This is a genomic window from Robertkochia flava, assembly GCF_020166515.1.
Classification (GTDB): Bacteria; Bacteroidota; Bacteroidia; order Flavobacteriales; family Flavobacteriaceae; genus Robertkochia; species Robertkochia flava.
Genome location: NZ_JAINZT010000002.1, coordinates 576,714 through 634,384, shown reverse-complemented (window position 1 = coordinate 634,384; position 57,671 = coordinate 576,714). Strand labels below are relative to the sequence as shown.

52 protein-coding genes (2 of these 52 cut by a window edge) are annotated in these 57,671 nt (G+C 45.0%); 6 read left to right on the top strand and 46 right to left on the bottom strand.

Translation table 11 applies throughout. The annotated features are described in order from the left end of the window. Nucleotides 1-756: the 3' portion of a mechanosensitive ion channel family protein gene (locus tag K7R11_RS03210; RefSeq protein ID WP_224488602.1), read on the top strand. The gene continues 63 nt to the left of window position 1, outside the view; 756 of the gene's 819 nt are visible here — the last part of the coding sequence; its start codon lies off the left edge, out of view; the stop codon is at nucleotides 754-756. Here K7R11_RS03210 and tsaB read toward each other — a convergent pair. The 31 genes from tsaB to K7R11_RS03055 all read right to left on the bottom strand — a co-directional run bounded on the left by tsaB (nucleotide 753) and on the right by K7R11_RS03055 (nucleotide 35,670). After that, nucleotides 753-1,427 carry a tRNA (adenosine(37)-N6)-threonylcarbamoyltransferase complex dimerization subunit type 1 TsaB gene (tsaB, locus tag K7R11_RS03205; RefSeq protein WP_224488601.1) on the bottom strand — a complete coding sequence of 225 codons (675 nt, stop codon included), beginning with the start codon at nucleotides 1,425-1,427 and terminating at the stop codon, nucleotides 753-755. The genes K7R11_RS03210 and tsaB overlap by 4 nt on opposite strands. Nucleotides 1,428-1,448: 21 nt before the next feature. Further along, nucleotides 1,449-2,801 (bottom strand): TolC family protein, encoded by a 1,353-nt coding sequence (locus K7R11_RS03200; RefSeq protein ID WP_224488600.1) that lies wholly within the window; start codon nucleotides 2,799-2,801, stop codon nucleotides 1,449-1,451. Nucleotides 2,802-2,819: 18 nt separating this feature from the next. Beyond that, on the bottom strand, nucleotides 2,820-3,941 hold the full coding sequence (locus K7R11_RS03195) for an efflux RND transporter periplasmic adaptor subunit (protein ID WP_224488599.1): 1,122 nt from the start codon (nucleotides 3,939-3,941) through the stop codon (nucleotides 2,820-2,822). A 35-nt stretch (nucleotides 3,942-3,976) separates the two neighbouring features. Continuing rightward, nucleotides 3,977-5,242, bottom strand: a complete 1,266-nt coding sequence (locus K7R11_RS03190; protein WP_224488598.1) for an ABC transporter permease — start codon at nucleotides 5,240-5,242, stop codon at nucleotides 3,977-3,979. Nucleotide 5,243: 1 nt separating this feature from the next. Next, nucleotides 5,244-6,476 carry an ABC transporter permease gene (locus K7R11_RS03185; protein ID WP_224488597.1) on the bottom strand — a complete coding sequence of 411 codons (1,233 nt, stop codon included), beginning with the start codon at nucleotides 6,474-6,476 and terminating at the stop codon, nucleotides 5,244-5,246. Next, a complete protein-coding gene (locus K7R11_RS03180) occupies nucleotides 6,469-7,170 on the bottom strand; it encodes an ABC transporter ATP-binding protein (protein WP_224488596.1) in 702 nt (233 codons plus the stop codon). Before K7R11_RS03180 ends, K7R11_RS03185 begins: the two co-directional genes overlap by 8 nt. Nucleotides 7,171-7,316: 146 nt before the next feature. Next, a complete protein-coding gene (locus K7R11_RS03175; RefSeq protein ID WP_224488594.1) occupies nucleotides 7,317-7,526 on the bottom strand; it encodes a hypothetical protein in 210 nt (69 codons plus the stop codon). Between the two features lie 16 nt (nucleotides 7,527-7,542). Then, nucleotides 7,543-8,076 carry a DUF420 domain-containing protein gene (locus tag K7R11_RS03170; RefSeq protein WP_224488592.1) on the bottom strand — a complete coding sequence of 178 codons (534 nt, stop codon included), beginning with the start codon at nucleotides 8,074-8,076 and terminating at the stop codon, nucleotides 7,543-7,545. A 1-nt stretch (nucleotide 8,077) separates the two neighbouring features. Continuing rightward, nucleotides 8,078-8,755: an SCO family protein gene (locus K7R11_RS03165; RefSeq protein ID WP_224488590.1), complete on the bottom strand. Its 678-nt coding sequence runs from the start codon at nucleotides 8,753-8,755 to the stop codon at nucleotides 8,078-8,080. After that, a complete protein-coding gene (locus tag K7R11_RS03160) occupies nucleotides 8,748-9,413 on the bottom strand; it encodes a hypothetical protein (protein ID WP_224488588.1) in 666 nt (221 codons plus the stop codon). Before K7R11_RS03160 ends, K7R11_RS03165 begins: the two co-directional genes overlap by 8 nt. Before the next feature lie 74 nt (nucleotides 9,414-9,487). Next, nucleotides 9,488-9,835 (bottom strand): cytochrome C oxidase subunit IV family protein, encoded by a 348-nt coding sequence (locus K7R11_RS03155; RefSeq protein WP_224488586.1) that lies wholly within the window; start codon nucleotides 9,833-9,835, stop codon nucleotides 9,488-9,490. 21 nt (nucleotides 9,836-9,856) lie between these two features. After that, a complete protein-coding gene (locus K7R11_RS03150) occupies nucleotides 9,857-10,834 on the bottom strand; it encodes a cytochrome c oxidase subunit 3 (protein WP_224488584.1) in 978 nt (325 codons plus the stop codon). 53 nt (nucleotides 10,835-10,887) lie between these two features. Next, nucleotides 10,888-11,469, bottom strand: a complete 582-nt coding sequence (locus K7R11_RS03145; RefSeq protein ID WP_224488583.1) for a cytochrome c oxidase subunit 3 — start codon at nucleotides 11,467-11,469, stop codon at nucleotides 10,888-10,890. Nucleotides 11,470-11,472: 3 nt separating this feature from the next. After that, nucleotides 11,473-12,375 (bottom strand): heme o synthase, encoded by a 903-nt coding sequence (gene cyoE / locus K7R11_RS03140; RefSeq protein ID WP_224488582.1) that lies wholly within the window; start codon nucleotides 12,373-12,375, stop codon nucleotides 11,473-11,475. Between the two features lie 313 nt (nucleotides 12,376-12,688). Beyond that, the gene (locus tag K7R11_RS03135; RefSeq protein WP_224488581.1) at nucleotides 12,689-13,399 is read right to left on the bottom strand and encodes an energy transducer TonB; all 711 of its coding nucleotides are present in this window, start codon (nucleotides 13,397-13,399) and stop codon (nucleotides 12,689-12,691) included. A 68-nt stretch (nucleotides 13,400-13,467) separates the two neighbouring features. After that, a complete protein-coding gene (locus K7R11_RS03130; protein ID WP_224488580.1) occupies nucleotides 13,468-13,839 on the bottom strand; it encodes a VanZ family protein in 372 nt (123 codons plus the stop codon). After that, a complete protein-coding gene (gene gcvH, locus K7R11_RS03125; RefSeq protein ID WP_224488579.1) occupies nucleotides 13,832-14,212 on the bottom strand; it encodes a glycine cleavage system protein GcvH in 381 nt (126 codons plus the stop codon). The genes K7R11_RS03130 and gcvH overlap by 8 nt, the downstream gene beginning before the upstream one ends. Nucleotides 14,213-14,284: 72 nt before the next feature. Further along, nucleotides 14,285-21,373 carry a T9SS outer membrane translocon Sov/SprA gene (sov, locus tag K7R11_RS03120; RefSeq protein ID WP_224488578.1) on the bottom strand — a complete coding sequence of 2,363 codons (7,089 nt, stop codon included), beginning with the start codon at nucleotides 21,371-21,373 and terminating at the stop codon, nucleotides 14,285-14,287. Nucleotides 21,374-21,406: 33 nt separating this feature from the next. Beyond that, a complete protein-coding gene (ruvA, locus tag K7R11_RS03115) occupies nucleotides 21,407-21,988 on the bottom strand; it encodes a Holliday junction branch migration protein RuvA (protein ID WP_224488576.1) in 582 nt (193 codons plus the stop codon). An 89-nt stretch (nucleotides 21,989-22,077) separates the two neighbouring features. Continuing rightward, complete coding sequence (locus tag K7R11_RS03110; RefSeq protein ID WP_224488574.1) at nucleotides 22,078-24,357, bottom strand: NADP-dependent malic enzyme; 2,280 nt, start codon at nucleotides 24,355-24,357, stop codon at nucleotides 22,078-22,080. A 77-nt stretch (nucleotides 24,358-24,434) separates the two neighbouring features. Further along, nucleotides 24,435-26,399, bottom strand: a complete 1,965-nt coding sequence (locus K7R11_RS03105) for a trehalase family glycosidase (protein ID WP_224488572.1) — start codon at nucleotides 26,397-26,399, stop codon at nucleotides 24,435-24,437. A gap of 14 nt (nucleotides 26,400-26,413) precedes the next feature. Then, complete coding sequence (locus K7R11_RS03100; RefSeq protein ID WP_224488569.1) at nucleotides 26,414-28,132, bottom strand: sodium:solute symporter; 1,719 nt, start codon at nucleotides 28,130-28,132, stop codon at nucleotides 26,414-26,416. Between the two features lie 146 nt (nucleotides 28,133-28,278). Then, on the bottom strand, nucleotides 28,279-29,217 hold the full coding sequence (gene queG, locus K7R11_RS03095; protein WP_224488567.1) for a tRNA epoxyqueuosine(34) reductase QueG: 939 nt from the start codon (nucleotides 29,215-29,217) through the stop codon (nucleotides 28,279-28,281). A 106-nt stretch (nucleotides 29,218-29,323) separates the two neighbouring features. Beyond that, nucleotides 29,324-29,719 (bottom strand): DUF4242 domain-containing protein, encoded by a 396-nt coding sequence (locus K7R11_RS03090; RefSeq protein ID WP_224488565.1) that lies wholly within the window; start codon nucleotides 29,717-29,719, stop codon nucleotides 29,324-29,326. A gap of 70 nt (nucleotides 29,720-29,789) precedes the next feature. Continuing rightward, entirely contained in the window at nucleotides 29,790-30,908 is a 1,119-nt protein-coding gene (locus K7R11_RS03085; RefSeq protein WP_224488564.1) for a nickel-binding protein, read from the bottom strand. A gap of 284 nt (nucleotides 30,909-31,192) precedes the next feature. Continuing rightward, nucleotides 31,193-32,215 (bottom strand): Holliday junction branch migration DNA helicase RuvB, encoded by a 1,023-nt coding sequence (gene ruvB / locus K7R11_RS03080; protein WP_224488563.1) that lies wholly within the window; start codon nucleotides 32,213-32,215, stop codon nucleotides 31,193-31,195. A 151-nt stretch (nucleotides 32,216-32,366) separates the two neighbouring features. Further along, a complete protein-coding gene (locus K7R11_RS03075; RefSeq protein ID WP_224488562.1) occupies nucleotides 32,367-32,951 on the bottom strand; it encodes a DUF3332 domain-containing protein in 585 nt (194 codons plus the stop codon). 244 nt (nucleotides 32,952-33,195) lie between these two features. After that, the gene (rpmA, locus tag K7R11_RS03070; RefSeq protein WP_224488561.1) at nucleotides 33,196-33,456 is read right to left on the bottom strand and encodes a 50S ribosomal protein L27; all 261 of its coding nucleotides are present in this window, start codon (nucleotides 33,454-33,456) and stop codon (nucleotides 33,196-33,198) included. Nucleotides 33,457-33,491: 35 nt separating this feature from the next. Next, on the bottom strand, nucleotides 33,492-33,986 hold the full coding sequence (gene rplU, locus K7R11_RS03065; protein WP_224488560.1) for a 50S ribosomal protein L21: 495 nt from the start codon (nucleotides 33,984-33,986) through the stop codon (nucleotides 33,492-33,494). 98 nt (nucleotides 33,987-34,084) lie between these two features. Continuing rightward, the gene (locus tag K7R11_RS03060; RefSeq protein ID WP_224488559.1) at nucleotides 34,085-34,546 is read right to left on the bottom strand and encodes a DUF4199 domain-containing protein; all 462 of its coding nucleotides are present in this window, start codon (nucleotides 34,544-34,546) and stop codon (nucleotides 34,085-34,087) included. A 245-nt stretch (nucleotides 34,547-34,791) separates the two neighbouring features. Continuing rightward, nucleotides 34,792-35,670: a DMT family transporter gene (locus K7R11_RS03055; RefSeq protein WP_224488557.1), complete on the bottom strand. Its 879-nt coding sequence runs from the start codon at nucleotides 35,668-35,670 to the stop codon at nucleotides 34,792-34,794. 245 nt (nucleotides 35,671-35,915) lie between these two features. Here K7R11_RS03055 and K7R11_RS03050 point away from each other — a divergent pair, with 245 nt between their 5' ends. Beyond that, on the top strand, nucleotides 35,916-36,329 hold the full coding sequence (locus K7R11_RS03050; RefSeq protein ID WP_224488555.1) for a hypothetical protein: 414 nt from the start codon (nucleotides 35,916-35,918) through the stop codon (nucleotides 36,327-36,329). A 29-nt stretch (nucleotides 36,330-36,358) separates the two neighbouring features. Here K7R11_RS03050 and gldD read toward each other — a convergent pair whose 3' ends face one another. From gldD to mutY, 4 genes are read right to left on the bottom strand one after another with little or no spacing between them, the layout of a single operon-like run. Further along, entirely contained in the window at nucleotides 36,359-36,934 is a 576-nt protein-coding gene (gene gldD / locus K7R11_RS03045; RefSeq protein WP_224488553.1) for a gliding motility lipoprotein GldD, read from the bottom strand. After that, nucleotides 36,935-38,254, bottom strand: coding sequence for a gliding motility-associated protein GldE (locus K7R11_RS03040; protein ID WP_224488551.1), 1,320 nt, complete (start codon nucleotides 38,252-38,254; stop codon nucleotides 36,935-36,937). A 25-nt stretch (nucleotides 38,255-38,279) separates the two neighbouring features. After that, nucleotides 38,280-38,765, bottom strand: coding sequence for a single-stranded DNA-binding protein (locus tag K7R11_RS03035; RefSeq protein ID WP_224488549.1), 486 nt, complete (start codon nucleotides 38,763-38,765; stop codon nucleotides 38,280-38,282). Between the two features lie 50 nt (nucleotides 38,766-38,815). Continuing rightward, complete coding sequence (mutY, locus tag K7R11_RS03030) at nucleotides 38,816-39,859, bottom strand: A/G-specific adenine glycosylase (RefSeq protein WP_224488547.1); 1,044 nt, start codon at nucleotides 39,857-39,859, stop codon at nucleotides 38,816-38,818. A gap of 130 nt (nucleotides 39,860-39,989) precedes the next feature. Between mutY and K7R11_RS03025 the strand changes: the two genes are divergently transcribed. Together K7R11_RS03025 and K7R11_RS03020 are read left to right on the top strand one after the other, a co-directional pair. Next, on the top strand, nucleotides 39,990-40,280 hold the full coding sequence (locus tag K7R11_RS03025) for an HU family DNA-binding protein (protein WP_224488545.1): 291 nt from the start codon (nucleotides 39,990-39,992) through the stop codon (nucleotides 40,278-40,280). 330 nt (nucleotides 40,281-40,610) lie between these two features. Then, on the top strand, nucleotides 40,611-42,155 hold the full coding sequence (locus K7R11_RS03020; RefSeq protein WP_224488543.1) for an Rne/Rng family ribonuclease: 1,545 nt from the start codon (nucleotides 40,611-40,613) through the stop codon (nucleotides 42,153-42,155). 50 nt (nucleotides 42,156-42,205) lie between these two features. Here the strand turns inward: K7R11_RS03020 and K7R11_RS03015 are convergent, their stop codons facing one another. Next, on the bottom strand, nucleotides 42,206-42,397 hold the full coding sequence (locus K7R11_RS03015; RefSeq protein WP_224488541.1) for a RagB/SusD family nutrient uptake outer membrane protein: 192 nt from the start codon (nucleotides 42,395-42,397) through the stop codon (nucleotides 42,206-42,208). 103 nt (nucleotides 42,398-42,500) lie between these two features. On the opposite strand from K7R11_RS03015, the gene K7R11_RS03010 reads away from it, so the two are divergent. Continuing rightward, complete coding sequence (locus K7R11_RS03010; RefSeq protein ID WP_224489139.1) at nucleotides 42,501-42,929, top strand: regulatory protein RecX; 429 nt, start codon at nucleotides 42,501-42,503, stop codon at nucleotides 42,927-42,929. Here K7R11_RS03010 and K7R11_RS03005 read toward each other — a convergent pair. The 6 genes from K7R11_RS03005 to K7R11_RS02980 all read right to left on the bottom strand — a co-directional run bounded on the left by K7R11_RS03005 (nucleotide 42,919) and on the right by K7R11_RS02980 (nucleotide 49,497). Then, on the bottom strand, nucleotides 42,919-43,785 hold the full coding sequence (locus tag K7R11_RS03005) for a cupin-like domain-containing protein (protein WP_224488539.1): 867 nt from the start codon (nucleotides 43,783-43,785) through the stop codon (nucleotides 42,919-42,921). The genes K7R11_RS03010 and K7R11_RS03005 overlap by 11 nt on opposite strands. A gap of 44 nt (nucleotides 43,786-43,829) precedes the next feature. Further along, nucleotides 43,830-44,933 (bottom strand): biotin synthase BioB, encoded by a 1,104-nt coding sequence (bioB, locus tag K7R11_RS03000; protein ID WP_224488537.1) that lies wholly within the window; start codon nucleotides 44,931-44,933, stop codon nucleotides 43,830-43,832. 136 nt (nucleotides 44,934-45,069) lie between these two features. After that, complete coding sequence (locus K7R11_RS02995; protein WP_224488535.1) at nucleotides 45,070-46,239, bottom strand: beta-ketoacyl synthase N-terminal-like domain-containing protein; 1,170 nt, start codon at nucleotides 46,237-46,239, stop codon at nucleotides 45,070-45,072. 74 nt (nucleotides 46,240-46,313) lie between these two features. Further along, a complete protein-coding gene (bioA, locus tag K7R11_RS02990; protein WP_224488533.1) occupies nucleotides 46,314-47,591 on the bottom strand; it encodes an adenosylmethionine--8-amino-7-oxononanoate transaminase in 1,278 nt (425 codons plus the stop codon). A 109-nt stretch (nucleotides 47,592-47,700) separates the two neighbouring features. Further along, the gene (bioD, locus tag K7R11_RS02985; RefSeq protein ID WP_224488531.1) at nucleotides 47,701-48,321 is read right to left on the bottom strand and encodes a dethiobiotin synthase; all 621 of its coding nucleotides are present in this window, start codon (nucleotides 48,319-48,321) and stop codon (nucleotides 47,701-47,703) included. A 21-nt stretch (nucleotides 48,322-48,342) separates the two neighbouring features. Beyond that, nucleotides 48,343-49,497 carry an aminotransferase class I/II-fold pyridoxal phosphate-dependent enzyme gene (locus tag K7R11_RS02980; protein WP_224488530.1) on the bottom strand — a complete coding sequence of 385 codons (1,155 nt, stop codon included), beginning with the start codon at nucleotides 49,495-49,497 and terminating at the stop codon, nucleotides 48,343-48,345. A 114-nt stretch (nucleotides 49,498-49,611) separates the two neighbouring features. Here K7R11_RS02980 and K7R11_RS02975 point away from each other — a divergent pair, with 114 nt between their 5' ends. Further along, nucleotides 49,612-51,402 carry a M61 family metallopeptidase gene (locus K7R11_RS02975; RefSeq protein WP_224488529.1) on the top strand — a complete coding sequence of 597 codons (1,791 nt, stop codon included), beginning with the start codon at nucleotides 49,612-49,614 and terminating at the stop codon, nucleotides 51,400-51,402. 55 nt (nucleotides 51,403-51,457) lie between these two features. Here the strand turns inward: K7R11_RS02975 and K7R11_RS02970 are convergent, their stop codons facing one another. The 4 genes from K7R11_RS02970 to K7R11_RS02955 all read right to left on the bottom strand — a co-directional run. Continuing rightward, entirely contained in the window at nucleotides 51,458-51,736 is a 279-nt protein-coding gene (locus K7R11_RS02970) for a F0F1 ATP synthase subunit epsilon (RefSeq protein ID WP_224488528.1), read from the bottom strand. A 58-nt stretch (nucleotides 51,737-51,794) separates the two neighbouring features. Beyond that, the gene (gene atpD, locus K7R11_RS02965; RefSeq protein ID WP_224488527.1) at nucleotides 51,795-53,303 is read right to left on the bottom strand and encodes a F0F1 ATP synthase subunit beta; all 1,509 of its coding nucleotides are present in this window, start codon (nucleotides 53,301-53,303) and stop codon (nucleotides 51,795-51,797) included. 223 nt (nucleotides 53,304-53,526) lie between these two features. Next, nucleotides 53,527-55,005, bottom strand: coding sequence for an SGNH/GDSL hydrolase family protein (locus K7R11_RS02960; RefSeq protein ID WP_224488526.1), 1,479 nt, complete (start codon nucleotides 55,003-55,005; stop codon nucleotides 53,527-53,529). A 20-nt stretch (nucleotides 55,006-55,025) separates the two neighbouring features. Next, a protein-coding gene (locus tag K7R11_RS02955; protein ID WP_224489138.1) for a TonB-dependent receptor crosses the window boundary here: on the bottom strand, nucleotides 55,026-57,671 show its 3' portion. Its footprint extends 141 nt past the window's final position; only the last 2,646 of its 2,787 coding nucleotides appear in the window; the start codon falls outside the window, past its right edge — the gene reads right to left on this strand; the stop codon is at nucleotides 55,026-55,028.

Genomic DNA, 57,671 nt, shown 5'->3' with positions numbered 1-57,671 from the left:
ATCGGGGCCATTCTCATATGGATCATAGGATCCTGGCTCATCGCGCGACTGGTAAGAGTGGCCAAACGCATCATGGAGAAACGCGATTACGAGATCAGCCTCTCCAAATTTTTGCTGAATTTCCTGAAATACGGACTCAGGATCTTTCTTGTAATTGTTGTACTTGGAACCCTGGGAGTAAGCACAGCGTCCTTTGCTGCGGTTATCGCCGCTGCAGGTTTGGCCATCGGACTCGCCCTGCAGGGGTCGCTTTCTAATTTTGCAGGCGGTATCCTGTTGATGATCTTTAAACCGGTAAGGGTTGGTGATCTTATTGAAGCTCAGGGGGAGCTGGGGGTTGTCGAGGAGATCCAGATCTTTAACACCATTCTGAATTCGCCTGAGAACAAAACCATTGTTATCCCCAATGGGGCATTATCCAATGGAAATATTGTGAATTACACTAAAAAAGGAAAGCTCAGGGTAGACCTTGTTATCGGGGTAGATTACGGTTCCGATCTGCAAAGAACCAGAGAGGTACTCCTGGAGGCCATCAATTCACATCCAAAAACCCTCAAAGAGCCTGCCCCCACCGTTGCGGTATCGGAACTGGCCGATTCCTCGGTGAATTTTGTAGTGAGGCCATGGGCAGATTCCGGAGATTACTGGGATGTACGGTTTGGATGCCTGGAACGCTGCAAGGATGCTCTTGACGCTGCGGGTATCGAGATCCCCTTCCCTCACCGGGTGCAGATACAAAAGCAGGTCCAGGCTTAATTCCTTTTCTTTGGCGCCATAAAATCCTTAAGGTAGAAGGGTTCGAAATAGGCTACATCCACAAATTCCCGGCGGTTATAGAACTTTTCGGCAAGCATCGCCATTTCCTTAGCAGAAGGTAAATTCACTTCCTGAATAAAGTGTGCGTTTTCATGCCGGATCACCTCTTTGCACTTATCACCTGCATTCCCCACAAAATAGAGCTTGTGGGCAGACAGGCTGTCTGCGAAACTTTCAGCATCGATAATTTCGGCTCTTGTTTCCCGGAGTTCTTCCCCTTCCGGACCATACATGGCTGCATAGACCTCCATTCGCCTCGCGTCCAGCATAGGAACGGTGATGCCATCGGTTTGAGAAAACTGGCAGGCGAGAATCTCCAGAGTTGGTATGGCAATGAGCGGTTTATCAAGGGAAAAGCACAACCCCTTGGCTGCAGAAACCCCGATCCTTAAACCGGTATACGATCCGGGACCTTTGCTTACGGAAACAGCATCAAGCGCGCTGAAGTCCATGGCAAGTTCCTCCATACCTTCCCGGATAAACCTGTGAAGGTTTTCGGCATGAGAGTATCCCTGCTCGGCTATTTCGCGTAAAAAAGCCACCTCCCCATTCCTGCTGATGCTTACGGAACAGTTGGTGGTGGCTGTTTCTAAATTTAATATGGTTGCCATACTCAGAAATTAATTGCAAAATTACAATTCATCCAAAGGCACCCCAAAATAAAATTCCAATACTTTAAGATTAAAGATGTAATTGTACTTAGCGCGGATCAATTCCGCCTCCGCGTTATCCAACCGGGCCTGGGCCTGGCTGAAATCGAAGCTGTTCATAAGCCCTACATTATACCGCTCCTTGGCATATTCATATGCCAGCCTTCTTGCTTCGACCGTCTTGGTGGCGGCCTCATACGACTTGAAGGAACCTTTAACATCTACATAGGCCTGGTTAACATTGGCTTCCAGGTCCAGCTTATCGGCTTCGTATTGCAGCTTTTGCCTGTCCAGCGCTATACGTCTTCGTTCTATATTATTCTTCACGCTAAATCCGTTCAGCACAGGGATGTTTAATCCGAACCCATACGAGATTCCATCATTCAGCCAAAGCTGGTCTACAAACGGAATGGTATTGAAGTTATCATCCACATTGAGCTCACTGTAACGCGTATTGTAGTTCATGCTCGCACCAAGGGTGGGATATCTTGCTCCCTTAGCGATCTGAAGATCCTTCTCGGCCAGTTCCATAGACACTTCAGAAGCTTTGATATTATTGAGTACCTGCAGGGATTTCTCATAGATCTCACCGGCACTATACTCAAGAATGTTTGAATCGGGGATCATATAGCCTTCATCCACCACGTCAAAATTCTCATAATCGGTGATCTGAAGCAACTGGGCCAGGTTAATCCGCGCGATGTATACATTATTCTCGGCGTTAATGATCTGTTGCTCCTGGGTTGCAGCGGTCGATTCGATCTCCAGCAGGTCTCCTTCTGGCAGCACTCCATTGGCCACCAGTTCCCGGGTACGGGCCAGGTCCTGCTCTGTTGCCCTGTACTGTGCCCTGAACGTATTCAGGGTTTCGCGGTTGGCCAGAATATTTAGGTAGGCATTGGCTACAGACAGGCTAATGTCATCCTTCATTCCTTCCAGACGATATTTGGCAGAAAGGGAATTGAGTTTGGCCCTGTTCACCTGGTTAAAATTCCGCATCCCGTCAAATAGTGTAAGCTGGGAGGAAATACTTCCGCTTGCTGTGGTGATATTTTCGGTAACGAAATTGTTAGTCGTCGGGTCAATAGTTAAACCTTTACTGAACCCCAGATTGGAGTTGGCGTTTAAGGAAGGAACAAAATTCCCGATGGCATCGCTTCTGTCGATATCCGCATTTTCCAGGTCCAGTTCAAATTGCTGAATGGTAATATTGTTTTCGATCGCATATTCCACACATTCCCTGAGGGTCCACTCCTTTTCCTGGGCCAGGGTAATATTGATACCCGCCAGGGCAATACATGCAAAAAGCAGCCTCTGGTAATTCTTTAGTTTCATAGTTCTCCTGTTTAGGTATTAGGCGTCGTCGTCAGTTTTTCTCTTTAAAGGCTCAGTTTTATTCCACACCTTGATCTTATCATTTTCATCAATTCCGGAAAGAATCTCTACGTTTATTCCGTCAGATATTCCCAACTCAACATCTCTGCGTTCGAATTCCTGTTCTCCGGTCTGCACTTCCACGTAAGGATCGTCGGTCTCCTTGTCGTATTGCAGCAGAGCCTCCTTTATTGCCAGAACATTGTCCTTCTTTTCCAGGATCATAGAGGCATTGGCGCTGTAGCCGGCACGGATAAAAACATCAATACTGTCCAGGTTAATATCTCCTTCGATCTTAAACTGAACGGCTCCCTGCTCTTCCACGCCTTTCGGCGCAACGAATTTCAGATCGGCAAAAAGCTTTTCTTCCTGAAGAGCCCCCAGGCTGATCTCCAGTGGCATTCCCAGCTCCAGCTTTCCAACCTCGGCCTCATCTACCTGTCCTTCAAAGATCATTCTGCTCATATCAGCAATGGTTGCTATCGTAGTTCCATCGTTGAAGTTATTAGCCTGGATCACTTGAAATCCTTCTTCAACAGGGATCTCAAGAATAGTCCCGGAAATGGTAGCCCTGATGTTGGTATTAGCCGTGGCTTCTCCACCGGCAGATCCGCTTCTGATGATCTGGTAGTCTACCTTGGCATTTTGCAATTCCTGAACCGCCTGGTTGTAGCGCAGCTCAATGGTAAGAAAGTCCTGACTTGATACTACCCCACGATCAAATAGGGTCTTGTTTCGTTCGTATTCAATTTTGGCATTTCTTAAAGCAATTTCTGCATTGCTTACCCGACCTCTGGCACTCATTAAAGCCTGTTCATTAGGAACTACCTTGATACGGGCGATAAGGTCTCCGGCGTTGATCTGATCGCCTTCCTCAACCAGAATCTTATCGATGATTCCCGAGATCTGAGGTTTAATGAGTACCTCCTCTTTAGGGATCACTTTTCCTGTAGCTACCGATTTCTCTTCTATATCGGTTTTGAAGGCCGTTTCCGTTTCATAGGTTATTGGCGATTTGGCATTCGATTTTATAAAGAATGCTGCCGCTCCCAGGGCACCGATCACCAATATGGCTATTCCTAAATATTTGACAATTTTCATTTTATTTGAATTAGGTATTTAGTTTTCGTTACAAATTATTCTTCTCTTAATGCATCAATAGGTTTAATGCTTACTGCTCTTTGCGCCGGTATTAGTCCGATGAGTGTTCCAAGAACCACCATGATTACCAGGGCACCCAGCACAAAAGGTATAGGTACGGTTGGATTGGTATAAGGAAAGTCTCCGTCTTCCGGTAACAATGCCTGGATAAGGGCCAATACTCCGGCACCGAGAATGATTCCTATGATACCGGCTACAACAGTAAGAAATACTGATTCCAGCAGGATCTGCGCCTTCACCTCTCTGGGGGTAGCTCCAAGTGCGCGCCGAACACCCAGCTCTCTTGTTCTTTCTTTCACAGAGATCAACAGAATATTCCCAATGGCGATCACCCCTGCAATAATGGTTGCCAAACCAACCACCAAAGAAAGCAGGTTCATACCTTTTGCAAAACCCTTAATTTTACCGAATTCCTCTCCAAGATTGAATCCGCCGACGGCACGTTCATCATCAGGATGGATATCGTGCATTTTTTTGATCGTTCCTTTCACCTTTTCCTCAAGAGCAACAATATCCACATCATCATATGCCGCTACTACCATCCAACCCACAAGATCGCCCATATTGTATACTCTCTTGTAAGTGGTAAAAGGCATCAAAATGGAGTCGTCACCTTCAAATCCGAAGTTGTTGATCTTATACACTCCGATGACTTGAAAATAAATGCTCCCTATCTTGATAAAACCTCCAACAGCCTCCTCATCTTTATAAAAAAGCTCGTCGCGAACTTTTTCGCCGATCACCACTACCTTGCGGTCGTATTTAATATCATCATCATTGAGAAAACGCCCTCCTTCATAAATTTTCTTTTTGGCTACCCGGTCAACTACAGGGTAATCTCCAAATACCCGATAGGTCCCTGTGCGAAATCCTCTAACTACCTGAGGTGGCTCTCCCCCGAAAACTCCCTGAACATTTCTTGGGGCTATAAACTGGATCTCCGGGTGTTTATTCTTTAAAGCCTCCACATCACCGGTACGAAGGTTGTAACTTCTCCCGATCTTAAAACCTTTATAGGGCATACTGGTGCTTTGTGCCCAAATGAACATACTGTTACTGGCAATATCCTGAAACTCCTTTTCAAAACCATTGTCCAGGCCTTTGGCAGCTCCTGACAAGGCAATGTAGACGAAGATTCCCCAAAGCACTCCAATCACCGTAATTACCGTACGTACCTTATTCTTGCTTATGGAGCCCCATATTTCCTGCCAGGTGTCTTTATCAAATATAAATCTGAACATCTTATTCGTCTCTTAATGCTACAATTGGTTTAATACGGGCTGCTCTTCTGGCAGGAATGTAACCTGCAAGAGCCCCGAAAAATATCAGAATGACGGTTGCACCAACAAGGGTGCCAACGCCTACCGAAGGATTCACTATAAAATAGTCTTTAAGGCTATCGCCAATAGAGCGAAGTATAAGTACTCCAACAAACAATCCTATATAACCAGCTATAGCAGTAATGAAAACAGATTCCTGTAACACCAGGCCGATCACTGACCAGGGGGTAGCTCCAAGAGCCTTTCTCACTCCTAGTTCTTTGGTTCGTTCTTTTACTACAAATACCATGATGTTACTAATTCCTATCACCCCGGCGATCAGAGTGCCTATACCCACAAGTAATACTACTAACTGAATGACGTTGGCGAACATCATATTTTGCTGTACAATATCGGCCAGGTTCCTTATAAATATTCCGCTTCGGTCATCTGGTGCCACATTATGCTTATCCTTAAGATACTTCGAAAGTGACCTCTCAAAGGCCATAGCCCCTTGATAGCCGATGGCCAAATCATATCCGATGATGATATTGTCTATTTCATCATTCCCCTTTTCTACCAATTGCATGGTGGTATATGGCATATAAATGTATCGCTCTTCATTATCACCTCCGTCATCCTGGAACACACCAACTACCTTATAGGCAATACCTCCAATATCTATATACGCCCCAATGGCATCTCCATCCTTTCCAAAAAGATCACGTTCCACCAATCGGCCTATTACAGCTGTTTTAGCACTTTTCTCTAGGTCACTCTCATTTATATAGCGACCCTTCATCATAATCGTTTTTTCATTCAACCTGTGCGCAGGCCCCACCCCTCTTAGACTATAGGTGTTGCTTTCGCCCTGGTATTTAACAAGATTTCGGCGATTGATTCTTGGGGTAATATAATCCAGATAAAAAGCAAAATCCTTTTTAATATCCTCAACGTCGTCATTGTGTAGCTGAATACGCCTGCCTTGTTTAAAACCCCGGTAAGGCTCGGTAGTTCGCCCGCCAAAAATGAAGAAAGTATTTGTAGCATCATCCATGAAAAATTCCATAAAGGCATTCTTCAAACCATTACCCATTCCAAAAAGGACGGTAAAAATGAGAATTCCAAGAGTCACTGTGAACCCTGAAAGAAAGGTTCTCAGTTTGTTCTTTTTGATCGTATCAAAGATCTCCTGCCAGCGGTCCCGGTTAAACATTGGCCTCTAATCTATGCTGTTCAACAACAGAGTCACTTACAATCACCCCATCCTTTAAATGAACGATACGCTTACACATATGAGCAATATCTTCTTCATGGGTTACCACCAGGATGGTTCTTCCTTCGTCGTTGATGCGCTGGATCAGCGCCATGACTTCATGAGACGTCACACTATCGAGGGCTCCGGTAGGCTCATCTGCGAGGAGCACCTTAGGCTCTGCAGCCATTGCCCTTGCTATAGCCACCCTTTGCTTCTGACCTCCGGATAATTCACTGGGCAAATGTTCAGCCCAGGGTTCAAGACCTACGGTTTTTAAATGATGAATCGCGCGTTCTTTGCGTTCCTTGCGTCCTACCCGTTGATAATACAACGGCAGGGCCACATTTTCCCAGGCCGATTTGTAGTTGATCAGGTTAAAAGACTGGAAAATAAATCCGAGAAATTTATTGCGGTAATTGGCAGCTTTGGTCTCATTCAGATCCTTGATCAGGACACCGTCCAGGTGATAGGTTCCCGAATCGTACCCATCGAGCATCCCAAGAATATTCAGCAGGGTAGATTTACCAGAGCCCGAAGACCCCATGATAGCAACCAGCTCCCCCTCTTTTACGGAAAAGTTAATTCCCTTTAGAACATGCAGGCTGTTACTGCCCATTTTGTAAGACTTGTGCAGGTCTTTAATCTCGATCATGATGGTTAGTGTATTTTAACAGCTCAATTTGAACTGTAAATATTATTAACATACCCATAAGGGTCCACCATGTAAGACTTTCGAGACCGGCATTTGTTACAATGATATTATTAATATATTGTTAAAACTGCCAACATAAAGGTGAATCACTTCAGTTTCCGGTAGATGATATAACCCAGGGCCCCTATTAAAACATAAGGAACTGCCATCAGGTATATGATACCATTATTCAAACCTTTGGCCACCTCCTGCTCTTCTCCGCTTTCGAGAACGGCCCGACACATGGCACATTGAGCCAGGACATCCGCCGGAAGAAAAAGGAACACCAGCACCAGAACGAGAAGTATATATTTCATTTTCACTAACAGTATTCTATTGGTAATACGGAGCAATCATAAGGTAAACCACAACCCCGGTTACAGCAACATACAACCAGATCGGAAAAGTGATCCTGGCAATTTTTCTATGTTTGTCAAATCGCGCAGAGAGCGCCTTTACAAAGGTGATCAGCACCAAAGGAATCACCCCTACTGAGAGGATGATATGACTCACCAGAAGGATGTAATACATATACCTCACCGTACCTTCTCCTCCGAAAGGAGTGGGGTCTGAGGTCATATGATACGCGACATACATCACCAGAAAAGCAAGCGACAGACCGATACACACCTTCATAAGGCGCTCGTGGGTGGTTCTCCTGCCTTTTTTAATGGCTACTACCGCAGCTACCAGCAACAACGCTGTAATACCGTTAATGGTAGCGTAAATAGGAGGCAGAAAACTCAGCGGCTCCACATTCGGGATGCGAACCCTGAAGAGCACTGCCACAGCTAGCGGAATAACAATGGATAGTATCCAGATCCATTTATTGTATTTCTTTTCCAGGCTGTTTTGCGTTGTATCCATACTATTGCTTTAATAAGGTTCTGATATCCTGCTTTATTAACTCAACCCCTTCTTCGGTAGTTCCGTCATAATAAACGATCGGGTTCCCAAACTGATCCTTACGGGATCTGATCATGCCATTCTTATCGATGAGGGCAAACATCCCGGAATGTTCAAATCCACCATCGACATTTGGGTTGGTACCGGCATACATATTAAAACCGGTATTGGATAATTCCATGATCTTATCCATCTCCCCTGTAAGAAGGTGCCAGTTAGGATGGGTTATCCCATAATTCTCGGCATAGTCCTGCAGGACCTCTGGAGTATCATTCATCGGGTTTATGGTAAAGGAGGCTACCCCAAAATCCTTGCGATCCTTAAAAGCCTCCTGGAGCGTGAGCATATTGGTTGTCATCACCGGGCATATGGTAGGGCAGGTTGTAAAAAAGAATTCAACCACATAGACCTTCCCGGAGTAATCCTTGCTGGAAATAGTATCTCCAACCTGATCGACAAATTCAAATTCGGGCACCTTCCCGATCTGCACCAGGTCGCTTTCCTCAATTGTTTTAACCCCGATCTTATGACGGTCGGCATCAACTACCTGTCCGGACTTCAGCCGGTCCAGGATATCCGGTACAAAAATGAATCCGAATACAACAATTACCACGATTAACCAGAGATACTTCTTATTCATTAGTGTTCACTTTTTTAAGAATGGAGTTTCTGCCCCTGGGAGCACCCTCATTATTTTCTTTTAAAGAAAGCCTGTATTCTGCAAGGATCACCTTAACATCATCAACCATCTTATTATTAATGATCGCAACAGAGGTGGCATCATAGCCGTAAAGCGGCTCATCGTTATCGTCCTTATCCCTGCCTCGCAACCGGTTCTTCTTGTCTATAATAAAAACCTGGTCACAACCCATATGCTTATCCAGGCTGAGCGGAGTTCCAAGACTGTTAAACACAGCCTGAATCTCTGCCTCGGGTAATGCTATGAAATTCCAATTGGAAACATCAGAGATACGGCCAAGCTCCTCCTTCAACGCTTCCACCTGGTTTGCGGTACCTTCCGGAAGCAACATGATGAACTGCAGGTCTTCAAAACCATTAAAACGCTTGTAGATCTTTTGGTTAAGATTAAACACATTGGTTTTCTTCAACTCCAGGTTTTCCCCGGGAAAGCCAAGAATGGTAATGCTGTTCTCAAAACTAACTCCTTTTCCGGAGGGAGCCACGACGCCCTCATGTAAAACCGGAAGCTTCCCGAAATTATTTACCCCGGAAGCAAAGAACATATAAACTACGATAGGCAGCACAAATAATATTCCAAGGACAATATACTTTTTCATCGAGGCTTTTTTTCTGAGCACAAAAATAAAAAAAGACGGTTGAAAAACCGCCTTTTACATTGAGATTGTATGTTTTAGAAGTCCCATGAAACAAAGCCTTCTGCATAAACATCGTGGATGTAATTCCCTTCCACCAGCAGTATAAATACCAGGTAAGGAATTAATATCAGAAGTGGCAATACAATAGACCATCGGAAACTACCCTTTTCACCTTCCAGGTGCATGAACGCCCAGGCAATGTAATAGGCCTTAACAATGGTAAGGATGATAAAGATCCAGTTCAGGATTTTCATTCCCAGGATGGGAGCCATAGACCATGACGGCTTCACAATACCTAATGCAACTTCTACTATAGTAACAACAGACAGAATAATGAATACTGTCCAGATTCTTGATGTGTTCGATTCGTGTGCGTGTGCCATTTTTATGCGATCAATAAGTTTTTAAACCAGATAGAAGAATGTAAATACAAATACCCAAACAAGGTCTACAAAGTGCCAGTACAATCCAACTTTTTCCACCATTTCGTAATGCCCTCTTTTTTCGTAGGTACCCATAATTACATTAAAGAAAATAATGATATTAAGTACTACACCAGAGAATACGTGGAAACCGTGAAATCCGGTAATAAAGAAGAAAAAGTCTGCAAACAATCTGTTCCCATATTCATTCCTCACCAGGTTCGCACCTTCCACTACCATAACAGCCTGCTCCAGCCTTTCTTCAGATTCTGCTCTTGAAAGCACCGTTTTCTTACCTTCTGCAGTTAGACGCTCTGTTCTTACTACCAGGTTTTTATTGGCGGCAAATCCGGCCTTTACTTCCTCCAGGGAATAGGTAGGCAGACCTCCGTCTGAAACAAACCAGATCCCGTCTTTTTCCTCGTGTTCCACACGGTCTGAAGCCACAGGAACAGCGAACTCAGAAAGCGCTACCCTTTCTCCGGTAGTACCGTCAAGGAATTGAAGGATTCTTCCTGATTTAAGTTCAACAGCACCGTACTCTCCCTTAATGAAGTTTTTCCACTCCCAGGCCTGAGAACCAACGAAGATAAGACCTCCAATAATGGTAAGAAGCATATACCAGGTTACCTTGGTCTTCTTCATCTGGTGTCCGGCATCAACAGCCAAAACCATGGTTACAGAGGAGAAAATAAGGATAAAGGTCATCAATGCCACATAATACATAGGAGCATCAACCCCGTGCAGGAATGGGAAGTGAGTAAACACCTCATCTGCAATAGGCCAGGTTTCAATAAATTTAAATCTTGAGAATCCATAAGCTGCAAGAAACCCTGAGAAGGTCAGGGCATCCGAAACGATGAAAAACCACATCATCATTTTCCCATAGCTCGCGCCCAGAGGTTCATTCCCTCCACTCCAAACTTTTTCTTCAGTAGCTGTTGTAACAGTAGCTTCCATATACGTTGTTAAGTAATCTGTTTTAAAAAATTTGTCAAATTTACGGTTTTTATTTATCTAAAGAAATAGAAAAAGAAAATGAGGTAGACCCAAAGAAAATCAAGGAAGTGCCAGAAGGAAGCTCCCAGCTCGAAACCAAGCATTTGAGTCGGACCGTATTTCTTTTTATAATGATTATAAATTACCACCAGAAGGACGATAAGTCCCGCAAACACGTGAACCACGTGTGAAAAAACTATTGCATAGAGAAAGGAAGTGGTTACTGTACTTTCCATTCCCGTAAAATAATACCCTGCCTCGATCACCTCCGAGAATCCAGCAAACTGGAGATACACGAATGCCAGACCAAGCCCCAGGGTACCCCACAAGAGTGCACCTGCCTTGTTGTGCTGTTCATTCCTGATCGCGCTTCCGGCCAGATAAAAGGTAAGGCTGCTCATCAGGATGGCAACGGTACTGTAATAAAATGCTACAGGGATCTGAAAATCCTGAAGCCAGTCCGGGCGGGATTTACTCACCACATAGGCCGAGGTGAGGCCTGCGAACATCATCGCAATACTTATCATTCCAAACCAAAGCATCATTTTCTTTGCCCTGGCATTCTTTTGTTCAAAATTTCCGTCAGTAAGATCCATTAATTATAAGAATTTATCGGCTACGTAAACGATCTGCATAAGTGTGATATAGGACACACTGGCCAGCATAAGTTGTCTTGCAGAACGGTTATCTCTTTTACTATACAATTTAAAGGCAAACAGCAGCATCCCTACTCCAAGGATAAAGATGATCACCGCGGCAGGCACACTCAGGTAAAGCGTACCGGTAAGCCCGGTTACAGGAAATATGGATGCAAGGATCATCCAAAACGTGTACATAATGATCTGTACAATGGTAGCTGTATCCTTTTTATCTGTAGGCAACATTTTAAAGCCCGCTCTTTTGTAATCATCATCGAGCATCCAGCCTATTGCCCAAAAATGCGGGAATTGCCAGAAAAACTGGATCATGAAAAGAGTTCCGGGTTCTATACCAAAATCGTTCGTTGCAGCAACCCAACCCAGCATAAAGGGAATAGCCCCGGGGAAAGCCCCCACAAACACCGCCAGGGGTGTTTTTGTCTTTAAAGGGGTATACAAACAAACATACAGGAAGATGGACAGCGCTCCAAACATGGCAGTCTTGGGATTCACCACATACAGTGTTATCACTCCAAGCACTGTAAAAATCACAGCCACCGTAAGAGCCAGTGAGACAGACATACGTCCGGAAGGTACCGGCCTTTTGCGGGTTCGCTTCATCAACGCATCCAAATCCTTTTCGATAACCTGATTAAAAGCATTGGAAGCCCCAACCATGAAATACCCCCCTACTGCAAGCAGCATAATTACGGTAAGATCCAGCCTGTCGGCCCCAAGCATATAGCCCGCTAAAGAAGAAAACACCACACTAAACGCAAGCCCTGCCTTGGTTAGCTGTTTAAAATCTGCAAATGCCAAAGGCAAGCTCCTGGTCTTTGCTGCGGTATTAATTGCGGTCTTCATGTAATCTTCGTAAAATGGGGTGCAAAGATAACGTACAAAAGCTTTCTATGCAATGGTTTAAGCTTTTAATCAGCATCCCTGAAAAGTCACATCACTAAAGGGTTACGACCACTTCACCATCCTGCGGATCCATCTTTAAACTCATCTTAAACAACAAAGGCTCCACAATCCTGCCTGTAAGGCTTCATAAAAGAAAGGCCTAACAAAGAATACATCCCTTTAAATAAAAGACAGCGAGGCCCCACGCCGGATTATATTAAAAGAAAAAGCCCGGAACAATGTCCGGGCTTTAAATATATTATAGAAACTTCTCTTAGTTCAATTTAAACACGATTGGATAAGCAAAGGTTACAGGAGTTGGTCTTCCTCGCTGTTTCCCTGGAATAAGCTGCGGCAACTTATTGATTATCCTTCTAGCTTCCTCGTCCAGAGACTTATCGGGAGCACGGGTATTAAGAATGGTGATCGTACCATCTTTATTGATACGGAAGTTCACATAAACCCTACCCTGAATTCCCATTTCCTGGGCAATCTCCGGATACCTGAAAGTTTTTCTTACGTGCTTATCAAGGTTTTCCTTGAAACACTGGAATTGCTGATTCTTTGGCACATCCTTACAAGCAGGGAACATGGGTTTATCTTCAATAACCGTAAATGGAACGTCTACAGCTACCTCTTCTTCCACCTCAACGATCTCCTCAACCTCCACGATCTCTTCTTCCTGATCGGTTTCTGTTGACTCGATAATGGTCTCTTCCACTTCTTCCTCGTCCTCTACAACCTCGATAACTTCGGGAGCAGCTGGTGGTGGTGGCGGTGGTGGAGTGTTTATCTGTTCTGTAATCGGCACTTCCTCATCCAGAAGTTCTTCTACATCCATAGTGTATTCGAAGTTCTCCTGCTTTTCGTAGGTCTTCCATTCAATTGCCTGCCAAGTTACAAACAGCACTACAGCAAGTCCAATCGCGAAGTAGAGTCCGCTATTTCTCGTCAGATCCGCTTTTGGATTCTTTTTCGGTTCCATAGGTTCTTTGTGTTTATGTTCGCTAATTTAATTATTTATTCACATTAATTGCAACTAAAATTTACCTTTCACCTTCGCTCAGGCGCTAAAGCAAACTTTATCAGCACTATAGCCAAAACGATTCCTGTGGCATTGGCCAGCATATCTGCCCATTCAAATGCCCTTCGGTATGGGAGCGCGTATTGAAGCACTTCAATAACCATTCCATACACGAAACAAAAGGCACCAATTTTATATAAAATACGATTATTCTCCGAATTCCGGAAGTGCAAATAAAGCAAAAATGTTGCAATCATATAAAAGGCAGCATGTACCAGCTTATCCATGTAGGTAAATCCCAAATCTACTTTTGGGATAAAGCTTACAGATATCAGACTGGCCACCGCTACCGAGAGCAGCCAAATGGCTCCTGCTATAAGATACCTGTGTTTTTTAAGCACCCACCAGCTCTTTGTAGTCGTCGCTGCTCAGAAGGTCATCCACCTCTGCGGTATCTGTAATTTTCACTTTAATCATCCACCCGTCTCCATAAGGATCTGTGTTTACCTTTTCTGGCTCCTCTTCGAGGGACTCATTGAATTCGATGATCTCGCCAGAAAGGGGAAGGAACAGATCAGATACGGTTTTAACCGCCTCAACGGTACCGAACACCTCTTCTCTTTCCAACTCCTCATCTACGGTTTCAACCTCAACATAGACGATATCACCAAGCTCACTTTGCGCAAAATCGGTTATACCAATGGTAGCCACATCACCTTCGATCTTTACCCACTCGTGATCCTTGGTATATTTTAAATCAGATGGAATATTCATAACTAAAGCGTATTAAATTTTTTGATGCACAAATGTAATCGATTCTCAGATTGTATTCAAAGCTCACCCTGTTTAATTTCCAAAATTATAACGCAGGGTAAAGCCAGAACGAATCGTGGTTTGAGGGAAAGCTGTGGAAACTTTAAACTGGGAGAACGTATGATCGTAGAAGAACAGCACGTTCATATTCTTGGTCAGGGCATAATCGGCAGTGAACTTAAGCGCCCAGATATTCTGACCTGCGGTTACCTGGTTGGTATTAATATCCAGGTTCCGGATCACTGTAACGTTATCCCTAAGCGACAAATCGGCCTTCAGGTTAATATCTCCTTTAAGAATTGTCTGTTTGCCTCCGATCCTGGTAGGAAGACGAACGTCTGCAAAACGATAGCCCAGTCCTACGATATACTCATCGCCCCATTGTTCTGTCAACAGATTATTATCGAAACTTAGCGCCAGCGCCCGGTCTTTTCGCAATTCGGCCTGGATGCTCACGGAATTCTTCATTTCAAAATCAATGCGGAGCAACGGATTAAACATCTCGATCAGGGTTGCATTGGTATAGAGGGTTTCGTTCTTAAAGTTCCCTGCCTGGTCGAATTCACCACCATCCCCATAATCCAGGTTGGTCCGGAAGCCATTAATACTGTAGCTGGACCTGTAGGCATGGGTAAGTGAAAAACGCCGGAACTTTTCACGGAACCAGTTCACCCGCATAAGCCCGGTATATTTCATGGTCCAGTTCGGCAATGGCACATCCCGGAACGCCTTAAGTGAAACATCGTTAGCATCCTGACCTGTGTATGCAGCCACAAATGCCGGCAGCAAAACAGATTGGTTGGTAGGCCCGTATCCCACAGGATAATCGGTTGCACCCGGATTTACAGGTTGGCCGGCCAGGCGTTGGGCAATAACCAGACGGTTATCACTAAAGGTGTTGAACAGCTCAGAATCTTCCTGGGATTGCGAAGAGAAGGAAGTTCGAAGCATAATTCCTGAGATAGTAAAATCTCCAAAACGGTTTTCGATCAGGGGATTGTAATCCAGCAATCCATCGCCATCCAGATCGGTAACATTATAATTTTCTGAGAGGTTTTCGGAATAGGCGCGGTCTGCAACCAGGTCGATCGTTAATTCCGGGATCGGTTCAAGATTAGCCGTTACATTGAGTTGTTCGGCCTCTCTCTGGGTAAATTGCTGGTTAAATTCAGGGAAGGTAGTAAGCCAGCCCTTTCTCGCGGCTTCATAGCGCACATCTGCCTGGCTACCAAAAACGAATCCCGGAGACGGCCTGAGCGTTCCGATAAATCCGATAGACTGGGTATAACCGGGCAACATTTTACCGCTGTTATTGGTATAGGTGAGATTCACCCTTTTTACCATGGTCACCAGGTCAACAAGGGTATTCCTGAACCCGTATTTTTTAGAAGGCCGTGAAGGCGCGCGATCTGCTGCCTCTCCATCCTGATCAGGAATCGCACTTCTGCCAGCTCTACGGGCTGCGGCCCCACCGTCATCTTTACGAACAAGTCCAAGATAGCTGTAGAGTCGGTCCATTCCAAGGGCAGCATTAAGGTCATGCGTTCCCGCATTTTGAATGGTATTCAGATCTTCTCCTGCAATTTCATTGAGAACGTCACTACCCCTTTGCCAGTTAAAATCTCCGGTAAATGCATAGGTTGCATCAATAAAACTTAAAATCGGGATCTTATTAAAGGGAAGGGTGTAATTTAACTGCAGCCGCTGCGCATGCCGGTTAGGCTCTCCGATATTCCAGAAATCATCCCACAACCCCAGGGAAGGGTCTATTATGCGATCGCCCCCTTCATCCTCCGTGAAATAATTTCGTACAATATGATTGCTTGATGCGGTAAAATTGAGCTGCAGCGACCTGGTAAGATTATAATTTAACGCAAACTGCCAATCATACAGGTAGTTCTTCTGCTGAAGTTCGGGTAATCCCAGGAGATCTGCTTCTCCACCCAGCCCGAGAACCTGGCGGAAACTCTGGCTGTTAAAAGTACGTGTATACCCGGTGTTTGCCGAAATACTATTGGGTAACAAATTGAAATTAAAATCTTTAAGCCATTGCCAGTAGGCACCTTTAAGCAGGGAATCTGCCTTCCCTAAAGGCACTATCTCCAGGGGCTCAAAATTATAACTGTACACCACCCCGGTTTTCACATTCTGATCTCTGAAAGTTTCCACTTCAAAATCCCGGTGATCGGTCTGGTTGTAAGCATAATTAAAAGTGAAGTTCTCCACATCAAAGAAATCAGCTCTTTGGGTTTCATTCCTGTTCTTACGAACCCCTATAAAATTTATGCTCTTCCTTTTTGTATAATCCTGGGCCTGCTCCTCAATAGCCCGCGCCTCTTCTGCAGTTGGAGCAGCCGCGATCCTGTCGTCCAGCTTAAGGTCCTGGTAAAGGGGGTCGAATTCCGGGGTGATCAACTGTTCGGAAACGCTATAATTCATCGGCACCTGAATCCCCCAGTTCTTTGGCAGTAGCTGCCCCAGGTTCACATTGGAATTCAGGTTATATTGCTGTACATCTTCCCGGGCCCTTTCGCTAGGCAATTCATCCAGCCCCCCAAAGCCTGATGTACTCATACTTCCGGTAGCCGATACATTGGCAAAATCAGCCACATTGGCATCAACGGTTGTTATGGTAGCCCATCCGCCCTGGTTATCAAGTTCCGCCAGCCGAAGCTCATTAAACCACACCTCTCCACAGGCATCGTCCCCAAGGGTGGAGCTCGGATTCTTTACCCCCACCATCACGGCCCTGATATTCCCAAGGCTGGGATTACCCTTGATCCCGATACGCTGCTCCCCGATCTCACGTGGCGAAAATTCGGCCACCTGATTTCCCTCTTCGTCGTAAAAGGTAAGATTCTGAAGGCTACCGTTTGCGATGGCCTGTGACTTGATATCCGAAAGCAGGGAAAGCGGAAGATCAATATTATTCTCAGAAGGCCAGATGCCTTCTGCATCCGACGTTCCGGGAGGGGTTATTCTAAGCGGGATCTCCACCTGGTAGAAGTTATCGCTAAAATCGGTACCAAACCTAAGGAAACCGACCAGCTCGCCATCGCTTACCGGAACATTATTATAGGCCTCGGCATGGAGAAACATCTTCAGCCGTTTATACTGCCTGACATCAATGTTGACATTCTTAAAAACTCCCCTGGAATCTTCAGGCTCCAGACCACAAACAGCAAAAGAAAGCGACTGTTCATTTTGGCGGACAATGGTATTGTTATTATTTAACTGCTCCCGAACCACCCCAGGAGGTAAACGGTACGGTATGGGAGTTCGCTGTTCATTTTCCAGGATGTTTACCGTATTCACATCCACGTAGGTACCATCGTCCTCCGGATTGGGGTCGGTTTCTCTCTGGAAGCTTCGCGTAAAATTCCTCCAGTCGCCCCTAACCAGGTCCAGGGTTCCAAACCTAAGTACTACAGGTTCCTGGAAACCTGTAAGGAACATCCGCATATAGCTTATAGACCGGATATCGGTTATCCCACCTATGGCCTGGTCAAAATCCTGAATAGGCACTTTGAACTGGATCCAGCGTACCCGGTACTGTCTGTTATCGGGAGTTTCCACATCCACCTCCCTGATATCGGTCACATAATTATCATTACGCTGAATATTAGGCCCTATTGGAACACGATACTGGAAATAACTATCTACCGTATTCATGGTCAGGTCGCGATTCACGTCTTCCACATCCGGAAGGGTGGTTGACCCCCTGTTCGTATTGTTCACCACCACCGGGGAATTTCCCTGAGGGTTGTTGTAATTATAATACCTGTCAAGGATACCACCGCTTCGATTCAGGTAGAACTCATAATTATCGAGAGCCGGGTCAGGCCCGGGGTTACCGTATATGGCAGCTTCTTCATCATCGAGAAGTCCGTCAAAACCTGCATCCTGAATATTCCTGTTCTGGGTATCGGCATCAAAAGCATATACCAGCGACTGGGAAGCGGGTACCTTACCAAAACTTGTCGTGTTTACCAGGGCCGGATTCGGAGAAGCCGGAAGCCCGTTTTCGTATTGCTTACGACCGTCTTTCAGAATATCTTCGTTAATATTTCCAAGATTAAAGATGAGCTCTCCGCCTTGCCCGGGCTGCACCCCGTCCTGGTAGTATGGATCCAGCAACCAAAACTGGATATACTCCACATTGGCCTGTTCAAAGTTGGTACTGCTTACCGAACGCATGATCCCTCCCCAGCGTTCATTTGCTGCCAGGGCATCAAAAGAAGAATTGGCATTATAGGGCCCTTTCGTATCGGGGTAATAGGCTATATCCAGGGTAGGCTGCACCAGGGTTTGCCCCTGAGGAACATCCTGCTGAGGAAAGATCTCATCTATAAAAATTCTCCTTGTAGAATTGTCTGACAGGTCGGCATCTGTAATTCCATCAGGTCGCTGCGAACTGTAGAATACAGGATCGATGGTATACCAGGACATCTTAGCCCGTCGCCCACCGGAGGCCAGGTTATCATTTTCTAACTCTCCCCCGTACCCTATAGGTGCACTGGACAGCGACCATGCAATAGCAGAACGGATATCGATAAAGGCCTGAGCTCCTTCAAAATCGTCGAGGTAAGAAGTAGTTTCTCCATTAAAATCAGCGTTATTGGGGGATCCCGGAAGCAGGTAGGCAAAATCACTGCGCACGGATAAATTCGAAGGTGCATCCGTATCAATGTTCGGCAGCTTATTGACCCAACGGGTCATAAAAGGCATCTCTGTGGAATAATTCAGATTAAGCCCCAGAATGGTATTGTTTACCGGCTCCACCCCAAAGTTTGCCTTCTGGGTAAGGGGACGCTCATTCAGGTTAAGCATGGTTCCGCTCATGGAGAGCTTCTTCCCAAAACGATGTTCGACATTAAGTCCGGTAAACCGCCGGGTTTGCTGACCAAAAACGGCATTATTTTCCACAGAAACCTCAATTGGAACATTGGATGCACGCAACCCTTCATCGAGAATCTGCACGGTTCCGGCCTGGTAGTTTACCGTGTAATCTATACCTTCCTGCAACAGTCTCCCTCCGGCACGCACCCTGACCGACCCTCTGGGCACATTAAAGGCCCCGATAGGAATACCTCCACTGCTTTCGGCCTTATACCGTCCCTTTAACATGAACTTGTTCTTATCTGCCTCTTCCAGGGCCGCAGCCTTAGTGAGCTTGTAGAGATCCCTGAATACGTAGCGTTCCTGGTTAGGGTTATTCGGACTAAAGTTCGGATCGTTATAATTGGACCCATCCCCCAGAAGGTCATAGAGATATTCTCCAAATGGCTCCACCTTGGTAAAGATGATCCTTCCGTTTTGTGTGTCCACCGTTATCCCGGGAAGGAAATCAAAGAAACCATCTCCCCCGTTCTGCGGATCGTTATAGACATTTAAGCGGTCAAAATTAAAGACATCCAACAGGATCTGCTCTTCCAGACCGGCAGGCCAGGTTCCCTCATCTACCGGACTAATGTAATTTACAGGACTGGGATCCACATAAAGGATATTCATCCTGAAATCTTCCTGCAGCAACTGGAACGCCCCGGTAGCATAGATGTTCTTCATCATCAGGTCCCAAACCGGATCGCTGACATTAGTTATATTACTCTTGAGCATTTTAAGCACAAGCGACTGCGGATTAACCGCTGTCACCAGTCCATTATCAGACTCGAAGGTGGTCGCATTTACCCCGTCATTGGCAAATTCTCCTACCTGGTAAACCTCTCCGTTATAGGTATACTGATAGGCCACCGCCAACACCTCATCATTACTGAGCTTTTGGGTTAAAGAGATATATCCGAGCTGGGTATCCAGTTTGAAGTCGCGACCCTGCTCCAGTTTTCTTGCATTTTCAAGGATGGCAAAATCAAACCCCTGGTTGGTCATATACCCCCCGGTGCTAAAGCCCTGCTGTACCGTTGCAATATCCCTGATGTTCTCATTCAGGGCAGAACCTGCACCTCCGATATTTAAAGGATCGTAGGCGTTCGCGGCATTCCGTGGCAGATCACTTCCCGGGGCAAAAAAACCTGCAGGGGCATTGGCGTTAATTCTTGTGTTTTCAGGCACCGGCTCTCCAAGATCCTGGATAGCAACGATATTACGAACATTCTCTGTTCGCTGAATCCTGTTCGTCACCCAGACCTCAATCCTGGTGATCTGCACCTGGCTTCTTATAAACGGGTAATTTTCGAGGGCCGTGTCGTACTGGTTCCTGAAGAACTGTGAAAGAAAAAAGTGGCGATCCTCATCATAATCAAGAGCGAGGATCTCGAATTCATTTATCGTACCACCCCCCTGGGCCGTAATATTTCTGCTTTGCGATCTTTGTTCTGAAAACACCCCTGTAACTGTGGTATTCCCGAATTGTAACTGAGTCTTTACCCCGAACAGACTCTGGGCACCCTTGATCAGGGAACTATTTAAGGGCATCGACACATTACCGATCTCGACCTTCTGCAGAATTTCATCTTCAGTAGGGGTATAGTCAATTTTTATAAGGTTCTGGAAATCGAAGGTCGCTTCGGTATCATATTGTGCATTGATCGCCAAACGGGTACCGATCTTCCCCAAAAGACTCAGAGAGATACGCTGGTCAAAGTCAAAGGAAACATTACTTCTGTTCCTTGGAGATAAGGCGGGGTTATCATTTTTCTGATAGCGCACCCCCAGATCCATGGCCACACTTCCCTGAGGGATCACCTCAATGGTATTTCCTCCAAAAACACTTTGAAAAAAATCGGAGTTCACATAAAAAGAAGGCAAAAGGTTCTTTTGTGCATCATCCTCTCCTGCCCTGCCTGTTACCGCATCGGTCTTTTCGTGAAAATAATTTCTCATCTGCTCCTTAAGGATGAGCTTCTGATATTGTTCCGGAGTAAGAATTATAGGGTATCGGGTATCAAATTCACCCACCTTTTCGGTATATATGTAACGATCAAGAACAGGATCGTAGGTGTATTTACTGATGATATCTGAAGGTTGCTGAAGTTTAATCCTGCCCAGGGCAACGCCCGTCTGAACAGAGTCCTGTTCCTGCTGATCTTCTTCCTGAGCAAAAGACAATGCAGTGACAAAAACACACAGAAATGTTAGTACAGCTTTTTTAAGTTGGTTAAGCAATTCCTGGTTAATTTAAGGTTTTTTTGCGGTTCCTTATAAATTCTTCAAGGCTCCCTTTATGATCTCTTCAACTCCTGATTCGGGTTCATTTTTAAGGATTTTCGCAACGACTTTCTCAGCCTGTTTGCGCGGGTATCCTAAAACCTCTAAAGCAGATAACGCTTCATCCCTCGCTGTATTGTTCTCTGCAGCTGCCACCTCTTCCATTCCAAACAACTTAACGACCTTATCCCTTAGGTCTATGATGACGCGCTGGGCCGTTTTTGCTCCGATGCCCTTCACAGATTGTATAGCCGCCACATTATCTGATGCAATTGCCTCCATGATCTCCTGGGGATTCATCGAGCTCAGCATAGTTCGCGCGGTACTTGCCCCGATACCGGAAACCGATATTAACAGCCGGAATATCTCCCTTTCCCCTTTATCATAAAAACCATAGAGGGTGTGAGAATCTTCTCTTACTATAAGATGTGTATATAACTTAATATTTTCCCTTGAGGGAATGCGGGAATAAGTATAAAGGGATACGTTGATAAGATAGCCGACACCACCACATTCAATAATCACTTCTGTCGGATTTTTCTCAACGAGTTTTCCGTTTATGTGTGAAATCATTACAGCAAATAGGTTAATGCCTCAAATGTAATAAAATAAATCACAACCGAGACATTAACCTAATTGATTACCAGCTTCAGAAAGTGGTTTTATTTAGCTCTTTTTTCCTTTTCCTGGGCATCGACAACTGCTACTGCTGTCATATTAACGATCTCGTCTACCCCAGCCCCTAATTGCAATACGTGAACCGGCTTAGCCATTCCCAACAGGATGGGCCCTACAGAATCGGCCTTATTAAGTTCCTTCATCAGCTTATAGGTGATATTAGCAGACTCAAGGTTCGGGAATACCAGCGTATTTACTTTTTTACCGGCGATCTTTGAGAAAGGGAATTTACTCTGAAGCATTTCCCTGTTCAATGCAAAATCTGACTGTATCTCTCCATCCACGCAAATATCGGGGTAATGCTCATGTAAGTACTCCACCGCCTCACTCACCTTGGTAGCTTTCGAATTTTTGGAGGATCCGAAATTCGCATACGAGAGCATGGCGATTACGGGCTCTACTCCAAAAAGCCTGGCCGTTTGGGCAGTCATCTTCGCGATTACCGCCAGTTCCTTCGCAGAAGGATCTATATTGATGGAGGTATCTGCAAGGAACATGGGCCCTCTTTCGGTGATCATCAGGTTCATAGCGGCAACGCGCTCAACTCCAGAAGCCTTTCCAATAAGTTCAAACAACGGTTTTACCACGGTAGGGTACGACCTGGAGTAGCCCGAAATAAGTCCGTCAGCATCCCCTTCATTTACCATCATGGCCGCAAAATAATTCCTGTCGCGTATTTTTTTCTGGGCCTCATAAAGATTTATACCATCCCTGTTCCGGCGCTCCCAAAGTTTCTTAGCATAGTACTCTTTTTTCTCGCACATCTCATCTCCCTTGGGGTCAATGATCTCGATATCCGCATCAAATTCGATCTCCTGCATGAGTTCTTCGATCACCTCTCTGCGTCCCAGTAATACCGGAGTAGCTATCCCCTCATCATAAACGATCTGGGCAGCCTTAAGCACATCCAGCTGGTCTCCTTCGGGGAATACGATCTTTTTAGGGTTGGTTTTTGCACGATTGTGAAGCATGCGCACCAATTTATGGTCGTGCCCAAGTCGCTGCAGCAGCTCCTCCTCATAGGCTTGCCAGTCTGTTATGGGAGCCTTGGCCACCCCGCTTTCCATAGCGGCTTTTGCCACAGCGGGCGGAACAGCAGCGATCAATCGCGGATCAAAAGGCTTTGGAATGATGTAATCACGCCCAAAAGTAAGACGGGTTTCCCCGTAGGCAATATTTACCTGTTCAGGAACCGGTTCTTTGGCGAGTTCGGCAAGGGCCTTTACGGCTGCCATTTTCATTTCTTCATTAATACTGGTGGCTCTTACGTCCATAGCTCCTCTGAAAATAAAAGGGAATCCCAGTACATTGTTCACCTGATTCGGATGATCTGATCTCCCCGTAGCCATAATGATATCTTCCCGGGTCTTGATGGCCAGGTCATAGGCGATCTCCGGATCGGGGTTTGCCATGGCAAATACGATAGGATTCGCATTCATGGTTTGCAGCATTTCCGGGGTCACAATGTCTGCTATGGAAAGACCGATAAATACATCGGCGTCCTTAAGAGCCTCCTCCAGGGTATCAATTTTTCGATCGGTGGCGAACTCCAGCTTCTCTTTGCTCAGGGTTTCACGATCACTACGGATCACACCCTTACTATCGAGCATCACGATATTTTCCGGGCTCGCTCCAAATGCCTTATACAGTCTTGTACAGGAAACAGCGGCGGCTCCTGCCCCACTGATTACGATACGCACCTCTCCGATCTTCTTTTCCGCAAGTTCCAGGGCATTAAGCAGGGCCGCAGCAGAAATTATTGCCGTTCCGTGCTGATCGTCATGCATCACCGGAATATCCAGCTCCTCTTTCAGTCTCCTCTCAATTTCAAAAGCCTCCGGAGCCTTAATATCCTCCAGGTTAATACCACCAAATGTCGGGGCTATGGTCTTCACGGTTTCCACGAACTTATCCACATCCTTTGTATCAAGTTCGATATCCATTCCGTCCAGGTCAGCAAAGATCTTGAAAAGCAAGCCCTTTCCTTCCATGACCGGCTTCGAGGCCTCCGGGCCTATATCCCCAAGACCGAGAACTGCAGTTCCGTTGGAAATTATCGCCACCAGGTTTCCTTTGGTGGTATATTTATAAACGTTTTCTTTATCTTTTTGTATCTCAAGGCAGGGCTCTGCAACTCCGGGAGAATAGGCGAGAGCGAGGTCTCTCTGTGTTGAATATTTTTTAGTAGGTACGATCTTGATCTTACCAGGCTGGGGTTTAGCATGATAAACCAAGGCTTCTCTTCGTTTACTGGATTTGCTCATAGTTGTCTGTTTGTAGTTTGCAAAGGTAAAAGAATATTGAAGTCCCAAACCTAATTAATATCAGGAATACAAAAAAATCAAAACACCTCTTCCGGAGGCACCAGATCATTGAGTTTTTTAAGAAGTTCACTATCAAGAACATCCAGTCCCACCTGGTAAGAAGCATTCATCCACCCAAACCCCGAGGTGGTGATATAATCAAACTCTGTACCCACATTTCCGTATTCAGCATACACCTTATGGGTACAACTTACCACGTCGTATTTTTCAGGAATAGTACCGTTGTAATCCACCGCATTTCGGGTGATCATCCACAACCACCGGTAGGCCAGCTCTGAGGCTTCTGCATCATATCCGTAATTTTGAAGCCCCTTCCAGATCAACATTTGATGAGGCGCCCATCCGTTAGGATAATCCCACTGTCGCTGGACATCATTTGTGGCGTATTTTTCCACAGAGGCTTTGGCTGTAGAGGCCACTCCGCAATGCGCTACCAGGGTGGACTGAAGTCGATCGAGCATACGTTTCGCCTGGTCTTCGGTTGCCAGACCGGCCCAGAGGGGAAAATAATTAGTGGCCGACTCAAAATCAGTTCTGAAAGAAGTGATCAGGTTATAATCGTAAAAACTGCCCTTCGTCTCATCCCACATCAATTCGTTCATCAGTTCCTTTCGCATTCTGGCCTGCTTTCTCCAGTATCCTGCACTGTAGGACTTCCCGTTTTCATGGGCTAAAACCCCATTAAAATAATTGCCGATAAGAAAAGCAAGATCGGTCTCATACTTATACAATAAGGCATTTAACCCCACCGTATTTAGATGGGCACAGCTATTATCAAGTCTCCACGAAGTATCATGACCGCTTTCCCTGAGACTCCTGTCGTGCAAAAAGTATTCATCCAGATCGGGTTCCACAATCGCACCTGACTGGTAGTTATGTACGTATTCCTCCAAAGTGAGCGCCTCTTCCTCAAAATCGGCACGAGACTCATTATACCGGTTGACAAAACCGGTCAGGACCTCCCGGAAATGACCGTCTTCGGTCTCCGGGGGAATTCCGATGCTGGCGGCATAATACCGGTTGAGCCCATTAGGCGCTAATCTTTCTCCGGAAACCATCCATACGGTTTCATATTCGGTAATCGCTGTTTCCAGCGTCTTTTTTAACCATTCTTTATCCTCTACCTCCATAGCAGCGTATACACTCCTGATAAAGGAGGTGAGAAAAGGAGGCTGGGTTCGGGTCAGGTAATACGACCTGTTCGCATTAAGGATTTTTCCGTAGTGTTCTATCTGGTAGCAGAAATTATCGACCATAGCCCTTGCCAGGTCATTCCTGTCGTCACGAATCAGTCCCAGTCCTTCAAAATAACTATCCCACCCATACATCTCATTAAATCTTCCCCCGGGTACCACAAAAGGAACTCCCCTGCCGTTTTCGAGCTTCAGGGAAAGTATCCCAGGTTTATCGTTTATGGATTTCACATATTCAGGGGTAATATTTTCCGGAAGCACCTCTACCCTGAAATTGGAAAATTCGTGAGCAAGGGAATTAAAATATTCCCGGGCCACACTATCGGTTGAAGGCACATAGATCCTTCTGGTTACCGTATCAGAACTTTTGGAATCCTCCAGGATCTTCTTTAACCCCTTTCGATCAACGGTACGGGTAAGATCATCCCAGTACACCTCCCTGATGTTTCGAGATATCCTGGACGAGGGAGCCTCCTCAATCCTGCTGAGTTCCAGGAACGCCACCGAATCCCCGGCAGCATTCTTCAGGGCCAGCTCCTGAAGTAAATTGGACAGAAAATAAGTTGAAGAAACAACATATTCCCCTCCATTTGTTAGTTGCAGCTCAAACCTCCTGTCGCCCTGATCATCTTTGGTTATCCTTTTATCTTTATCGGTGTCTTCTTCTTCGAGAAGGGCTCTCATATTGGTAGCGACCTCAACCTCCAGGTACTCTGCAGACCCCTTATTACATGCAGAGAGTACAGCTAAAGAAAATATCAACACGAATGCATTGCGTTTATTCATCATACAAGACTATTTTTTTACCAAAAGTACCCCACTACAATTGCAGTTAATATCAAAAGTAGCACTGCAAGCTTTCTGTAATTCTTATACCAGGGAAGGGGTTGAAGTTCCCTTGTTTCTTCCCTGAACAAACTCCAGCGGTAAACGTATTCATCCACTTTTTCTGTTGCAGGAGGAGCCGTAAGTATACTTACCACCACCAGTATGAACACGCACAGAAGGAACAATAAAGTGGCCTTTCCAAGGAAATGGATATTATTAATTGCAGGCAACCAGTCATTCACCTGTGAGAGGATCATAAAAACCGCCAGGGCACCCCCGGTTAATAAACTTACGATTGCTCCGGTTCCATTCGCTCTTTTCCAGAACAAGCCCAGTACAAATGCAGCCACAGCGGGCGGACTTGTATAGGCGATAACCAGCTGCAGGTATCCCCATAAAGAATCACTCACCTTTTCGATGAAAGGTACCCAGGCAGAAGCCAGTACCACAAGAACAAGCGTAGCGATCTGGCCTGCCCTTACCAGTTGCTTACTTGTTAAACGCGGATTTATATTCCTTACAAAGTCCATGGTGATCAATGTGGAAGCAGAATTAAAGGTAGCAGAAACCGAGGACATCATGGCCGCCAGGAGACCGGCAACTACCAGGCCAAGGATTCCCGTTGGCAGCAACTGAAACAGAAGTACAGGATAGGTCAGGTTCGGACAATCGGAAAGGTCTTTACATATCCCTCCATCGGGGAGCGGATAGTTCAAGCCCGAAATATCCAACCCCTTAAAGAGCATGATGGCCAGCACCCCGGGAATCACCATAATAAATATCACAGGTAATTTAAGAAGGCCTGCAAACAGAGCTCCCCAACGGCCATGATTCAGGTCTTTCGCCCCTAATACCCGTTGCACCATAAACTGGTTATTCGCCCAGAAATAAAAGCCCAGCAAAGGCACACCGGACAATAAGCCCCACCAGGGAAGAAATTCATCATTCCCGGGACGCACGAGACTGAATACCTCATCGGCATCAGCAGGGATGTATTTACCTTCTGCAGCCCTGTCTCCAAAGTCAATTCCCCCGCCAGCAAGGGTAGCATCAAGCTTGCTCATCATGGTATTCCAGCCCCCGCCCAACTCTTCAAATGCAAAATAAGTGAGTAAGCACGAACCGATGATAAGCAATATGGCCTGTATCACCTCGGTTTGGATCACAGAATTTAAACCTCCGGGTATGGTGTATGTTGCGGCCGCTATGGCCAGGATAATAATAATAGTGGTAGAGGAAATCTCGGGAAACAACAACTTCAAAACGATGCTTCCTACGTAAAGACCGGCCGCGGTATCCACCATCACATTCCCCACAATGGTAATAAACGAAAAATAATACCGAGACCGGCGGTCGTACCTTCTCTCCAGGAACTCGGGCATGGTATATACCCCCGATTTGAGATAGAACGGAAGAAAGAATATTGCAAAAAAGATCAGAACAACAACTGCATACCACTCGTAATTGTATACATGAACATTGGTTTGATAGGCATCAGAAGCCAATCCTACGAGGGTAGAACTGGAAATATTAGCAGAAAACAAGGCAATCCCCACGATGGGCCAGGTCATGGTGCGGCCCCCTAGAAAATAATCCTCTGAACTACTCCTTTTGGATTTGGAAATTCCGTAGATAATGATCCCAACCAGGTAAAAAAGGATCACGATAACGTCGAGCGTTTGTAAAGAACCCATAGTAATTCGGTATGATTTAGTTTAGTAATACCCCGGGACGGAGCTCAGAGAACCTCAGATTCCAGGGCTGGAAATGCAAATAAACCTAATGGTTCATGCATTTTGTTCTAATATACGCAATAATAGATGATAACAAAATACCGAATTTACGGACCCTTCTGATTCTTAATAAAATCGAGATTGCGCATAAGCCCGGAAAACTTGGTTCTTTTAACAGCCGATTTACGGAACACTTTCTTAAAGGTGTCCTCGGTGAGTTCATACCAATCTTCCCGGGTCATACCCAGCAGGTCGGGATGTGGCTCAAAGGCAGGTTCATTATGAGGAGTAGAAAAGCGATTCCAGGGACAGACATCCTGGCACACATCACAGCCGAACATCCAGTTATCAAAAGAACCTTTAAATCCGCCGGGAAGTTCATTCTTAAGTTCGATGGTAAAATAGGAAATACACCTGCTCCCATCTACCACATACGGAGCCACTATAGCATCGGTGGGACAGGCATCTATACATGCGGTGCAGGAACCGCAATGATCGGTAACCGGACCATCGGCCGGAAGATCGAGATCGGTAATAAGCTCTGCAATAAAATAAAATGACCCTACCTGTTTGGTTAAAAGATTGGAGTTCTTTCCGATCCATCCCAGCCCACTCCTTGCGGCCCATGCTTTATCCAGAACCGGGGCAGAGTCAACAAAGGCCCTGCCTTCAACCTCCCCGATCTCTTCCCTGATGAATTCCAGTAATGACTTCAGCTTGTCTTTGATCACGAAATGATAGTCGGTGCCATATGCGTACTTGGAAATTTTAGGGGCATCGGCATCCTCCTGCCCCCTTTCAGGGTAGTAATTTAGGAGTACAGAAATTACCGAGCGTGCACCATCTACCAGAAGTCTCGGGTCCAACCTCTTGTCAAAATGATTCGCCATATAACCCATCTCGCCATGCATGCCATTCCGCAGCCAGGTTTCCAATCGCGGAGCCTCTTCCTCCAGAAAGCCGGCTTTGGAGATTCCACACGATAAGAACCCAAGCCTGGCGGCCTCATTCTTTATCAGTTGAGCATGTTTTTCTCCGGATCCCATTACCCCAAAGGTATGAAATGCCCGGAGAACCCATTTCCAAAAAAAAGACCCTGTCGTAAAAAATGAAAGGGTCCGGTTCCAGGGTAGCTCAGGTTAACAATTTTTATCACTGCTCAGAGGTCACAAACGATTTGATCTCATTGATCTCATCCGCAGGAACACCAAGGGTTTTGGCATGCTGAGCTATCAGCTCCTTATTCCTGGCCTTATATATACAGTAGATCTTATCTCCTGTAAAATAACTCTGCACCCATTGGATATCGGTATTACCCATATCATGAAGCACGCCGCAGGAATTTTTGGTCACTCCCTGAAGGTCTGCTACAGAAGAGGTTCCTATGCCCTCCACATTTCTTTCAATCACATACATTTTCAATTCAGAATCTTCGGGAAGTTTGGTAATGTGCATATCGCCTTCAGTAGCAGTTTCCTGGGCGAATACAAAAGGGCTGGCTGCAATAAACAATGTCAGGAAAATTACTTTTTTCAGATACGTTTTCATAATTACTTATTTTATTGGTTTCCAGAAAATTATGAAAACAAGCATGGTCAACACCCAATAAATCAGTCTTTTACTGCAACATTTCATGCAAAGTGACCAATTCATTCTTATATTCCGCAGGATTAACCCCGAAATAATCACAAAAACATCTTGTAAAATAGGAAGGAGTATTAAACCCGCAATGAAACCCGATTTCAGAGATAGAATCCTGGTTCCTTCTCATTAACCTTAAGGCTTGCTCTAAACGGTATTCCCGTATAAATCGGTTTGGTGAGATCCCGGTCACCTTCTTACATTCTCTGTAGAGCTTAGAATGACTAAAGGCCAGGTGCGAGGCGAGCATTCCCACATCCAGGTTCGGATTCATATAAAATTTTCCAACCATTTTATCCAGCTGGATCAGAAATGTTTCTGCATAACTATCTAAAACCAGCAACTTGGAAGGATATTTTCCCTGCAAATGTGCTTTTGAAGTGCCTCCTTCATTAAATACCTCAGAACCAATGACCTTTTTTTTCTTCCGGCTGAAATAATTAAGCGCCTGTAACAAATCCGTCGCTTCTTCAAAAAATCCGGGCTTATCGGTTAATGGCTCCCCTGATATTACGGCAAAACCGGGTTCGAGCAACGGATCCTTTCTGCGTAACATCAATTCCAATTCCATGATAAATGCCAGGGCATCACCGGACGAATTAAAGGCATAGTTGAAATCGTCTTTAATGTAAGTAATTCGTCTGGCGTTAAATTTACGGGCCAGTTCAGAAAGTATGTAGTGCGCGTACTCCTGGAGTTCTCTAAGGTCTTTAGATGGGTGAAGGGCTCTCAATAAGTTAAAATCCGGCAATACCAGGCGAACCAGAAACCGCAGAGCAGAATCTTCAAATACATTTAGCGTACCTTCTACCCGGGATTCTGTAAAATCGGGATCGGTAAGTCTGCCCAGAAAAGATTCCACCATTGCCGGGTCTACCGGCGTCACCCGATTGGGTACCAGCCCGTGGGCCTTCCTGTGAAGTTCTGTGACTGCCTCGAGATCAGGAGCCTCAATAAGACAAAACGCCTTACCCCTGGATTGGTCGAACCAATAGGTGATAGCACGACATCCAAACTCATCCTGGCAGTACAAGTCTTTAACATGTGCTTTAGCAACATCCTCAGCACTGGCCCCGGGGATGATGTGCAAATCCATGAACAAAGGCATTTTAAACGTATTGGTTGGTTTTCTGGCACATGAATTTACGGAAAATTTTTAATATTACCCTGATCCTTAGTGCGTTATACACTACCTTTGACGCCCCAATTCCTGAAAACAATCGCAAGCTTAACCGGTTGAATTGCCCCCTGACAGAACCGTCGCATAAGGCATTATTGAAGAATAACAGAAATCACAACACATTTTCCCTTAAAATATACCTGCTCTGTTCCGCGGCAAACTAAGGCAAAATATCGGATACACCGGACCGATAACCAGACTTAAAAGAGTCCCCCTTGTGTTCCTTGTCGTGTTCTTCCCAGGTGTTTATAGGCAAGTTCCGTCACCTCTCTTCCCCTTGGGGTTCTCACGATAAACCCCTGTTGAATCAGAAATGGCTCATACACCTCCTCAATAGTCTCAGCACTCTCAGAAACAGCGGTAGCCAGGGTTGTAATACCTACAGGGCCGCCCTTGAATTTGTCAATAATGGTAGCCAGGATCTTATTATCCATTTCATCAAGGCCGAAGGCATCCACATTCAGGGCTTTCAGGCCAAAGCGGGAGATTTCTATATCGATCTTACCATTGCCTTTAATCTGAGCGAAATCCCTGATTCTTCTCAGCAATGCATTGGCTATACGGGGCGTACCCCGGCTCCTTCCGGCAATTTCAATTGCCGCTTCCATGGAGATCGGCACTTGCAGTATTTGTGCACTTCGCTGCACAATATCTGCCAACAGTTCGGTGGTGTAATACTGCAACCTGCTGCTAATACCAAACCGTGCCCGCATGGGAGCGGTAAGCAAACCGGAGCGGGTGGTTGCACCAACCAGGGTGAAGGGGTTGAGGTTGATCTGTACCGTTCTGGCATTGGGACCGCTTTCGATCATAATATCGATCTTATAATCTTCCATGGCCGAATACAGGTATTCTTCCACCACAGGGCTCAGGCGATGTATCTCATCGATAAACAGCACATCCCTTTCATCGAGATTGGTGAGCAATCCTGCAAGATCTCCGGGCTTATCCAGTACAGGGCCGGAGGTTACACGAATATTTACTCCCAACTCATTGGCAAGGATATGGGCCAGGGTAGTCTTACCCAGTCCCGGAGGGCCGTGAAAAAGCGTATGATCAAGAGCTTCCGAACGCTGATTTGCAGCCTCCGTAAAGACTCTTAAATTATCCAGTACCTGGTCCTGTCCTGCAAAATCATCAAAGGAAAGGGGCCTGAGCGCTCTTTCAATATCGTTCTCTTCCGGAGTAAGATGGTCTCCTGTAGGATCTAAGTATTCATTCATAGGGCAGTCTTCTCAACAGGCCGGAGGGCCCGGTAGCAAATATAACAAAAGTATACCTTGCAAAACAGAATGCTTAAAGGCAAGCACAAATCCCCCTTATAAAAAAAGCCCTGCATACCTGCAGGGCTTTTTGGAAAATGTCATTTTGAGACTATTCCGCTTCTGCCAGCATGGAATTTTGAAGATGCTCCTCCTTATATTGATTAAGGATAGCTAAACCTTCTTCCCGGGTAGCATTGGCATCGATCTTAACCTCTTTCCCATCGGGGGTATGAACAATGTAGAATCCATCCCTGAAAGAGCTCAATGGAATAATTTCTCCGTTCGGTTTGATGGCATTCCAGCTCCTTTCATGAGGACGGTATACCAGGTCTACCTTTTCCCCTTTCTTTGGCCCCTGGATCACCTCGATCTGCATCCTGTTCATGGTTGCAGTCATTTTAATAGTGTTTCCGTCATTTTCGACCACCTGTACTTCTTTTTCCCCTTCCTTCATGGCCACTGGATTATTCCCGGTCCAGAACTCGAGGGTATTAAAAATAATGACATCCCCAATAAGGAATATCTCATATACAGGCAAGAGCCAAAGCGCCCAGAAAACCAGGTTATTCAGGAACTTACTGTCAGAAATCTCCATGTTCCAGTCCTTAAGGCCGTTAAAGGCAGAAAAAGAACCCAAACAGCTGCTGAACATGATCGAGCTGGCTAAAGCGATACAAATAATACTTTTCTTCATAATGATAGTTTTAGTTGCTTCCATTAAAGATAGAAAAAATATACTATAATATCACTTAACTTACTTATTATTAGATTATTGCATCTTTTTACAGATATTCTGTACATGGGACCCCTATGCAGAGAACCAGTCCCATCTCCGGAGCATCAACTCAGACTATTACCCTGAATCCATCCTGAAAAGCGCAGGGCAAAAAAAAAGCCCCTCAAAAATGAAGGGCTTTTCCTAAGAATATGGCTTCTTATTAAGCTTCAAATGGCTCAATAGAAACGTAAGATTTATTATCTCTTTTCTTCTGGAACTTCACGATACCATCTACTTTTGCATGCAGGGTATGGTCTTTCCCCATGTAAACGTTCTCACCTGGATTGTGAGCCGTTCCACGTTGTCTAACAATGATATTCCCAGCGATAGCAGCCTGACCTCCGAAGATCTTCACCCCGAGGCGTTTCGATTCTGATTCTCTACCGTTCTTGGAACTACCAACTCCTTTTTTGTGTGCCATTGTATTAGAGTTTTATTTCGTTAACAAATTAAAAATTAGCTTAATGCCTCGATCAGTTCAGCTTTCTTCATGGAAGAATATCCGCTGATCCCTTTATCCTTAGCCATTTCTCTCAGCTCAGCCACGGTAAGATCATTCAGATCCTGTCCGGCTTTAGCTTCGGCCTTTGGAGCATCTGCTTTTTTGGTTTCTTTCTGAGGAGCTGCCTTCTTAGCTCCGCTGGCAGTGATCCCTTCAATCACGATCTCAGTAAGGGCCTGTCTGTGACCATTCTTCACTTTGTACCCTTTACGTCTTTTCTTTTTGAAAACGATCACTTTGTCACCCTTAAGGTGCTTAACAACTTTTGCCTCTACTGCGGCTCCGTTTATAGCCGGGGCGCCAATGGTAACATTACCGTTGTCATCCAAAAGAAGAACGTTATCAAAAGAAACTTTCTCTCCTTCTTTGGAAGCCAAACGATGCACGTAAACCTTCTGGTCTTTTGCAACTTTAAATTGCTGCCCTGCTATCTCTACAATTGCGTACATATACGTATGGATTAATAAATTAGTTTCAATACATAAGCCCAAAATAAAATTTTAGGCGGGTGCAAATATACTGCTAATTCATTAAAGCGCAAATGTTTTTATGCGTTTTGAGCTCTTTTTTTAGGGTTCCAACTCGGTTTAAATTTCTGCATAAATGCCAGGGTAAGTACCACGGTCGAAGCGAATCCTTCCACTACCAGAATAAAAATGAGAATACCCGGCCCCTGATTGTAATCTTTCATCCATGTATCCAGAAGCATCTCGGGAAATTCAGGATCAAGATGATACATGTATAGCGCCATGAAGCCCACAAAGACCAGGGTGGCCAGAAACCCGGAATAGATCCCGGTTTTAAATCCTTTATAATAATCGAATTTATCGCCCTCGAGAACCCTTCTGAGCCTGATCGCAGCATATAAACCATAGGCCACAATAGCCCCGTTAAACACCCTGAGCCATGGATTTTCATGCAGTCCAAAAAGCCGGAGCAATAGGAAGTAAGCAATGAGCACAACGGCAATAATGAGGCCGTACCTTATATGTATTCTGTTGGGATTCATTGAGTTGGTTTTGCAATTACTGTATCGAATTTACAAAAAATAGAGGGTCTGCAGGTAATAATTGGAGTAAAAAATACAGGAACGGGCCTTGTAAAATACTTAAGCACAGAAAAATTCCTGTGGCTGGAAAATTCCGGATCTTAGAAATTACTGCAGATCGGCAAACAGACCCTCCGGATTCATTCCCCTGAAAAGCCTGTAGAAGCTATTAGCAGCGGTATTCTTTTAATAAAGACCACACTTATTTATTTCCGGTTTCTGTTTACCAGGTATACACCTAACAAAATGATCCCTCCACCAAGGACCTGCAGCAAAGAGAATCGTTCTCCATCGAGCATGCCCCAGAAAACCCCGACTACAGGAATAAGATAGGTTACCGAGGTAGAAAACACAGGTGTAGAGATCTGAATCAACCGGTTAAACATGATCTTTGCCAATCCGGTACCAAAAACAGATAAAACGGCGATATAGCCCAGACTAGGCCAGAAGCTGGCTCCCTGAACAACTTCTTCCGTAAAGAACCCGGAAAAGGTAATAAGCACTATTGCCGCCGGAAGCATGAGCACAAAACTTCCTGTGGCTATGGCCATTGGAGAAACCTTTTGTAACCTGGATTTTATAATATTGGCATTGGCTGCATATAAAACAGCAGCAAGCACAACCAACAGCGAATAAAAATAATTCTGCCCCGGATTCACTTTTGCCCCCTGAAGAATGAGAACTACAGCACCGGCGAGTCCCATGAGAACACCCACTACCTGCCCCCACCTGGTGCGAATTCTGAAAGCCAGAAAACCGATCAGGATGGTAAAGAGCGGGACCAGGGAGTTAAGCACCGAGGCAATACTACTGTCAATCTCAGTTTCCGCAAACGCAAACAGAAAAACAGGAATGAAGGTTCCACTCAGCGCAGAGGCCACGATCCATTTCCATTCGTTCTTCCGTATGGTCTTTACAGAACGATACCCCACCAGAAGAAGAAAAATGGTGGAAAAGATAATGCGTACTGCCCCCAACTGAACCGGAGAGAATCCCTGAAGTCCTTTTTTGATAAGGATATAGGAACTCCCCCAGATAATGGAAAGTACAAAAAGATAAACCCACTTGCGCTGATCGTTGTTCATAAACCGATTTAAGCTGCAAAAATCTGATAATTTTTCGGAATTAAACCCCGTAAAGGGAAATAGAAAAATCCAATCCGGGCAAAAACACTTTAATCATCCGGCCGGAACCAAAAAAGCCTCCGGAGTACTTTCTGAAGCTCCAGGTTAAAACAAACCTATGCTAACCCGGAACATTAAAAGCTTTACAGAATCGGTTAATTCTTCATTACTTTTACACCTAATAACAATCAATTTCGGAAATGAACATGAGAACAATAGTTTTAATCGTGGTTTGCCTCATTGCTTTTTCTTGCAAGCAGGAAAAGGCCAATGTTGAGGAACCATCAAAAATGGAAGAGGTAATGGCCATTCACGATGAGGTAATGCCCAAAATGACCACCATAAGCAAACTCGTCGGAGAACTGAAGCCTATCGCAGATACGGCACAGGCAGGATCACCCTATGAAATTGCCATGAAAGACCTTCAGGCTGCGCACAAATCGATGATGGATTGGATGAAAGGTTTCGGAGATCGGTTTGATTCGGAAGAGATCCTGAAAGGAAAAGCCCTACCCGAAGAAAAGCAAAGGTGGCTTGAAGAAGAAGAGATCAAGGTAAAAGTAATGAGAGACCAGGTAAATTCCAGCATCGAGAACGCTGAAAAGCTTCTGAATAAATAGACGAATGCAGGCCCGAACCGGGCACGTGTTTATTTCCAGCCGAAAGTTTCCATCACCTTCCTCATATCCTTTTCCAGATACTGAGCCGCGGGTAATACCGAATCGTAGTTTGGCTTCGCTTTAAAATACAATGACCCGGTAACGAAATGGTTCAGACTGTCTGTGAGATAAAATTGTGCCTGGGACGCCGCATTACCCTGAAGGTTATAAAACATACCGTAGACCTTGTTCTGCGGATTAACGAAGGGTTGTTCAGTTATGTTATCTGCCTTAACCACGTGTTCATAGGTTAATTTCTGAGCATCGCGTAACAGCATATCCAGGTCACCATTGACCGGCTTATAAGTAAAAAAGATATTCGCATTCATTTGAGGATATTCCATCACAAATGAACATTGCCTCTGACCTGATATTTCGGCTGCGATATTTTTCTCAAATCTGAACGGACAAGGCAGGTTGGTTTTTTCATACACTGCCTCCGGATACTCAAGTCTTAACATCGCCTTAGGCTTTGGCACCGCAGGGTCTGCACATGAGATCACAGCAATAGCCATGGTTAAGGCCAGTACGTATTTAAATATTCTGATGGTAAACTTAAACTCCATTTAATCCAGCATTACTTTAATTTGCTTTATACGTCTGTTATCGATGGCCTCGATAACAAAGGTGTAGTTCTGAAACCTGATCTGTTCGCCTTTTTTCGGAAAGCTGCCTGCTATCTCCAGGACAAAGCCGGCCACCGTTTCAGACTCTCCTTTATTGTTCTGAAAATCGGAAGGATCATCCAGCCTGAGCACCCGGTAAAAGTCCTTTAACGAGGTCTTCCCTTCAAAAACATAATTCTTTTCATCAAGTTTTGAATAGATAAGGTCCTCATCATCGAATTCATCACTGATATCACCAACGATTTCTTCAATAATATCTTCAAGGGTCACCAATCCTGAAGTTCCTCCATACTCATCCACCACTATGGCGAGGTGACTTTTCATGTCCTGAAATTCCTTGAGCAAATCGTCCAGTTTTTTATTTTCGGGAACGAAATACGCCTCCCTTTTCAGGGTGATCCAATCAAAAGATTTCCGGTCGAGGTACGGAAGAAGGTCCTTAATATAGAGCACCCCTGTTACCTGGTCCATATGATCCTTGTAAACAGGCACCCTGGAATACCCATGAGTTACGATCTGTTCGATTACATCCCCGAATTTCATGTCTTCGCTCAGGGCAAAAATATCGATCCTTGGCCGCATAACCTGTCGCGTATCCGTATTTCCAAAGGTTACGATCCCTTCAAGAATTTTCTGTTCTTCCCTGGTGGTATCTTCTTCTGAAGTGAGTTCCAGGGCATGCGACAGCTGATCCACCGAAATATTAGCTTTCTGCTTTCCGAGTTTATCCTGAAGATAGATCGTCGCCGATCGCATAGGCATATTAAGTGGATAGAAAATTTTATTGAGCACCAGTAAAGGATACGCCATCAGATGAGAAAACTCGACCTTATTCCTACTGGCATAGATCTTTGGCAGGATCTCGCCGAAGAGCAGGATCAGGAATGTAGCCACCACCACTTCCACAATAAACCGAAGCGGTATGAACCCCAACACCTCACCTTTTACCGATCCGAAAAAAAATTCACTCAGAGAGCTAATGAGAAGAACGATGGCGATATTTATGAAATTATTGGCAACCAGGATGGTGGCCAGAAGTTTTTTAGGATACTCCAACAGGGAGGTTACCACCTCTGTTCTTTTATCACCTTCATTTCTTCTTTTAATAAGATCGGAGGGTGAAAGCGAAAAAAAGGCGACCTCTGCCCCTGAAACCAGGGCGGAGCAAAACAGCAAAACAAACAGCACGGTGATCTTAACCACCGTAACCGGCTCTATAGCAAGTATAAAAGAAATTAAACTCGAGGGCTCAGGGTCCAAGTGTCAGAAATTTGGTTAGACTATATTAAAACGGCAGATCATCATCTTCCTCTTCCATGCCAGCGGAAGGGCTGTTTGAGGTAGATTGCCCGGTTTGCTGCGCAGGTTGTTGTCCGGCGGGGTTCTGCCCCATTCCGGGCCTGCCTCCGTCCCCCTGGTAAGGTCCCGATTCATTTTTATTGGAAAGAAATGTAAAGTCGGTTACATGTATTTCTGTGGTGTAACGCATATTACCATCTTCTCCCTGCCACTGGCGATTCTTTAATCGGCCCTCCACGTAGACCTTATCGCCCTTTTTGAGGTATTTTTCGCAAACCTCCGCAGCCTTATTACGAACCACAATATTGTGCCATTCCGTATTGGTTACGCGTTCTCCGGTTTGCCTGTTGGTGTAGGAGTCGTTGGTTGCCAGAGGGAACCTGCCGATACAGTTGCCTCCCTCAAAATAATTCATCTTCACATCGTCTCCCAGATGACCTATCAGCATTACCTTATTTAGTGTTCCACTCATTATTAAGTATGGTTAAAGTTCTTCGTAGTTATAAATGTATTAAAATTTACCTAATTCGAAAATTCAAAATCCCGTACAAAGTTAGCCAGCAAAACGGGCATGGCATAATCTGAAACCCTACTTTTTTCCACTCCCTGATCGAATTCTTCGGCAAGCTCTACAATCCAGAACCTGGTATAGATATGCTGATGCGACAATTTATGTACTACCTGCTCTTCATTATAGAGCCAAACCCTGGCAGAATCGATACCGGGAAGAGCCTTTACCTGTGCCGCTTTACTAACCTCGTCCCAACCGGAAGGAGCCCCTGTTTCCACCAGAGGAAATTCGTAGAGATCTCTCCAGATATCGTTACCGGTTCTTTTGGAAATCAACACCTGCCTATCATTATAAGGTATAAGGTAATTGAAATATCTTTTTTTAACCTTTCCCTTCCTCAACTTTACCGGAAGCACGCTTACCGTATTCTTTTGCAGGGCAACACAGGAGTCCTGTAACGGGCATGCCCCGCAATCGGGGCTCTGAGGTTTGCACTGACGGGCTCCAAATTCCATGATGGCCTGGTTATAGGTGCCGGGGCGATCTTTATCTATTAATTGCTCTGCGAGCTCCCGAAAATACCGCACCCCCTCTGTACTGTTCACTGGGATGTCGACCCCAAAGTAACGGGACAATAACCGATAGACATTTCCATCGACAACAGGTACAGCCTCCCCAAAGGAAAAAGAGGCAATTGCAGCCGCCGTGTAATCCCCAACACCCTTTAATTTTTTCAGGTCTGCAAACCTCTCCGGGAACCTCCCATCCAGCTCCCGGCTAATATACTTAGAGGTGGCATGCAGGTTCCTGGCTCTGGAATAATAGCCCAGACCCTGCCACATCTTCATAACCAGGTCATCAGCGGCAGCGGCAAGATGATGCACTGTAGGAAACTTATTAACAAAATCCTGATAATAAGGCAGTCCCTGCTCTACCCGGGTTTGCTGAAGCATAATCTCGGAAAGCCATATTTTATAAGGGTTTACAGTATTTCGCCACGGAAGGTCACGCTTACACGCTGTATACCAGTTAATTATGTGTTGATAGAAAGTCATAAACAGAACTAATAATTTTTCCTATATTGCCTATAGATAGTTAAATTTTAATCAATTACACTTTATTTATTGACTAATTAATTTATATATTTGCAACCCCTAAATTATAACTCTAAACAAAAATACTAAAATGACAAAAGCAGACATCGTAGCGAAGATTTCGGAGAAGCTTGGAATGGAAAAAGGTGATGTACAGGCAACTGTTGAATCATTTATGGAAGAAGTGAAAAACTCTTTAGAGAGTGGTGATAACGTATACCTAAGAGGTTTCGGAAGTTTTATTATTAAAACCAGAGCGGAGAAAACCGGCCGAAACATTTCTAAGAATACCACTATCAAGATACCAGCTCACAATATTCCTGCGTTCAAACCTGCGAAAGTATTTGTAGAAGGCGTTAAGTCCAACGTGGAGGTAAAATAAATTAGTATTAATATAAATTCATTAGTCAATGCCAAGTGGTAAGAAAAGAAAAAGACATAAGGTAGCCACGCACAAGCGTAAGAAAAGAAGAAGAGCTAACCGCCACAAGAAAAAGTAGTTAGATAACTACTTTTTCTTTTTTCACGGTATATCAAAATATACTATTGCGTTCTTTGAAATAGGGGTTGACGATCGGTTCCGATCAGAAATCCTGCCGGGTTATAATTTAAAACCTGTCAAACAATTTAAAGATTTAAAGGCCTTCGGGACTTTAAATTATTGTTTAATCCATCAGTCTGACCGTGTCAGACAGATCTAAATTCATTCAGAGTGAATAAAGAATTAATCGTAAGATCTGGTTCCTCTGACGTTGATTTTGCCATATTAAAGGATGGAAAACTTACTGAATTACACAAGGATGAAGACAGCAGTGACTTTTCGGTGGGCGACATTATGCTCGCTAAGGTCAGAAAGCCGGTTTCCGGCCTGAACGCTGCCTTCGTGAATGTAGGGTATGAGAAAGATGCATTCCTGCATTATCACGATCTGGGGCCACAACTCCAATCCTTGCTGAAGTTCATTAAGCGTGTAAGCACAGGTAAATTAAAAGATTTTTCTCTCAAAGACTTTCCTTTTGAAAAGGATATAGACAAGAATGGCAGCATTAACGATGCGTTAAAGGCCAACCAGTCTATTTTGGTTCAAATCGTAAAAGAACCGATCTCAACAAAAGGACCCAGGATCAGCTCTGAGCTTTCCATAGCCGGACGCTACCTGGTATTGGTTCCGTTTTCTGACCGGGTTTCCGTTTCCCAAAAGATCGAAAGCAAGGAAGAAAAGGACCGTTTAAAAAGGCTGGTACAAAGTATCCGACCCAAGGGGTTCGGAGTAATCGTACGTACCGTAGCCGATGGCAAAAAAGTCGCCGAACTAGACAAAGACTTGAACAATTTGCTGACCAAATGGACAGCGATGTGCAAGAAAATTTACAAAGCGAAGTTACCGTCTAAAGTACTCAGTGAACTCAACAGGGCCGCCTCCATTCTAAGAGACGTCTTTAACGATGATTTCACCGGGATTTACGTAGACGATGAAACGCTTTATTACCAGATTAAAGATTACGTGCAGCAAATTGCACCAGGAAAAGAATCTATTGTAAAATTGTATGAATCGAACGTTCCGATCTTCGAGAAATTCGGGATCGAACGCCAGATAAAAACCTCCTTTGGCCGAACGGTTTCTACCAGCAAGGGAGCCTACCTGGTTATTGAACATACCGAAGCCCTTCACGTTATTGATGTGAACAGCGGTAATCGTTCAAATAAAGCTAAGAACCAGGAAGACACCGCACTGGAAGTGAATCTTATCGCAGCCAAAGAAGTCGCCAGACAATTGCGACTGCGCGATATGGGAGGTATTATCGTTATCGATTTTATCGACATGTCTTCTTCAGACAACCGCAGAAAACTTTATGATCAGCTGCGTGAGGAAATGAAGGACGACAGAGCCAAACATAAGATACTTCCCCCAAGTAAATTTGGCCTGATACAAATTACAAGACAACGCGTAAGACCGGAGGTCAATATCAAGACCAGAGAAGAGAACCCTAATGGAGAAGGCGAAGTTGAAGCCCCCATTGTTCTTATCAACAAAATGACTGCCGATCTGGAGCGAATTATCACGAATAAGGGGCACAAAAACGGGATCATCTTAAATGCTCATCCCTTTATTGCTGCCTATGTTACCAAAGGATTTCCATCCGTGCGTTCTAAATGGTTTTTAGAACACAAAAAATGGGTTAAAGTCTTACCCAGAGATGCTTACACATACCTAGAATACCGTTTTCAAGATAAAGACGGAAAAGAATTAAATTAAAAAAAAACCACGCCAATTGGCGTGGTTTTTTTGTTTATACATATTGGATTTTACTCTGTAGCATAACCCGGATTCTGCTCCAGGGCAGACTGGGTCTGAAGCTCATTTCTGGGAATAGGAAGGATCTTTCTGAAATCATCGGTACTTTTATAAGTCTCCTTTACATTCGCAGGAAATGCAAACGGCCCGTCGTTGACCACCTGGTTGGCATATACCCTGATCTCAGGCGCTGTTACCGCCATTATATACCTCTTGGCCGGTATCTGGATGAGCTAACGTAAAATATGTACATTTGCAGGAGTGAAACCTCAGATCTCTTATACCGTAGACGAAGCTACCCGTAAGATGGAGCATTACTGCGCCTACCAGGAACGTTGCCATAAGGAAGTCATCTCCAAACTCACGGCTATGAAAATGATCCCGTTAGCGATAGACACCATTGTAGCCCACCTGATAGAACACAATTTTCTCAATGAGGAACGCTTTGCAAAAGAGTTTGCAAGGGGAAAATTCAGGGTAAAGAAATGGGGACGAAAGAGAATAGAAAGAGAGTTGAAACTGCGGGAAATCTCACGGTTTAATATTCGAACCGCAATGGAGGAGATCCCGGAGAATAGTTATATCAACACCCTGCATGAACTTGCCTCCAGGCGACTGGAAAGCCTCAGAGAACCCAATAAGCTCAAGGCAAAGAAAAAACTGGCCGACTACCTTCTCTATCGCGGCTGGGAGTCTCACCTGGTGTATGAAAAAATAAATGAACTTATAGATTGATCCCGAGCTTCCTGTGGGTATTGATCACCGCTTTGGCATTTTTCTCATCGATCCACCGCTGCCCTTTAATCCTTCGCATATAATTGTCAAAATGACGCATGAAAAAAACATTATAAGCGGCTTTAATTAAATTAGAGGTTCGCCTTGGGAATGCCCTGAGACTCATAGAAAAACCAGGGGTTTCATACTTCATATAATGCCAGTATCCCTCGGGCATATACAGCATATCTCCATGCTCCAGGTTTGTGATATACCCCTTCGCATGCCGGAGAGCCGGCCATTGCTCATAATCGGGATCATCAAAGTCAATATCTTCACGTGCAATAAGGGAATGCGGGATCTTATAGAGGTAATCGCTTTGATCCGGCGGAAAGATGACACATTGCTTCTTTCCATGAAAATGAAAATGAAGAATATTGGAGTAGTCAATATCAAAATGCATAAAGACCCTGCTCCCTTTACCACCGAAAAACAACATGGGCAATTGCCTCACTAATTTAAGTCCTATATCGGGCCAGCTAAAATCCTTTTGCAAACGGGGAACTTCCTTGAGGAGGTTATACAAAAAGATACGGTAATTGGTTGGTTTCGTTTCCAGTAAATCTATATACGCTCCCATCTTCATCCTGGCATGAGGCTGGTTAAATCCATCCTTGTAGGAAACGGGGCGGTCGTCATAAAGCGGCACCTCCTGTTCTCCGGCAACCTCCCGCATATAATCAAGGCTCCACTTCTCATAAGCGGGCCAGTCTGATGCAAACTTATTTACCACAACCGGACGCTGAGGATCCAGATAATACTTAATGAAATCCTCCTTGCTAATTTCGTCTATCCGTGGTACCTGTTCAAGCAACATATAATGCGAGGCTGTTTGTTACATATAAAATCAGGACGCAGTCCTTATTTGGTTTGCTTCAATTCCCTGGCCTTATTCCTGGCCTCTTCATTTCTATCAATCGTATGTCCGGGACGACTCCATTTCGGTTTTTCGCCCAGGGCGTCAAACTTTGAATGCTCTGCCTCTACAGTCTCAGGCTGCATTTTCTTGATGAATGGTTTTTGCGGATTAAGACCCAGTAGCTTAAACATCTCCATATCTTCATTTACATCAGGATTAGGAGTAGTAAGTAACTTATCTCCGGCAAAGATGGAATTTGCACCTGCAAAGAAACACATTGCCTGACCTTCTCTGCTCATATCAGTTCTTCCGGCAGATAGTCTGACCTGCGTCTCGGGCATAACGATCCTGGTAGTAGCTACCATACGAATCATTTCCCAGATCGCCACCGGCTTTTGCTCTTCCATTGGAGTTCCCTCAACTGCTACCAGAGCATTGATCGGAACCGATTCCGGCTGAGGATTAAGACTGGAAAGCGCTACGAGCATACCCGCTCTGTCTTCCACAGATTCACCCATGCCGATAATTCCCCCACTGCAAACAGTAACGTTGGTTTTTCTAACATTACCAATAGTATCCAGGCGGTCCTGGTATCCCCTGGTGGAGATCACTTCCTTATAGTACTCTTCCGAAGTATCCAGGTTATGGTTATAGGCGTAAAGACCTGCTTCTGCCAGGCGTTTCGCCTGGTTCTCAGTAAGCATTCCCAGGGTACAGCACACTTCCATTTCCAGCTTGTTAATGGTTCGCACCATTTCAAGCACCTGTTCGAACTCGGGACCATCCTTAACGTTTCTCCAGGCAGCTCCCATACAAACTCTTGAGCTGCCGGATGCCTTCGCCCTGAGGGCCTGGGCCTTTACCTGGTTAACGGTCATCAGGTCGTTCCCTTCCACATCGGTATGATACCGGGCAGCCTGCGGACAATATCCGCAATCTTCCGGGCATCCCCCGGTTTTAATGGATAACAGGGTGGATACTTGTACTGTATTCGGATCGTGATATTTTCTGTGCACCCCTGCAGCCTGGTACAACAGATCCATCAAAGGTTGATTGTATATATTAAGAATTTCTTCTTTAGTCCAGTTATGTCTTGTCTCATTCATAAGCTCTATGCTTTATCGGAACCATAAATTGGTCCGTCATTGGATGATTATTGATGCAACAAAAGTAAAGAAAAAGGATTTGCTAACCTTACCTGCCTTTTTTTTAAATGCTTCCTTTTGTTTGTTATACCTTCTGTTATAAGTTCGACCTCTCCAGTAACACACTCACTGCATTCCCTCCGAAGCCCACAGCATTCACAAGAATACGGCTTATTTTACTGGGAATCAGTCCGTGTTGCTCCTTGATAAATGGCACACCGATAAATTCCTGATGTTTCAGCATCAGCACTGCCAGTTCCAGGCTCAACGCCCCGGAAGCACCGAAAGTATGACCTACTTTCCATTTATTACTCGTCAATCCCGGAGTGGTTTCTCCAAAAACGGAGCGAATGGCCTTTATCTCAGAAAGATCCCCTTTAATGGTGCCCGGTGCATGCATGACCACAACATCAACATCAGAAGGATTTAATACTCCAAGAGCCATCTTCATGGATCGCTGAAAACATTTGGCATCGGCAGAGATCGAAATATTGTGTTTAAGCCTCTCTGTGGCATAGCCTATCCCCGAAATATACGCCAAGGAGGTACCTTCAGGATCCTTCTCCATACAAACCATGGAAGCTCCTTCCCCAAGTACCATGGAATTTCTAGTTTTATCCATATCCAGTGCTTTACACGGATAGGTCTCCCCGGCGGTTCCGTATATTTTAAGCGAGCGCATTTGCGCCAGGGTAAAGGGGGTGAGACTGGCTTCGCTGCCTCCCGCAAGGAATTTCCCGGTTAACCCCGATCTAATCCATGCATACCCGTTAAGTACGGCGTGTAACGCTGTAGAACACGTTATGGAGTGGGATATCACCGGACCTTGCGATTGGAGATCATGCCCCACCCAGCTGGCAATATTACCCAGGGTGGTGGTTGGAGAGGTAAGGGTAGGTGCATATCCTTTTTCCAGATAGGTTTTGTGGTATTCCTCGAATAAACCCGTAGCGCCCCTGGAGGAACCTATATTGACCCCGAAATCCGCCTTTTTTTTCCAACCGGACATATCCAGAGCTCTCCTGGAAGCCTCTATAGCAAACAGAACGGAGCGATCCAGGTCCTTGTAGCGATGGTCAGAATTCCTCAATTCCTCAATCGCGCTCTCCAGGTTAGGATCCACAGGTGCAATGGGATAATTACAAGCATTAACATGCCGTTCGGTAAAACAATGATCAGTATCCCGGTACCTTGCCCATGCTGCCTCCAGGGAGCCCCCCAAAGGAGAAATACTGCCGATACCGGTTATCGCTATTCGTTCTTTCATTCTTTGTTTAATGTACCCGGAGGTATACAGTTATAACCTTACGGGATTTTACTTCAAAATATCAACAGGTTTCATCACCCTGCTACAGGCACCTTCTCAAGTACCCCTTCAATGGCAGTGTACAATACCTCCATCTGTGCTTTCGTTGTAGTATAGGGTGCCAGGATATAAATGGTATTCCCAAGGGGTCTCAGGAAAGCTCCCCTGGACATAAAATAATTGTACAGATTTTGCCGGAGATCACCGTATCGCTCCATCTCAACGTCGAGGTCTAGAGCATAGATAACACCCAGCTGACGGGTAGCACGCACCCCCGGTAAGTTTTTTATACGCTTATCAAAATCCAGGTGCATGCTTTTTATCCTTTGAATATGCCCCTGAAACTCTTCAGAAAGCAACAATTCTATCCCGGCTATAGCTGCAGTACACGCCAATGGATTGGCAGTGTAAGTGTGGCCATGGAAAAAACCCTTCCCCAGATCCCTGCTGTAAAATGCCTGGTAAACATCCGAGCTGCAACTGGTAACCGCCATGGGCAGCATACCTGCAGTTAATGCTTTGCTGAGACAGATCATATCCGGCTTCACCTGCAGTTGATCTGTGGCGAATAAAGTTCCTGTTTTCCCGAAACCAGTCATAACTTCATCGGCAATATTAAGCACCCCAAACTCCCGGGCCAAAACCATAAGGGCCTCCAGTCCTTCAGCATCATACATCTTCATTCCTGCGGCACCCTGCACAAGCGGTTCAAAAATAAAGGAAGCTACCGCTTCCGTTTCCAACAGCGATCTGAATTTCGCTAACACCTCTTTATTGTTAGTGCCATCCGGAACCGGGATACGCTTCACATTCAGAAAGAAATCTTCAAAGGGACCGTTGTAGACTGAAAGTCCTGAAACAGACATGGCTCCAAAAGTATCTCCGTGAAAACCATCCTCAAATGCAATGATGGTATTGCGTTTGCTACTCTGATTAAAGTGATACTGCAGCGACATTTTAATCGCAACCTCCACCGCAGTGGAACCATTGTCAGAGAAAAACAACTTCTCCTGCCCTTCGGGTAAAATACCGATTAGCATTTCTGAGAGCCTTACCGCAGGTTCATGAGTTAACCCTGAGAATATAACATGATCCAGAACATTGAGCTGGTCCTGAAGTTTTTTGGTGATATACGGATTACAATGCCCGTACATACAGGTATACCAGGAAGCTATCCCATCAACATACTGCTTGCCGTGTTCATCTGTAAAAACAGCCCCTGACGCCGTGGTGATGGCCAGGTTTTCCGGGTGTGTCTTATGCTGAGTAAGCGGATGCCATAAATAGTTCTTATCTCTCTCCGATATCGTCATTTCCCTCATTTTTTAAAAAGGATCCTAAAAAGTACAAAGATGCTAATAATTGGACGGAAGAGGAAATATCCGGACACAGGATATTGAACATACGGTGAGTTTACAGGCTTTACAGCGCTTCCAGTTTCTTTCTGAAATGATCTGCATACCTGCGAATCACCTCCTTGCTAAATCCCTTTTCCTCATCTATTCTACCTATAACCGGAACCCCTGTCATCTTCTGGATGATCTGTTCTGTTGTGGGATGCTCCTTACCACTGAAGAGTATGGAAATATTATACCCCTTCTGTTTTAAAAGGTCGATGGTTAAAAGGGTATGGTTAATACTGCCAAGATAATGCCTGGAGACTACGACCACCTTGTATTCCGGTTTTAAAATATCCAGAATAGTAGAGTGATCATTAAGAGGAACCAGGAGTCCGCCGGCACCTTCAATGACAAGCGTATTTTGCGTATCAGGCTCAAGGATCTTTTCACTTTCTATGGTAATGCCATCGATGGCAGCTGATGCGTGGGGACTTATAGGAACTTTTAACGCATAACTATTAGGATGAAACTTCGTATCAGGATTACTAACCAACTCCTTTACCTTGTGGGTATCTGAGTAATCCAAATCTCCCGACTGTACAGGCTTCCAGTAGTCGGCCTTTAAGGCTTCTGCGATAATTGCGGATGCGATCGTCTTTCCCACATCCGTAGATATTCCCGTTACAAAAATCCTTTTACTCATAAATTACTGCAAAATCAAATATTAAACATCTGAAAGGCAGGGCTTAACAAAAATAAGAAGTCTGTCGAAAAGACCTTCAATTTCTTCAAAAGAATTAAACGAATGAAGGCAAATTCGTATCCTTTCCTTCCCTTTAGGTACTGTTGGCGATAAAATTGGCTTCACATCATAACCCGCATCCACCAATTTTCCGGCTATTTCCTTAACCAGGTCATTGCCAGGTAAGAGGATACTGGTGATGGAAGAATTTCCTGAGACACATTTCATTCCTTTCAATTTTTCCCTGGCCTGCACATCGGCAAAAGCAATGCGATCCAGAAGTTCCTTCCTGGGCAATTCTTCCTGCATCAACTGATGAGATGCCAGGATCGAAGCCAGGGAATGTGGAGGCAGCGCAGTTGTGTAAATAAAGCTACGGGCAAAATTAAGGAGGTATTGCTTCAAACCGGAAGTACCCAGCACAGCCGCTCCATGTACTCCGGGGGCTTTACCGAAGGTGAGTATCCGGGCAAATACCCCGGACCTGATCGATTCTTCATAGGTAAGACCTTTCCCTTGCGGCCCAAGCACACCAAGAGCGTGAGCCTCATCTACCACCAACAGGGCCTTAAACGAATTACAAAGCTTGACCAGTTCGGCCATGGCAGGTGAATCTCCATCCATGGAAAAAACTGACTCTGTAACCACATAGCACACCCCGGCCCCGGCGTGCTTATGTAATAATTCCTCAAGGTGATCCAGATCATTATGGCGAAAACGATAATTTCTGGACATTGACATTCTCAGACCATCTCTGACAGATGCATGGATCCATTCATCATATAAGACCACATCCCCTCTTTGAGGAACAGAAGAGAAAAATCCAATATTCGCATCATAACCGGAATTAAAGATCAGGGCATCTTCCGCCTTATAACATTCCTTTAGAAACAACTCCGTTTGTTCATAAAGGGGATAATTTCCTGAGATAAGCCTCGATCCGGTACTCCCATTCTTCACTACTCCCTGTTCCAGCATGATCTGCTGCGTAAGATCAGCGAGGGATCGGGATGCGGATAAACCCAAATAGTCATTCGAGCTAAAATCCACCAAACCCCTATCCGCAGAGAGCTTCCTCAGGGCATTGTTTTGCTGGCGTTCTTCAAGCTTCAGACGTAATTTTTCGGGTAATTCCACTTATGTCACTTTTTGGAAGGGTAAAAATACAACACTTGGCAAATATCCCTTTTATTCCCTTCCATTAATACTTTAATATTCGATAACTTCAGCATCTGAATTAACACTGTTTTTATGCAAAAATATCTCTACACATTAGTAATCATTACCTTTGCCATTCAGTTCAGCAGGAGTCAATCTCCGGTTGAATACACCTTAAATTTCGATAATGCTGCCCAAAACGAAGCAGAGATCTCTGTGACTTTCCGGGATCTTGACATGGATACCCTGCGCATTACCATGAGCAGAAGTTCTCCCGGAAGGTACGCACTACACGAATTTGCAAAGAATGTCTACAGTTTTAAAGCTTACAACAGTAATGGCGACCTCCTGGAAGTGATTAGACCCAATCCTTATGACTGGTTAATCCCTGAGCATGACGGGATCGTCAGGATCCACTACACCCTATTTGCCAACCATGCAGATGGCACCTACAGTGATATCAGCGAATCCCATGCGCATCTAAACATCCCGGCAACCCTGCTCTACGCCCCGGCCCTGCAGCAGCGTAAACAACATGTCAAAATTAAAGTACGTGAGGACCTTAACTGGAAGGTGGCGACACAACTGCAACGCATCAACGACAGCATGTATACCGCACCGAACCTCCATTATCTCATGGACAGTCCCTTGGAAATATCAAACCACCAGGAAAAAAGCTTTGAGATCCGTGCTGAATCAGGAAAACAAACGATCAGGTTTATTCTTCACCACAGGGGATCTGAAAGCGATTTTGACACCTTTTTCAATCATGTGAGGAATATTGTCCTGGAAGAGATTGCCGTATTCGGGGAAGCCCCTGATTACGATTATGGAGAATACACTTTTTTAGCCTGCTATCTGCCTTGGGTACACGGGGATGGAATGGAACATCGTAACTCCACCGTTCTCACCTCTACCCGTGAATTGACTACACCAGAAGGGCAAAGAAATCTCGGAACCGTGGCCCATGAATTCTTTCACGCCTGGAATGTGGAGCGCCTGCGCCCGGCATCACTGGAACCTTTTGATTTCAACAATGCCAATATGAGCGGGGCTCTTTGGTTCGCAGAAGGGTTTACCTCCTACTACACCAATCTTACGCTGAAGCGCGCCGGGATTTATGACGAATTGGAATACCTCAACTCCATTACTCCTACTTTTAATTATGTGTGGAACGGGCCGGGAAGAGAATATTTTAACCCTGTTGAAATGAGCTATCAGGCCCCCTTCGTAGATGCGGCTACATCCGTTGACCCGGTAAACCGAGCGAACACCTTTATTTCCTATTACTCCTACGGCCATATGCTGGGCCTCGCCCTTGACCTTAGGTTGCGAACCGAAAACAAATCCCTTGACGGGTTTTACCAACTACTTTGGAAAAAATACGGGAAACAGGAAGAACCCTATACCCTGAATATGCTGGAAAACACACTGAAAGAATATGCAGGAAAGGATACAGGTACGGAATTTTTTAAAAACTTCATATCCGACAGTCAAATGCCGGATTATAAGAGTTTGCTAAACCAGATGGGGATAGCGCTTACACAGCCAAAGGACAAACCCTACCTCGGCGTGGAAATTGATAAGGGCACACTTACCTCCTATCCTGTTAAGGGAAGTCCTGCATATGAAGCCGGGCTCAGCAAGGGCGATCAGATCGTTTCGGTGGATGGGGTACCTTCAGATGATACATTCAACCTTAAAAGCATTTTAAAAGACAGGAAACCCGGAGATACCATTCAACTTAAGGTAGAACGATTCGACAGGGAGCTAAAAAAGACTATTCACCTCAAACCAGCTCCGGATTACTTAATGAATCTTACTGAATCTCCTTCAAAGGAGCAGTTAAAAAAAAGAAAGGAATGGCTTGAATCCAAGAGGTAAACAAAAAAGCGCCGGGATTACCGGCGCTTTTTATTTATGATCTTAAGTACAAGTCTTAATCTGCAAGAACGATCACTTTATTGTCGTTCATTTCGATCGTTCCACTGTTGATAGGAAGAATGGTTTCATTCTTATCTCCTTTTGAAAACCTGTCTGCGAACTCTTTAGAGATTTTTATATCTCCATAGATCTTGACCTTACCCTGTCCAAGAATCGACACAACAGGGGCGTGGTTGTTCAACATCTGAAACTCACCATCCACTCCAGGAACAGCAACCGAAGTTACCTCTCCTTTAAATAATGTTGCTTCCGGTGTTACTATTTCTAAATACATAGTTTATAATTTTCAGTTTTCAACATACGGGGTAAAAACCCCTGCAATCATGGGTGAATTATGCTTCTGCAAGCATTTTCTCTCCGGCTTCGATCGCTTCCTCGATAGTACCTTTAAGGTTAAAGGCAGCTTCAGGAAGGTGATCAAGCTCACCATCCATGATCATGTTGAATCCTTTGATGGTATCCTTGATATCAACAAGTACCCCTGGAATACCAGTAAACTGCTCTGCTACGTGGAATGGCTGAGAAAGGAAACGCTGAACCCTTCTCGCTCTTGATACCGCAAGCTTATCTTCTTCAGAAAGCTCTTCCATACCTAGAATAGCGATAATATCCTGTAGCTCTTTGTAACGCTGTAAAAGCTCTTTTACACGCTGAGCACAAGCGTAGTGCTCTTTTCCGATGATCTCTGCAGCAAGAATTCTTGAAGAAGACTCTAACGGGTCTACTGCAGGATAGATACCAAGCTCTGCGATCTTTCTGGAAAGTACGGTTGTTGCATCAAGGTGGGCAAAGGTCGTTGCCGGTGCAGGGTCAGTAAGGTCATCCGCAGGTACATATACTGCCTGTACAGAGGTGATAGATCCTGTTTTAGTAGAGGTAATACGCTCCTGCATTGCACCCATCTCGGTAGCAAGTGTTGGCTGATAACCTACCGCAGAAGGCATACGTCCAAGAAGTGCAGACACCTCAGAACCAGCCTGGGTAAAACGGAAAATGTTATCTACGAAGAAAAGTACATCCTTTCCTTGTCCTTCTCCTGCTCCATCACGGAAGTATTCTGCAATGGTAAGTCCTGAAAGTGCAACACGGGCACGTGCTCCCGGAGGCTCATTCATCTGTCCGAACACGAAAGTAGCCTTCGACTCCTTCATGGCAGCCTTATCTACCTTACTAAGGTCCCATCCGCCTTCTTCCATAGAATGCATGAAGTCTTCCCCGTATTTAATAATACCAGATTCAAGCATCTCTCTTAGAAGGTCATTCCCCTCACGAGTACGCTCACCTACTCCGGCAAATACAGAAAGACCACCGTGTCCTTTTGCAATGTTGTTAATCAATTCCTGGATCAGTACGGTCTTACCTACTCCGGCTCCACCGAAAAGACCAATCTTACCTCCTTTTGCGTAAGGCTCAATCAGGTCAATTACCTTAATCCCGGTATATAATACCTCTGTAGAGGTAGATAAATCTTCAAATTTAGGGGCTTCACGGTGAATTGGAAGACCATTCTTCCCTTCTTTAGGAAGATTTCCAAGTCCGTCAATTGCATCTCCGATCACATTAAACAAACGTCCGTAAACATCTTCTCCGATGGGCATTTGAATTGGGTTACCCTGAGCAACAACCTCAGTTCCCTTACTTAAACCATCGGTAGAATCCATGGAAATAGTCCTTACAGTATCTTCACCAATATGAGATTGTACCTCGAGAACTAATTTAGAACCATCTTTTCTTGTGATTTCCAGCGAGTCGTAAATATTTGGAAGCTCAGTTTCTGAACCAAATTCCACGTCCACAACCGGACCAATAATCTGTGCAACTTTACCTGTAACTTTAGACATTACTTAAGTGTTTAATGTTTAGCTTATTCAATACGAAAAAAAACCTCCCGCATTGGATTCAAATCGGACTTTTTTCGCGGTGCAAAGATATGCTTTTAATTGAAAATTTATTCATTTTCCAATTTTTTTTTAACCCCCTGATATTTACCCATAAATAAGAATTCAAGGCACAAAAAAGCCCGACTTAAAATCGGGCTTTTTTACATCAGAAATATTTTAATATTTAAGGTAACTGAGCAGGGTAGGCTATACCGAAATCGCCCGCCTTATACCTTGGAAGAACAGCCTCGTATTTGGACTCTATGGCCTCCATAACTTTATTTGCAACAAAGGCATTCGCCCGTGCAGTCAGGTGTATCCCATCCAGTGAGAACATACCTCCTGTAACAAGATTATTAGTAAAATTAAACTCATCGAAGGGTAATCCCGTGAACGTCTGATTGATCAGGCTATAGGCATCAATTACCGGCAGGTCGTTCTGGGCCGCAACGGCGTCAATGACCTGGTTGAACGCCTGGGTAGCTGCATCGATTTCCTGCAGTTCAGGTGCGGTCAAAGCCCACTTGTCTTCCAGTGGCACAGAAACCCCGTTTACCTTCGTTGGATCATTATCTACAAGGGTCCCTAAGAAAGCAGCACTCGGTAGCACTAATAATTCACCTGCCGCAAGCTGACGATAGGGAGGTAATCCAAAGGCGGAAAGGTCCGTAAGGTATTCATCTACGATCACCGGAGCATTCTGCCCTTCCACAAAGTTTATAGTCCTGGCCGCTGCCTCTTCCTGAGAAATCGCACCTCCGGCAGCAAATTGCTGCAAAGCCTGATTATAATCTCCGTACCCCTGGTTAACGAATGCTGCAGTAGCAGCATCCATAGGGATGGCGTTATATGGCACGGTTGTAAAGTAAGGGATAACCGTTACATTCGGCACATTGGCAACCACACCTTTGGCTCCACCCGAAGTCAGGGTAGAAACAATATTGGTATATACCTGTCCGAACACCTGAGGGTCTGTAATATCATTACTTTCATAGTTGGAAAGATTGGTATCTCCATTTCGGTCAACGCCATCCCCACCTGCCACAGCATAACCAAGAACGTCATTTGCTCCGATCCAAAGGGTGAAGAAAGTAGGATTCTGAGCCATGGCATCTCCTAATACCGTAGCGTTCTCACTTGAAGAGAATCTCGCATAATACGGGTTGGCTTGTCCCTGCTGCAAAGCCTGCAGGCTTCCATAGCCCGGAGCCAGCAGATGAAAACTCTTGGCACCGGGAACCCCCATATTATTAAACGAACCTGATAATTTATTGGTAACCTCGGTAGTGGCATTCCCAGGAAGTCTTACCGGGCCGGATCCGTCAAAGATCAGACGATTCTCAAGGAACTGGAATCCTCCGATAAGCATTCCGCCAAGATTATCGGCCATTAAGGGTTGGGTGAACTCTCCCCCTCCTACCTGGGCAAATTGATTGGCCAGGAGATTTGGAAAAGAATTCATTTGCCCGGCCTGAAAGAGCGCTCCGTCTGTATATCCTGCAGTTAGAGAATTCCCTAAGGAAACGTAGGTGGTGAAGTCCGCAGTACCTGCGGAATATTCCACCATATCCTCCGGCATCATCACACCTCCATCGTCATCGCTCTCACAGGCAGTAAACCCAAGAGCAATAAGAGGAAGGATCCATTGATATCTTAATTTCATTTTAATTGAATTTTTAGTGATTATAGGTTGTTAATTGTCCAGGAGATATAGTACTGTGATCCGATTCTACCTGTACCGATTGCGGTAAAGTACTCATCTCCCCCCAGGTTGGCAGCTCCCGCCTTAAAGGTTGACTTGAGCGCAGGAACTCTAAGGTTGATCTGAGCATCAAATACGGAATAAGAAGGAATTTGGCCATCTCCGAAACTGGCTTGCCAGAAATAGGAATCACTCCATCTGTAGCTTACATTAAATCCAAAGTTTTCAAATAGCGATGTATTCCCAAAACTGGCTTTGAATTTATGCTTTGGCGTGTTAAAGTTTGGTCTGAAATCAGGATCGTCCAGTTCAAAATCAGCAAATGTATAATTAACCCCTAAATCAAAATTATTAAAGATAGTGGTCGTGGTCGCGATGGCCGCCCCATAAGACCTTACCTCGCTCGTTGCATTCGTATAGGTCTGGTATGGCTTGAAGTCTCCATTCTGCAGAGCTGCAGCCGCCTGAAGATACCCTGCTCCGGGCACTCCTCCCTCGATGTCGTTCACATCTCCGTAAAAAGGAACAAGAACAGTCTCATTCGCGATAAAATCATCATACCATGAATAATATCCACTCATGTCTATGGTCACAGGACCTAGAACACCGCGATATCCAAGTTCAGTCACCTTGGCCTTTTCAGGTCCAACAAGCCCAACATTAGCTGACTGAGGTGCCCCGGCATTAACCGAACTTAATGAGAAAGCGTTTTCATAAGCCTGTCTTCCTACTACATCAACCGATGGACTTCCTGCTATAGCAGCACCCTGACCAGATAATGTATACGTACGTACATCCCTGTCCAGGTTCGATTCTGCAGATCCTACAAGAATAGCTGCACCGGCGTCAAGTCCGATAAAAAGATCCTGGGTGGTCGGGTTACGGAAAGCCGTCTGGAATGACGCCCTTATGTTATGATTTCTCTTTTCTCCTGCGGTATACCCCATAGAGAATCTCGGAGTCATCTGCCCGTCGAATAATTCAGACTTATCGTAACGAACCGAACCTGTAAGCTTTAAACGCTCATCGAACAACTGTTTCTGGATCTGAGTATAGAAACCAACTTCGTTGTACTTGATAGGTCCGTCGAAATCGGTATAGATCGTACCAAAAGAATTCAATTTATACTCCCGGAAAGACCCCCCAACCTGGATGTCGGCAAAGTCATGTGTCAGGTGTGCAAAATTATAATTGAAATCAACGTGTCTAAGCTGTGAAGCATCCTGGAATTTTGCCCCCGTGGTCAGATCAGGATCATCGGTGATCCTGTCAAAAGTATTTTGAAATTCAGGAGTTCCGGGAATTAGCCTTCCGGTATCTGCAACCCCTCTGGCGATGGAATGAGCCTGCTCATTATTAGCTCCACTAAGGGCCGCCTGGATATAGGCTCCTGCATATTCTCCGAACCATTGGTTATCGCCCTTCCATGCTCTGTTGATGTTGATTCCGGCAAAGCGCATATCGTAAGAATCCCCGGCATCCTCATCTGTCATATATCCTCTTACGAAGAAATTATCGTTTTTGAACTCGAGCTTGTGTTGCTGCAGGAAGAAATCCTTTATGGTATAGCGGTTAGACCCCTGATAAATAGTAGTACCTTTACCCATCTTCGCCTGGTAGATGATCTCAAAATCGTCTGCAAAAGGCCTGTAGTGCAAGGCCGCATCGAATTTAACGCTCTCTGCATTGTAGTTGGTAAGGTCACTCTCCAGGTATCCTGTACGGCTAACATTCTCATTTGGCAACAGGTTAACCAGACCCGGGTTAGGCAGTATGCCCATATCAGCCAGCGCCTGTCCGACACCGCGAATATTGGTACTTACCTCGTCTCCGTATACATTAAGCCCGTTGTAATTCACATCATTCTGACGTGTACTTGCGGGATTATTAAGGTTGGTCTCATCTACAGCCCACCAGTCTGTTCCCTTCAGGTAAGAGAAATTAGCCTTGGCAGCAAACTTGTCAGAGAACTTCTTGGCCAAACGAATTCCAAGGTCCCAGAACTCGTTATCCCCGGCTGCCTCCTGAGAGGTAAGCCCGGTCTTTACATAACCACTAACCCCTTCATAATCAAAAGGACTCTTACTTCTCATGAAAAGGATCCCGTTAAAGGCATTCGCCCCGTAAAGAGCAGAAGACGCCCCCGGAAGAAGCTCCACACTTTGTACATCCACTTCGGTAATACCTAACAGGTTCCCTAAAGGAAAGTTAAGTGCAGGAGCAGAATTATCCATTCCATCTACCAATTGAACAAAGCGCGTATTTGCAAAGGTGGCAAAACCACGGGTATTGATCGATTTAAATGTTAAACTGTTGGTGTTTATATCCACACCTTTAAGATTTTCAAGACCGTCATAGAAATCTACTGAAGGTGTGTTTTTGATTTCTTTGATCCCGAATCGCTCTACTGTTACAGGTGATTCAAAAATACGCTCCGGTGTTCTCGAGGCCGAAAGTACGATCTCGCCCAACTGAGTGGTTTCTTCCTCCATTCTGATCTGTAAGGGGGAAGCATCTGAAGTCACCTCAATCGTTTGCGTTTTAAAGCCAATACTACTAACTGCAAGTGATAGAGGAAGAGATTCCTGAGTAGTTAAGTTAAATTCCCCATTAAAGTCAGTTACTGC

What these genes read in the sequence shown, in the direction of transcription:
- tsaB (WP_224488601.1), bottom strand. Translation starts at nt 1,427, where the DNA reads ATGGCAACCATATTAAATTTAGAAACAGCCACCACCAACTGTTCCGTA.
- K7R11_RS03200 (WP_224488600.1), bottom strand. Translation starts at nt 2,801, where the DNA reads ATGAAACTAAAGAATTACCAGAGGCTGCTTTTTGCATGTATTGCCCTG.
- K7R11_RS03195 (WP_224488599.1), bottom strand. Translation starts at nt 3,941, where the DNA reads ATGAAAATTGTCAAATATTTAGGAATAGCCATATTGGTGATCGGTGCC.
- K7R11_RS03190 (WP_224488598.1), bottom strand. Translation starts at nt 5,242, where the DNA reads ATGTTCAGATTTATATTTGATAAAGACACCTGGCAGGAAATATGGGGC.
- K7R11_RS03185 (WP_224488597.1), bottom strand. Translation starts at nt 6,476, where the DNA reads ATGTTTAACCGGGACCGCTGGCAGGAGATCTTTGATACGATCAAAAAG.
- K7R11_RS03180 (WP_224488596.1), bottom strand. Translation starts at nt 7,170, where the DNA reads ATGATCGAGATTAAAGACCTGCACAAGTCTTACAAAATGGGCAGTAAC.
- K7R11_RS03175 (WP_224488594.1), bottom strand. Translation starts at nt 7,526, where the DNA reads ATGAAATATATACTTCTCGTTCTGGTGCTGGTGTTCCTTTTTCTTCCG.
- K7R11_RS03170 (WP_224488592.1), bottom strand. Translation starts at nt 8,076, where the DNA reads ATGGATACAACGCAAAACAGCCTGGAAAAGAAATACAATAAATGGATC.
- K7R11_RS03165 (WP_224488590.1), bottom strand. Translation starts at nt 8,755, where the DNA reads ATGAATAAGAAGTATCTCTGGTTAATCGTGGTAATTGTTGTATTCGGA.
- K7R11_RS03160 (WP_224488588.1), bottom strand. Translation starts at nt 9,413, where the DNA reads ATGAAAAAGTATATTGTCCTTGGAATATTATTTGTGCTGCCTATCGTA.
- K7R11_RS03155 (WP_224488586.1), bottom strand. Translation starts at nt 9,835, where the DNA reads ATGGCACACGCACACGAATCGAACACATCAAGAATCTGGACAGTATTC.
- K7R11_RS03150 (WP_224488584.1), bottom strand. Translation starts at nt 10,834, where the DNA reads ATGGAAGCTACTGTTACAACAGCTACTGAAGAAAAAGTTTGGAGTGGA.
- K7R11_RS03145 (WP_224488583.1), bottom strand. Translation starts at nt 11,469, where the DNA reads ATGGATCTTACTGACGGAAATTTTGAACAAAAGAATGCCAGGGCAAAG.
- cyoE (WP_224488582.1), bottom strand. Translation starts at nt 12,375, where the DNA reads ATGAAGACCGCAATTAATACCGCAGCAAAGACCAGGAGCTTGCCTTTG.
- K7R11_RS03135 (WP_224488581.1), bottom strand. Translation starts at nt 13,399, where the DNA reads ATGGAACCGAAAAAGAATCCAAAAGCGGATCTGACGAGAAATAGCGGA.
- gcvH (WP_224488579.1), bottom strand. Translation starts at nt 14,212, where the DNA reads ATGAATATTCCATCTGATTTAAAATATACCAAGGATCACGAGTGGGTA.
- ruvA (WP_224488576.1), bottom strand. Translation starts at nt 21,988, where the DNA reads ATGATTTCACACATAAACGGAAAACTCGTTGAGAAAAATCCGACAGAA.
- K7R11_RS03110 (WP_224488574.1), bottom strand. Translation starts at nt 24,357, where the DNA reads ATGAGCAAATCCAGTAAACGAAGAGAAGCCTTGGTTTATCATGCTAAA.
- K7R11_RS03105 (WP_224488572.1), bottom strand. Translation starts at nt 26,399, where the DNA reads ATGATGAATAAACGCAATGCATTCGTGTTGATATTTTCTTTAGCTGTA.
- K7R11_RS03100 (WP_224488569.1), bottom strand. Translation starts at nt 28,132, where the DNA reads ATGGGTTCTTTACAAACGCTCGACGTTATCGTGATCCTTTTTTACCTG.
- queG (WP_224488567.1), bottom strand. Translation starts at nt 29,217, where the DNA reads ATGGGATCCGGAGAAAAACATGCTCAACTGATAAAGAATGAGGCCGCC.
- K7R11_RS03090 (WP_224488565.1), bottom strand. Translation starts at nt 29,719, where the DNA reads ATGAAAACGTATCTGAAAAAAGTAATTTTCCTGACATTGTTTATTGCA.
- K7R11_RS03085 (WP_224488564.1), bottom strand. Translation starts at nt 30,908, where the DNA reads ATGGATTTGCACATCATCCCCGGGGCCAGTGCTGAGGATGTTGCTAAA.
- ruvB (WP_224488563.1), bottom strand. Translation starts at nt 32,215, where the DNA reads ATGAATGAATACTTAGATCCTACAGGAGACCATCTTACTCCGGAAGAG.
- K7R11_RS03075 (WP_224488562.1), bottom strand. Translation starts at nt 32,951, where the DNA reads ATGAAGAAAAGTATTATTTGTATCGCTTTAGCCAGCTCGATCATGTTC.
- rpmA (WP_224488561.1), bottom strand. Translation starts at nt 33,456, where the DNA reads ATGGCACACAAAAAAGGAGTTGGTAGTTCCAAGAACGGTAGAGAATCA.
- rplU (WP_224488560.1), bottom strand. Translation starts at nt 33,986, where the DNA reads ATGTACGCAATTGTAGAGATAGCAGGGCAGCAATTTAAAGTTGCAAAA.
- K7R11_RS03060 (WP_224488559.1), bottom strand. Translation starts at nt 34,546, where the DNA reads ATGAATCCCAACAGAATACATATAAGGTACGGCCTCATTATTGCCGTT.
- K7R11_RS03055 (WP_224488557.1), bottom strand. Translation starts at nt 35,670, where the DNA reads ATGAACAACGATCAGCGCAAGTGGGTTTATCTTTTTGTACTTTCCATT.
- K7R11_RS03050 (WP_224488555.1), top strand. Translation starts at nt 35,916, where the DNA reads ATGAGAACAATAGTTTTAATCGTGGTTTGCCTCATTGCTTTTTCTTGC.
- gldD (WP_224488553.1), bottom strand. Translation starts at nt 36,934, where the DNA reads ATGGAGTTTAAGTTTACCATCAGAATATTTAAATACGTACTGGCCTTA.
- K7R11_RS03035 (WP_224488549.1), bottom strand. Translation starts at nt 38,765, where the DNA reads ATGAGTGGAACACTAAATAAGGTAATGCTGATAGGTCATCTGGGAGAC.
- mutY (WP_224488547.1), bottom strand. Translation starts at nt 39,859, where the DNA reads ATGACTTTCTATCAACACATAATTAACTGGTATACAGCGTGTAAGCGT.
- K7R11_RS03025 (WP_224488545.1), top strand. Translation starts at nt 39,990, where the DNA reads ATGACAAAAGCAGACATCGTAGCGAAGATTTCGGAGAAGCTTGGAATG.
- K7R11_RS03015 (WP_224488541.1), bottom strand. Translation starts at nt 42,397, where the DNA reads ATGGCGGTAACAGCGCCTGAGATCAGGGTATATGCCAACCAGGTGGTC.
- K7R11_RS03010 (WP_224489139.1), top strand. Translation starts at nt 42,501, where the DNA reads ATGGAGCATTACTGCGCCTACCAGGAACGTTGCCATAAGGAAGTCATC.
- K7R11_RS03005 (WP_224488539.1), bottom strand. Translation starts at nt 43,785, where the DNA reads ATGTTGCTTGAACAGGTACCACGGATAGACGAAATTAGCAAGGAGGAT.
- bioB (WP_224488537.1), bottom strand. Translation starts at nt 44,933, where the DNA reads ATGAATGAGACAAGACATAACTGGACTAAAGAAGAAATTCTTAATATA.
- K7R11_RS02995 (WP_224488535.1), bottom strand. Translation starts at nt 46,239, where the DNA reads ATGAAAGAACGAATAGCGATAACCGGTATCGGCAGTATTTCTCCTTTG.
- bioA (WP_224488533.1), bottom strand. Translation starts at nt 47,591, where the DNA reads ATGACGATATCGGAGAGAGATAAGAACTATTTATGGCATCCGCTTACT.
- bioD (WP_224488531.1), bottom strand. Translation starts at nt 48,321, where the DNA reads ATGAGTAAAAGGATTTTTGTAACGGGAATATCTACGGATGTGGGAAAG.
- K7R11_RS02975 (WP_224488529.1), top strand. Translation starts at nt 49,612, where the DNA reads ATGCAAAAATATCTCTACACATTAGTAATCATTACCTTTGCCATTCAG.
- K7R11_RS02970 (WP_224488528.1), bottom strand. Translation starts at nt 51,736, where the DNA reads ATGTATTTAGAAATAGTAACACCGGAAGCAACATTATTTAAAGGAGAG.
- atpD (WP_224488527.1), bottom strand. Translation starts at nt 53,303, where the DNA reads ATGTCTAAAGTTACAGGTAAAGTTGCACAGATTATTGGTCCGGTTGTG.
- K7R11_RS02960 (WP_224488526.1), bottom strand. Translation starts at nt 55,005, where the DNA reads ATGAAATTAAGATATCAATGGATCCTTCCTCTTATTGCTCTTGGGTTT.